The sequence below is a fragment of the Nocardia sp. NPDC041819 genome (assembly GCF_055590505.1).
Map to the genome: position 1 here is coordinate 1 of NZ_JBVJAP010000002.1, position 55,609 is coordinate 55,609.

A 55,609-nucleotide genomic window follows, 5' to 3' on the forward strand; every position below is an offset into this window, starting at 1 on the left:
TCTACATGATGTGGACCGACGGCCTGGCCCGGTTGATGCCGCCATGGGAGCTGTATCTGGGCCGCTACACCGTGCCCGCGGTGTTCTGGGTCGCGTTGCTCATGGGCTTGGTGTTCACCGTGCTGATCGCCTATCCCTGGATCGAGAAGCGGCTCACCGGCGATAGGAGCGCCCATCACAACCTGCTACAACGCCCCCGCGACGTGCCCGTTCGCACGGCGATCGGCGCGATGGCGATCGCGTTCTACGTGGTGCTGACGCTGTCGTGCGTCAACGACATCATCGCCTACAAGTTCCAGATCTCCTTGAACGCGACGACATGGGCGGGCCGCATCGGCATCCTGCTCCTGCCTCCGATCGCCTACCTGCTGGCCTACCGCATCTGCCTCGGCTTGCAGCGCAGCGACCGCGCGGTACTCGAGCACGGGGTGGAGACCGGAGTGGTCAAGCGCTTGCCGCACGGCGAATACATCGAGGTGCACCAGCCGCTCGGCCCGGTCGACGCGCACGGTCACCCGATTCCGCTGGAGTACCAGGGCGCACCGGTCCCGAAGAAGATGAGCAAGCTGGGCGCGGCGGGCAAGCCGGGCACCGGCAGCTTCCTGCGCGCGGATCCGCGCGCGGAGAGCGTGCGGCACTTCGAGGTCGAGCACGAAGAGGAACGCAGGCAGCTCGCCGTGCTGCGCAAGGTTCAGCAACGAGCGAACGGTGACGGAAACGGTTCCGCGCACTGAGGATTCGCGCCGCAGCCGACCCGCCCGTAAACCGCGAAGGCCCCGAGTCCACACGACCCGGGGCCCGCTTTGCCTTGTTCAGGCCATTCCGGAGCGGTTCAGCCGCGCCGGAACTCTCCCGTCGAGAACCCCATTAGGAATGCATCCCACTCGCCCGGCGCAAACGCCAAGACCGGGCCACGTCCACTGTCCTTGGTGTCACGAACCGCGACATTGCCGTCGACGAGAAAAGCGACTTCCACGCAGTTCCCATCCGGACCGCTGTATGTGCTCTTGCGCCACACAGCGCCCGTCCAATCAACCTCCACGGCACTAGCTCCTTTGCTGCGTCGAGAGCGAGATTTCTCCTGACATCGTTCCAGCAAGCATCGGTACCCGACTGGAAAGCCGAATCCCGTGGTGCACCCCGTGCCGGAGCGCACTTTCCCGGTGCGTAGATATCGCACATCGAGTTCCAGAGGAAATTAACCTCGCGCGGGGCCTGTCCCCGCGCGGTAACACTAGCAGGTCCTTCGAAAGTTTGCCCGGCTCTTGCCTATTCAATCATCGCAACCACACACGTTTGCGAAGAGAGGGAGTTGCGGAAGCATTGCCAGCCTCCCTCATCCATTCTGAACACTGGCGTACCACAATGTTTTTAACGGATGTGATTGCTCTGTTATCGGAGCACAATTCACGCTCGCCCACGGGGTGCGTCGACGCGGCCCCTGCGGCCGTGCATGATGGAACCTATGGTCGAACGCGCTCGTGACGACGCAGGTCGCGCCCGTAATGCCCGTCCGCGCGACCGTCTCGGGCGGCCGCTGCCTCCCGGGAGCACCGGAGTTGCCCGAATTCCGGACGATCTCGATCTTCCACCCCAGCAAACCTTGACCTTCGCCCAGCAACTGCTGGACGACGGACTTGCATTCAACGCACACGAGGTTTTAGAGGCCGCATGGAAGAACGGACCGTTCGCCGAGCGGATGCTGTGGCAAGCGCTCGCGCAGTTCGCTGTCGGACTGACCCACATACAGCGCGGTAATCCGAAGGGGGCGCGTACACTGCTCGCCCGCGCTGTGTCGCGGTTGACGGCATACCAGCCGGAGAGCGGGCGAGCGCCCTACGATATCGACCTCGCCGGATTGGTCGCCCACGCCGAGGCCCTGCTCGCCACGCTGGAGGCAGGCGACGAACCGGCGGACGCCGACCTGCGGCCGCGTCTGCGCGGTTGAGCGCGTCGCTCCTACCATGGCCGACGTGCGCACCCCATCGTCTACCGCCGGTCCCGTGACTGAGCCGGGCGCGGGCCGGTATGCGCCGAGCCCGTCCGGGGACCTGCATCTGGGCAATCTCCGCACCGCGCTGCTGGCCTGGGCATTCGCTCGGTCCACCGGCCGCCGCTTCCTGCTGCGGATCGACGATCTGGACCGGGTGCGTCCCGGTGCGGAGCAGCGGCAACTGGACGACCTCACGGCGATCGGCGTGGACTGGGACGGACCCGTGGTACGCCAGTCCGAGCAGTCGGCGCGGTACGAGGCGGCCATCGCTCACCTCGCCGCCGCCGGACTCACCTACGAATGCTTCTGTACCCGAAGGGAAATTCAGAAAGCCGCGACCGCGCCGCACGGCCCGATGGGCGCATACCCCGGCACCTGCCGCACGCTGAGCGCCTCGGAACGGGCCCGGCTGCGCACCGAGGGTCGTCCGGCCGCGCTGCGTCTGCGCGCCACGGTGACCGAGTTCGAAGTGCGGGACGAGCTGCACGGTCGCTACCGAGGCCCGGTGGACGACGTGGTCCTGCGGCGCGGCGACGGCGTCCCGGCCTACAACCTCGCCGTCGTGGTGGACGACGCGGCACAAGGCGTCGACCAGGTAGTACGCGGCGACGACCTGTTGCCGTCGACCCCGCGCCAGGCCTACCTCGCGACGCTGCTCGGCCTGCCGGTGCCGAGCTACGCCCACGTGCCGCTGGTGCTCAATACCGAGGGTCGGCGACTGGCGAAACGGGATGGGGCGGTGACACTCCGCGAACGATCGGCGCTCGGCAACACGCCGGAGGAAGTAGTCTCGGCACTGGCCGCTTCGCTCGGCTTCACCGCGACATCGTCGTCCGAGCTACTCGCGTGTTTCGACACCCGGCGGCTGCCCCGCGAACCGTGGATACTCGACGTTCATGGGTTGTTGCGAAGCAGCCCATGTCCGTAACGTACGCATCGTCCAACTACTGATCAATCGACGAGGACAAACAACTATGACAAGCGGTGGGTACGACCCCAACCAGTATCCTCAGGGCGGGCAGCCGTACGGGCAGCCGTACCCGCAGGGGGGCGACCAGTACGGGCAGCAGCCCCAGTACGGCCAGCAGCAGCAGCCCCAGTACGGGCAGCAGCCGCAGTACGGCCAGCAGCAGCCCCAGTACGGGCAGCAGCCGCAGTACGGGCAGCAGCAGCCGCAGTACGGCCAGGATCCCTACGGTCAGTACCCGCAACAGCCCGGGTTCAACGCCTACGGTGGTCAGCCGGGGGACCTCGGCACGCGCATCGGCGCCCGCGTCATCGACGCGATCATCCTGATGATCCCGTACTTCATCCTGTACATCCTGGTCAACAACTCGGTGGGCCTGACCATCGGGCTCGGCCTGGTGTGGACCCTGGTCCAGCTCGGCTACTTCGTCGGCATGGAGACCTCGCAGGGCACCACGCTCGGCAAGAAGATCCTCGGCCTGAAGGTGCTCGCCCCGGGCGGCGCCGCCAAGATCGACCCGGTCACCTCGCTGAAGCGCAACGCGTTCGTCGCCGCGAACATCATTCCGTGCGTCGGCGGCCTGGTCTCGCTGGGTCTGGCGATCTACATCATGGTCACCATCTCGCAGGACCCGAACAAGCAGGGCTGGCACGACAAGTTCGCCGGCGGCACCCAGGTCGTCAAGGCCTGATCCGCCACAGCGATATCCAAAGCAACAGGGGCGCGCCCGAATCGGGTGCGCCCCTGTTGCTTTCCCGGCCGTGCCGCTACGTGCTGGTCGCGCCCGCGATGATCACGACGACGAACCACAGGATGCCGAGCACGATCGCGCCGACACCGATCCAGATGCCCGCCAGCGCCATGCCGCGTCCTTCTTGACCGCTCTGCTTGACCTGATTCAGCGCGATCACCCCGAGGATGATGCCGACGATCGAGCCGAGCCCGCAGGTGACGAATCCGACCAGCGACGAGATCAGCGCGCCGATCGCCATGCCGTTGGTGCCCTGCGCCGGGACGCCGTAGGGCTGGTAGGGCGTCTGGTAGCCGTAGTTCGGCTGACCGTACGGCTGCACGGGCTGCTGGTAGGACGGATACTGCGGCTGCGGAGGCGGCGTCATCGGCTGCGAGGGCGGCTGTACCGGGTACTGCGGCGCCGACGGGTAACCCGACGGCTGCTGCTCAGGACTCGGGTACTGCGGGACCGAACTCTGCCCACCGGACTCCGGCGACACGCCTTGGCCGCCGTACTGCTTCCACCACTCGTCGGAATCGCCGGGATTCGTCATTGCTACAGCGTATTCCACAACCTGGTTGGATGATGCGGGTGAGTGAGTCGAAAACCACGCAAGAGCACGGCGGGCCTGGGCGCCCCGCGGACCATGCGGCATTTGCCCAGGTCGCGCGGGGGTACTACGCACCGATCGTGGCCCTGTTCACTGCCACCCTGATCATTTCCAACATCTGCGCCACCAAGGGGGTGGAGTTCCTCGGCGATCGATCGGTGTCGCTCGGGCCGCTACAAGTCCTGCCGATCGCCACCGATGGCGCCTTCTTCCTGTTCCCCCTGGCCTACATCCTCGGCGACGTACTGAGCGAGGTGTACGGCTTCCGCGCCACCCGCCGGGCCATCTACTACGGCTTCGCCGCCCTGCTGCTGACCGTCGTGTGCTTCGCCATCGCGATCCGGCTGCCCGCCGCGAGCTTCTACGACAACCAAGAAGCGTTCCGCACCGTCCTCGGGACGACGCCCCGGCTCGTCATCGCGGGCCTGGCCGGGTACTTCGTCGGCCAGCTGCTGAACTCCGCGACGCTGGTGCTGATCAAGGAGCGGACGAAGGAAAAGTACCTGTGGGCCAGGCTCATCGGATCGACCATCGTCGGCGAGTTCGCCGACACGCTGATCTTCTGCTCGATCGCCGCGGGCGCCATCGGCATCGATACCTGGCAGCAGTTCCTCAACTACGTGATCATCGGCTTCCTCTGGAAGACCCTCTGCGAGGTGATCGTGCTCCCGATCACCTACCGGGTGATCGCTCTGCTCAAGAAGCACGAACCCAGCTACGCGCCGACCGAAGTGGATCCACTGCGCACCTGACGAGTTCCCCGACCACCCTGCGGCGCGGGCGCCGCAAGAGACGATCGCGGCTCCGTGAAGCTCACGATCACCCTTGCGGACCCGCGCCGTCGTGTTCCCGGAAAGCCTTTCCCTTCCCCCAACGCCCTAATGTCTCGGCCTTGTGCTCATCGAAGTAGCCACCCTCGATGCTGTGCCGGATGCGGTCGACCAGGCGGATCGTGAACCGTTCGTTGTGAATGGTGCACAGCGTGGAGGCGAGCATCTCCTTGGCCTTGAACAGGTGATGGATGTAGGCGCGCGTGTAGTTGGCGCAGGTATAGCAGTCGCAGTTCTCGTCGATCGGAGTGAAGTCGCGTCGGAAGCGGCTGGTGTTGATGTTGAAACGGCCGGTGTCGACGTAGATCGCGGCGTTGCGGGCGACCCGGGACGGATTCACACAGTCGAAGGTGTCCGCGCCGTTCTCGATCGCGGTGAAGATGTCCTCCGGTTCGCTGATGCCGAGCATGTGACGCGGCTTGTCCTCGGGCAGCTCGTCGCAGCACCAACCGACGGTGGCGCCCAGGTTGTGCTTCTCCAGCGCGCCGCCGATGCCGTAGCCGTCGAATCCCGTTCCCGCGCTTCCGCGAATCGATTCCAGCCCTCGACATGCCTTCCGGCGCAGGTCCTCGTACTGCGCGCCCTGGATGACGGCGAACAGCGCCTGGTACGGACGGTGCGTGCGCGCGGTGGTCAGCCGCTCGTGCTCGTCGATGCAGCGCTGCGCCCACTCGTGCGTGCGCTGTACCGATCGCTCCTGGTAGGCACGGGTGTTGAGCAGCGTGGTGAGTTCGTCGAAAGCGAACATGATGTCGGCGCCGAGCTGGTGCTGAATGCCCATCGACACCTCGGGGGTGAACCGATGCGCGGAGCCGTCGAGGTGGGAGCGGAAGGTGACCCCGTCGTCGTCCACGGTGGCCAGCCGCTCTTTGCCGGGTGCGATCACGTCGTCGCTGCGCACGTCGACCGCCTCCATCGCCAGCACCTTCTTGAAGCCGACCCCCAGTGACATCACCTGGAACCCGCCGCTGTCGGTGAAGGTCGGTCCCGGCCAGTTCATGAACGCGCCGAGCCCGCCCGCCTCGTCCACGATGTCGGCGCCCGGTTGCAGGTAGAGGTGGTAGGCGTTGGCCAGGAGCGCCTGGGCGCCGAGTTCCCGCATGGTCTCCGGCAGCACCGCCTTGACCGTCGCCTTGGTGCCCACCGGGATGAACGCGGGCGTGGCGATCGACCCGTGCGGCGTGGCGATCACACCGGACCGGCCGTGCCGCCCGTCCAGGCGCGTACCGACGGTGAAGGAGAAGGATTCGGGACCGGACACCCCGCTATCCTCGCAGTTCGCCGCCCGCCGCCCGAACCAGCCCACCGCTCGCCCGCCTCACACCGCTCCCGCGAACTGGGCGTTGTACAGGCGGTAGTACGCCCCGCGCTCCTCGAGCAAACGCTCATGCGAGCCGTGTTCCACGATCCGGCCCGCCTCCATGACGACGATCAGGTCGGCGTCGCGGATGGTGGACAGGCGGTGGGCGATGACGAAGCTGGTCCGGTCGCGGCGCAGGGCGGCGGTGGCGTGCTGCACCAGCAGCTCGGTGCGGGTGTCCACCGAGCTGGTCGCCTCGTCCAGGATGAGGATGGACGGCTTGGCGAGGAACGCGCGCGCGATGGTGATGAGCTGTTTCTCGCCCGCGCTGACGCCGGAGCCCTCCTCATCGATGACCGTGTCGTAGCCGTCGGGCAGCGCGTGCACGAAACGGTCGACGTAGGCGGCGCGCGCCGCGGCGAGGATCTCTTCCTCACTTGCGTTCGGGTTGCCATAGGCGATGTTCTCCCGGATGGTGCCGCGGAACAGCCAGGTGTCCTGCAGCACCATGCCGATGCGCGAGCGCAGGTGGTCGCGGGTGATCTCGGTGATGTCGACGCCGTCGATGGTGATCGTGCCCGCGTCCAGTTCGTAGAACCGCATGAGCAGGTTCACCAGCGTGGTCTTGCCCGCGCCGGTGGGCCCGACGATGGCGACCACGTGCCCAGGGTCGGCCACCAGCGACAGTCGCTCGATCACCGGCTTGTCGGGTTCGTAGCGGAACGAGACGGCCTCGAACTCCACCCGGCCGCGGTCGACCGGACGCGCGTCGGCCATCACCGGGTCCGGGCTCTGCTCCTCGGCGTCGAGGATCTCGAAGATCCGCTCGGCGGAGGCGACGCCGGACTGCAACAGGTTGGCCATCGCGCCGAGCTGGGTCAGCGGCTGACTGAACTGACGGGAGTACTGGATGAACGCCTGCACCTCGCCGAGCGAGAGGCTGCCCGTGGCCACTTTCAGGCCGCCGACCAGCGCGACCAGCACGAAGTTCACGTTCCCGAGGAACATGATCGCGGGCATGATCATGCCCGAGATGAACTGCGCTTTGAAGCTGGCCTGGTAGAGCTGTTCGTTGCGCTGGTCGAACTCCTCGCCGACCTCGCGGTTACGGCCGAACGCGGTGACCACCTCGTGCCCCGAGTACGCCTCCTCGACCTGGGCGTTGACCAGGCCGGTGTACTTCCACTGGTCGACGAAGTGCGGCTTGGACCGTTTCGCGATCTGCGCGGTGACCACGATGGCGGCGGGCACGGTGAGCAAGGCGATCACCGCGAGCTGCCAGGAGATCCAGAACATCATGACCAGGATGCCGAGCACCGAGAACACCGAGATGAGCAGCTGGCTCATGGTCTGCTGCAGGCTCTGCGAGACGTTGTCGACGTCGTTGGTCACCCGGCTGAGCACGTCACCGCGCGGCGCGGAGTCGAAGTAGCGCAACGGAAGCCGATGGATCTTGTCCTCGACCTCGCCGCGCAGCCGCTTCACCGTTCGATTGATCACGACGTTGAGCAGGTAGCCCTGCAACCACCCGAACACGGCCGCGCCGATGTACAGCAGGAGCACCAGGGCGAGGACCCGGCCGACCGCGCCGAAGTCCACCCCGACGCCGGGCACCACGTCCATGGCGCCGAGCATGTCGGCGAAGGTGTTGTCGCCCTTGGCCCGCAGGCCTTCGATCGCCTGGTCCTTGGTCACCCCGGACGGCAGCTGTTTGCCGACCACACCGTCGAAGACGAGGTTGGTCGCCTTGCCGAGGATGTAGGGCCCGATGGTGTTCAGCACCACCGAGACGATGACGAGCGCGATGATCAGCCCGACCTGGAAACGCTCCGGCGCGAGCCTGCGCAGCAGCCGCTTCAGCGACGGTCCGAACGATTTCGCTTTGGCGTCCGGCGCACCGGGAGTGGGCATTCCGGGTCTCATCGCGCCTCCTCGGCACTCAGTTGCGACTCGACGATCTCCCGGTACTCCGAGCAATCCCGCAACAGTTGCTCGTGGGTGCCGATCCCGGCCATCGCGCCGTCCTCGAGCACCACGATCTGATCCGCGTCCCGGATGGTGGCGATGCGCTGCGCGACGATGAGAACCGACGCGTCCGAGGTCTCCGGCTTCAGCGCCTCGCGCAGCCTGGCGTCGGTCGCGACATCGAGCGCGGAGAACGAGTCGTCGAACAAATACACCCTCGGCTTCTTCACCAGCGCTCGCGCGATGGCCAACCGCTGGCGCTGGCCTCCGGAAACGGTGGTGCCGCCCTGAGCGACGGGGGTCTGCAACCCCTCCGGCATCTCCCGGACGAAATCGGCGGCCTGCGCGATCTCGAGCGCGCGCCAGAGTTCGTCGTCGGTGGCGTGCGGATTGCCGTAGCGCAGATTGCTCGCGATCGTGCCGGAGAAGAGGTACCCCTTCTGCGGGACGAGGCCGATCTGCGAACGCAGTACTTCCAGGTCGATGTGGCGAACGTCGGTGCCGCCGACGTAAACCGCGCCGTCGGTGACGTCCATCAGCCGGGGAATGAGGTTGATCAGCGTGGTTTTCCCGGCGCCGGTGGAGCCGACTATCGCGGTGGTGGTGCCGGGGCGCACCTGGAAACGGATGGCCTCGAGCACCGGCTTTTCCGCACCGGGGTAGGCGAATTCGGCGAACCGGAAGTCGACGACGGCCGGGTCGTCGGTGAACGGCTGCGGTAAGCGCGGCGGGTGCACCGAGGATTCGGTGTCGAGCACCTCGCCGATCCGGTCGGCGGAGACCGCGGCGCGCGGCGCCATCATGGCCAGGAACGAGGCCATCATCACGGCCATCAGGATCTGCATGATGTAGGACAGCATCGCGGTGAGCGAACCGATCTGCATGTGCCCGGCGTCGATCGCGTGCCCGCCGAACCAGATCACCGCGACCGCGGTGACATTGCTGATCAGCATGACCGTGGGGAACATCAGCGCCATCAACCGGCCGACCCGCAGCGCGGTGTCGGTGAGTTCGGTGTTGGCCAGCCCGAAGCGCCAGGTCTCCTGCCGTTCCCGTACGAACGCCCGCACCACGCGGATACCGGTGATCTGCTCGCGCAGTACCCGATTCACCTCATCGATCCTGGCCTGCATGTCGCGGAAGCCGGGCACCATCTTGGAGATGATCACGCCCATGGCCGCCGCCAGCGCGGGCACCGCGATCAGCAGCAGCCAGGACAGCCCGAGATCCTCGCGCAAGGCCATGATGATGCCGCCCACGCACATGATCGGTGCCATCACCAGGATGGTCGCCGACATCACGATGAGCAGCTGAACCTGCTGAATGTCGTTGGTATTGCGGGTGATCAGCGAGGGCGCGCCGAACATCCCCACTTCGCGCGCGGAGAACGTGCCGACGCGGTGCAGCAACGCGCCGCGCAGGTCGCGGCCCGCGCCCATGGCCGCTTGCGCGCCGAGATAGACCGAAGCGGCCGAGGCGACGATCTGCACGCCCGTGACCGCGAGCATCCACAAGCCGGTGGTCCAGATGTAGCCGAGATCACCTTTGGTGACGCCGTTGTCGATCAAGTCCGCGTTCAGGCTGGGCAGATACAGCATCGCGATCACGGAAACCAGCTGAAGCGCAACGACCCCCGCCAGCTGGGCGCGGTAAGGGTACAGATGCGAACGAAGGAGTCTGGTCAGCATGATGAATCGCAGGCTACCGGCTGTCGGCGCGAGACGTCGCGAAGATTTCTGACCTGCATGAATGCTCTCCCGTCGGGGGTATGCGGAGCTAGCGGCGCGCCCAGGCGCCCGGGTCTTCGGTGAGCGCCTCGACGAATCCGGGAAGCCGATCGTTCGCGATGTCGGCGATGGAGACGTTCTCCAGCACCGCCCGGATGTTGACCCGCAGCGCGATCCACACCCGCTGCAACGGTTCGGCGGCACCGGAATAGTGGACGTCCTCGGGCCGGGCGCCGCGCACCGACGCCAGCGGGCCCTCGATCGCGCGGATCACGTCGGCGATGGAGATGTCGGCCGCGGCCCTGGCCAGCCAGTAGCCGCCGTCCGGCCCGCGCCTGCTGATCACCAGTTCGGCTCGGCGCAGCTCGCCGAGCACGGACTCGAGCACTTTCGGCGGAATCCGCTGGGCGGTGGCGATCGCTTCGGCCTTGACCACGGGCGCGGCCTGCACGGGGGGTGCGCCGAGCCCGACGACCGACTGGTCCAGTCGCGGCGCACTGGCGATCTCGAGCAGCGTCCGCACCGCGTAATCGACCTTCGCGGTGATGTGCACAGCAGCGACTCCTGGCGTCGAGGGGATAGCTCGAATCTACGCGCCACCGCCTGCCAGCACGCAGGTCGCGGCATCCAGCAGTGAGGATTCCACCAGTGAATCGTCCGCACCAGGCACGAGTTCCTTGGACACCAGCGCGACACCGATCACCTCGAGCGCGGCGCAGGCGCGCAGCTGCGCCTCCTCGGTGGCGTCCGGGCCGGCCAGCCACTCGCGCAGCGCCTGACTGGCGTCCATGAGATCCGGATAGCGGTCGGCCATGGCGTTGATGATGGCGACGGTGTCGCGCACGACCAGCGCCCCGGCGTCACGGTGATGAATCAGGCCGCGCAGATAGGTGCGCAGCACCTGCCGGATGCTCTCGGCGTCGTGCGGTACCTGGTCCAGATCGTTCACCACCGAACGCATGTGATCGACGATCGGATCGATGATCGCCAATAGCAGATCGAGCTTCGACGCGTAGTGATAGTAGAGCGACGCCTTTGTGATTCCTACCGCATCCGCGACCTCACGCAAGCTGGTCTGCTCGAATCCTTTGGCCCCGAACAGCTTCACCGCGGCGTCTCGAATCGCGCTTTTAGTGCCTCCACCTGCGGCGACAGCGCCGGGTGTGTCACGCACAGACATTCGATGATCCTCTCATCACCTTCGCGTCGAGCGAATGTCGCCCGCAGAATAGAGGTTGTTCCTCCGCTTAGCTCCTGGGTAGTCTACCTACCGCACGGTAGGCAGAAAGCGTCAGTGGAGGCGGAGGCAGGCAGGGCACCCCCGCGAGTGCTGTCTACACGCAGACCCAGCACGATCCCAGTCATCGCTAGGAGAACCACTCGTGTCCGTTTATCTGTACAGATGGGGAAAGTTCGCTTTCCGCCGGAAATGGATAGTCCTTCCTGTCTGGCTCGTCTTGTTCGTGCTCCTAGGTGGTCTCGGGGCACAGCTCAGCAAGCCGATGAGCAACGACTTCAGCATGCCGAACCTGCCGTCCGAACGCGCCAACGAGATCCTCGACAAGCACTTCCCCGGCGCCTCCGCCGCGTTCAAGTTCGACGCGGTCACCGGCACCTATGTCGCCGCCGCTCCGGAGGGACAGAAGCTGACCGACCCGGCGAACCGTGCGGCGCTGGACGCGTTCATCGCCGATCTCGGCAGGCTCGACATCGTCGATCACAGCAAACCCATCGTCAATCCGGTCGAAGCGGCCGACAAGATGGGCTGCCTGGCCACCCCCGACCCCGCGCAGTGCAGTGGCGCCCCGCTGAACGTGCTCAGCCGGACCGCGCCCGCGACCGTGGCGGTGATCAACGTCCCGTTCACGATCGCGAAGTTCACCGACGTGACCGACGCGCACCGGGAAGAGGCGTACGCCGCCGCTGCCGGCGCGCGTAACGCCGGGCTCACAGTCGAGATGAGCGGCTCGATCGCGCAGAAGCAGGAAGCGCCCAGCGGCAAGTCCGAGATGATCGGCATGGCCGTCGCGCTGGTCGTGATGATCGTCGCGTTCGGCGCCATCGTCGCGGCGTTCGTGCCGATCGTCACCGCGATCGTCGGTCTCGGCGCGGCCACCTCGCTGATCATGCTCGGCACCTCGGTGATCGAGATCCCCAGCTTCACCACGTTCCTCGCCTCGATGATCGGCATCGCGCTGTCCATCGACTACGCGCTGTTCATCGTGTCCAGGTACAAGCACGAACTCGCGGTCCAGGACTCGCCGGAAGAGGCCGCGGGCACCGCGCTGGGCACGGCCGGTTCCGCCGTCGTGTTCGCCGGTCTGACCGTCATCATCGCGCTGGCCGGCCTGAGCATCGTCGGCGTCCAGTTCATGACCTTCATGGGCCTCGGTGGCGCGATCGCCGCCGGGTTCGCGGTGCTCACCGCGATCACGCTGATGCCCGCGCTGCTCGGCGCGTTCGGTCGCTTCCTGTTCAAGCCGAAGCTGCCGGTCGTCGCCCAGCACGATCCCGAGGACGAGACCTCGATCACCAACGGCATGCGCTTCGGCAGGCTGATCGGCCGGGTGCCGTGGGTCGCGCTGATCCTGAGCGTCGTGGTGCTCGGCGCGCTCGCCGCCCCCGCGGCCGGCCTGAACCTCGGCCTGCCCGGCGACGACAGCATGCCGAAGACCTCCACCATCCGGAAGGCCTATGAGCTGCGCACCGAGGGCTTCGGCGAGGGCAGCAACGGCATACTGAACGTGGCCGTCGACCTGAGCGCCGTGCCCGCCGAGAACCGGGACGCGGCGGTGCGGGCGCTGCGCGACAAGCTCGCGTCCTACCCCGGCATGGACTACGTCACCGAGCCGCAGTGGAGCCAGGACCAGCAGGGCGCGCTGCTGGACGGCGTCCCGAAGTCCGGGCCCAACAACCAGGCCACCAAGGACCTGGTGCAGGACGCCAGGGAGGCCGAAGGCCAGCTGAAGGCCGAGTACGGCATCGAATACGGCATTACCGGCACCACGGCGATCTACGCCGACGTCGACCACGTGCTGCTCAGCAAGATCGTGCCCTACCTGGCGATCGTGGCGGGCGCGGCGTTCGTCCTGCTGATCCTGGTGTTCCGGTCGATCCTGGTGCCGCTCACCGCGGCGCTCGGGTTCCTGCTGTCGATGGCGGCGACCTTCGGCGCGACCGTGCTGATCTTCCAGGAGGGCAAGCTCGGCCTGATCGAGGACCCGCATCCGCTGGTCAGCTTCATGCCGATCATGCTGATCGGCCTGGTGTTCGGCCTCGCGATGGACTACCAGGTCTTCCTGGTGACCCGGATGCGCGAGGAGTTCGTGCACGGCAGGTCGGCCAAGGACGCGGTGGTCGCCGGCTACCACCACGGGGCGCGCGTGGTGACCTCGGCGGCGATCATCATGATCTCGGTGTTCGGCTCCTTCCTGCTGGAGACCGACGTGACCGCGAAATCGTTCGGCTTCGCCTTGGCGGTGGGCGTGCTGCTGGACGCGTTCATCGTCCGGATGGTGCTGATTCCGTCGCTGCTGGTGATCATGGGCAAGTGGTCGTGGTGGATGCCGAAGTGGCTCGACCGCATCCTGCCCGACATCGACGTCGAGGGCTCGAAGCTGCGTGAGTTGCAGCGGCGTTCGGCCGAGACGGTGAAAGAACCGGTCGGCGTCAGCTGATCGACGCCCATGGCTCGGCCCCGCATCCGGACTCCGGATGCGGGGCCGAGTGCGTTTCACCCGGTCGGTTGCGGAAGTTCGCAGTCGCCCACTCGCGGATTCACCCCGACGTAGTTGAGTGGGCCCGCGAGGGCGGTGAGACCGATCGTGCCCCAACCGGCGCAGTTCAGCGGGGGGCCGCTGTCGAAATAATGCCGTTGACCGGCCGCGAGCAACCCGATCGCCAGCCAGGCCAGCAGCAGGAAGCCGAATACCCGGGAGCCGGCGCCCGGGCCGCGTCTGGCACGCGCACGGGATTCGTAGTCGCGCATCTCATCGGTTCCTTCCGTGCACCCCGTAAGAGGGAATACCCGGCCGCACCGACAGCTATCCAACAAAGACCAGCGAGATCCCAAGTAATTCATAAACAGCAAATGTTCAGTTCACATAAGGGACCGCTCGGCTCACAGCTCGTCCGAGCATACGAATAGGGACGGCCGGGTGGGCATGCCCACCCGGCCGTCCCTATTCACTCGATCGAACTACGGACTGGGTTGCGGGACATTGCAATCCGCAACCTTCGGATTCACGCCCATGTAGTTGAGCGGTCCCGCGATGACAGTGACGGCGATGGTGCCGAAACCGGCGCAATTGACCGGTCCACTGTCGAAGTAGTGGCGTTGTGCTGCGGCGATCACGCCGATCAGCAACCAGATCAAGACGATTACACTTCCGATTCTCATGTTTCTCTCGCGCATCGTTCCCGCGCGGACTGTCCGACGGCGCATCTGGCATCGCGTCCTTCCCGCACTTTCCGTATCGGGCGTATACCCGCGATCTCACCCGTTACCCTCCGTGAAACGAGCAATTTTCGAATCGGTTCGGCGCGGGCGGGTAGCTTCGGTAGCCATGGCGTCGGTGTTGCAGTGGTGGATCCCCGGATGGGTGATCCTCCTCGTGCTGGTGGCGGTCTACGAGCTGACCGTGAACAAACGTCGCAGGCGCCGCCGAACCCCCGTCTCCGGCACGTTCACCGACGAGTTCACCGCGCTGTTCTACGCGACCAAGCGCATGGAGCTGGACCATCGCGAATCCGTGTCGATGCTGCGGGACGAGCAGGACGAGGGCGCGCCGCCGCTGGTCGGGGTCGACCTGGAGCACCACCGGGTGGTGCTTCGCAAGCAAGCGGAGGGCGGTCGCGACTGACGCTGCGCGCCTGCGATTTCCAGCGAAGGCGGCGGTCGTCGGCCAGAATGGGCCCATGCGTGGCTCGATGAGTGAGAAATGGGAGCGGTTCGGTGCGCACCTCGAGACCGCACCGGGGCGGCTGTCGAGCGAGATCCGCCGCGTCTTGCGAGCCAGAGCCGCCGCGACAGCCGATCCGGGCCCGCACGACCCGACGGAACTCGCCACCTTCGCCGAGCTGGTGGCCGACCGGTCCTACCGGGTCACCGAGCAGCACATCGCGGCGTTGAAAGCCGCCGGGCACACCGACGATGAGATATTCGAGGCGACCGCGGTCGCCGCCTACGGCGCGGCCGACCGACGCCTGCGCGCCGCGCGGCTGGCGTGGGAGGGCAACTGAAATGTGGCTCGAAGCGGTGCGATCCGGCCACGACCGGCCCACAAGGTTGGTGTTGTGGACCATGCGGCGGTTCAGCGGCGTCGAGGTCCCCGCGGTGCTGAAGGTGCTGTTCTATCGGCATCGGTTCTTCGGATCGCCCCTGTCGGACCTGATCCAGGAGGCCATGCGCGGACCGTCGTACTGGACCGTCGCCGAACGCGAGATCTTCGCGACGCACACCTCCCAGGCCAACGAGTGCCCGTTCTGCGCGACTTCGCACGAGGCCATCGCCGGTGCGTACGTCGACGCCGACCTGGTGACTCGCGCCTTGGCCGACGGCGCGGATTCCCCGCTGCGCCCCGAGGCGCGCGCCATGCTCGGTTTCCTCGCGAAGATGGCTCGTGATCCCGAGGGGCTGACCGCGCAGGACGCCGCCGTGGTCCGGCTGGCGGGGGTTTCCCGGGACGCGTTCGACGAGGCCGTCTGGGTCGGCACCTGCTTCAACGTGATCAACCGGATGATGAACACCGTCGGGGCGGGCCCGCTGGAGGGCAGGCAGCCGAGCGTGAGCGCCCGATTCATCAAACTCGCCGGCTACCGTATGCCGCCGCCGGTGACATTGTTCTCGCGCGGCGTCTGACCGCTTTTCCTCCGATTCACTCGCGTCCCGGATCGATGTGTGTTCTCCTCGAATGGTGAGCCAAGTCCACTTGGGGCACATTTTTCACATCGCCGGTAGTCCTGCTGCCCGCGATGTGCCCGACGCGCTGGCCTACGTCCCGGACGGGGCTTTGATAATCGACGACCGTGGTCGGGTCGCATTCTGCGGAACGCGCTCGGATATCCCGGACGAGTACCGCGCCGAAAAAGTGTTCGACCATCGACCCGGATTCCTGCTTCCCGGGTTCGTCGATACCCATGTTCATTTCCCGCAGACCTTCGCAGGAGATGCCTACGGCGGCGGCCAACTGCTGGAATGGCTGGAATTGTGCATCTATCCGGCGGAATCCCGTTACGCCGAAGTGGAGTTCGCGCGATCGGCGGCAGCCGAATTCTGTACCCGGCGCATCGCCGCGGGCACCACGGCGGCGATGGTGTTCGGCTCGGCGTTCCCACACGCGCAAGACGCCCTGTTCGCCGAAACCCGCCGACGCGGTCTCCGGATGGTCGGCGGCCGTGGCATCCAAACGACCGGAGATCCGTCGGCAGCGCCCTTGATCACCACCGAAGACGACGCCATCCGCTTGACGAGCGAGGAGATCGACAATTGGCACGCCGCCGACACCGGTGACGTGGATACCGCCCTTTTGCACGTGGCGATCGTCCCCCGCTTTTCACTGGCGGTGACTCGCCGAACTCTGAACAACCTCGGCGAGCTGTACGACTCGGTGCGCGAACGCGGCGTCTATTTCCACACTCATCTCAACGAGAACAACCGTCCGGGAACCGGGGAAGTCGACACGACCAAGCACGCCTACGGCGTGACCACCTATCTGGACACCTATGACGGGAAGTTCCTGCCCGGATCGGCGGTGGGCGGCAAGAGCCTGCTCGGTAGGCGCAGCATCCTCGCCCACTGCGTGCACTGCCAGGACGTCGAGCTGGCGCGGATGGCCGAAACGGGCACGTCGGTGGCGCATTGTCCGGTGTCGCAGCAGTTCCTCGGCTCCGGCACGATGCCGTGGAAGCGGACGCTCGCCTCCGGCGTCACGGTGGCCGCGGGCACCGATTACGGCGGTGGCGACGAATGGCTGATCCCGCAGGTGCTGGCGGCCGCGTTCAAGGTGCACATCTCCGAGCCGGGCGAGCACGGGGTGTCGATGCATCCGGCGGAAATGTTGTTCACCGGCACGCTGGCCGGGGCGCGCGCCTTGGATATGGAAAATCGCTTCGGGAATTTCGACGTCGGTAAGGAAGCCGACTTCATCGTGGTGGAACCGGCGCGCGTTCCGGCTCTGGAACACACGCTGGCACAGGGTATTCGTTCCGAAGACCCCGCATTGGCCCGGGATCAGACGTTGTTCGCGCTGCTGATGGGTATCCGCGAACCCGCGATCACCGAGGTCTATGTGCAGGGTCGCCGCATCGACGTCGCATAGCGTCGATGGACGCCGCCGCTACCGCCGTAACGGTCTTTCACCGACCGGCGCACGACGGGGATTTTCGGGACTGGCTCCTGCGGATCACCGAAATCGCCCGTCGAATGGACGGATTCGTGAGTTCCTCCGTGGCGGTCACCGAAGGCGCGCTTCTCGAACCGGGTTTCAGCGTCACATTCCGATCCGAACCCGCACTGCACGCATTTCTGGACTCCGCCGAACGAGCGGCCGCACTGTCCGACGGCACAACGCTCGGTTTTCATCGCAAGAGCTCGGATCTGGTCATCGTCGAAGGCGGGTCGCCACCGCCGGGTATCGGCGTGTTCCGGCACAGCGTCGCGCGCGACAAGGAAGCCGAATTCGAGGCCACCGAGGCACGGCTCGTCGCGGTGAGTTCCACATTTCCGGGATTCGAAGGCGCCGCCCTTTTCCCGTCGGACGGAGGGCGCTGGTTTTCGGTGCTCCGATTCCGTACGGAACGGCAGTTGTCGGATTGGCTGGGCTCGGACGAACGCGCCGCCACCCTACCGGAATTGCGTGCGAAGCTGACCGAGGACTTCACCGTGCAGGCGCACACCACGCCGTTCGGCTCGACCGTGCGAACGGTCCACGGCGAGACCAGGATGACGCCGACGTGGAAGACCGCCATGCTGGTGTTGCTGGTGCTGTATCCGACGGTGATGGTGCTGTCGCGTTTCCTCGGCCCGGTGCTGGACCGGGCGGGAGCGTCACCGTGGCTGGCGTTGTGGCTCAGCCAGATCGTGAGCGTGGGCTTGATGAGCTACTACCTGTCGCCCGCGGTGGCGAGCCGGTTCCGCCGGTGGCTCGATCCGATCGACGGCGCGGGCCTGCGGATCAGCGTCGCGGGGGCGGCGGTGGTCGTCGCGCTCTACGCGCTGACGCTGTTGCTGTTCGCGTCGGTGCGCTGGTTGCAGTACTGGGACTACGACTGAGCGCGCTCAGGACAGGTCGAGATGCCGGTTCATCGACATCGCCGCCTCGGCCAGTTCGGGCAGTTCGAGCACCGTGACACCCGCCTGCCGCAGTTTCTCCACTCCGACGCAGTTCACCACGAACGTCGACGGCTCGCGCCACGCGATCACCACGACCGGGATACCGGCCCGCAGAATCCGGTCGGTGCACGGCAGCCGGTCCTTCGTCCCCCGTTCCGAACAGGGCTCCAGCGTGCTGTAGAGCGTGGCCCGCCCAAGCCGCGGATCCGCCGGATCGAGCTTGCCGAGCGCCGCCTCCTCGGCGTGCTCCTTGGGATCGGACTCGCGCGAGTAGCCGGTCGCGATCTCCGCACCGTCGGCGACGATCACCGCGCCCACCGAGAACGCCCCCTCGGCCACCGGGCACAGGCGCGCGAGCTCGATGGCCCGGTTCATCCAGTAGTGGTGGTCGGGCTCGGTCACCGGATCACCCTCCTTCGGCACTAGTCCTGCGAAAGATGAAAAGCCCCTCACCTGCGAACAGATGAGGGGCTGGAGCGGTGGCGGAGGGATTTGAACCCTCGGAGGGGGGTTACCCCTCACACGCTTTCGAGGCGTGCTCCTTAGGCCGCTCGGACACGCCACCGCCGACAACCATACCGGACCGTCGCCGGATCACTAAATCGTTTGCTGACCTGCGCTGCCCGGTGGGCTCAGCGCTGGGTGCGGAAGAACTCGTCGAGCAATGCCGCGCACTCGTCCTCGAGCACTCCACCGCGCACCTGGGGGCGGTGATTGAGACGACGGTCGCGCACCACGTCCCACAGCGACCCGACAGCGCCGGTCTTCGGCTCCCACGCCCCGAAGACCAGGCGGCCCACCCGCGCGAGCACCAGCGCCCCCGCGCACATCGTGCACGGCTCCAGGGTGACGGCGAGGGTGACGCCCTCCAGCCGCCATCCGTCACCGTGCACCGCGGCGGCACGGCGCAGCGCCAGGATCTCCGCGTGCGCGGTCGGATCGCCGAGCGCTTCCCGCGCATTCGCGGCCCGCGCCAGTTCCCTTCCGGCGGAGTCGAACACCACCGCGCCGACCGGCACGTCACGATCCCCGGCGGCCGCCGCCGCGCTGATGGCGGCACGCACCATGTCGGCGTCCGACGAAATCGGGTCGTTCGGGAGAACGCCCACGTCAGCGTGGCAGTTTGTCCAGTACCGCGGCGAGTTCGCCTGCGAAGCCGAGACGCTGGGCGATCATGCCGAGCTGCTCGTCCGGATACAGGTCGGTCTCGGCGAGGATGACGCTCAGCACCGGTTCGGGCAGGCCGAGATCGGCGAGCACCCCGAGGTCGCCCTCCTCCCACGGCTCGACATCGTCCAGTTCGTCCGGATCGATATCCGGAATCTCCACGTTCAGGGCCTCCAGGACGTCCGCGGCGATGTCGTAATCGATCGCGGCCGTGGCGTCCGAGACGAGCATGCGGGTCCCGCTCGGCGCCGGCCGGAGCACGATGAAGAACTCATCGTCGATGTCGAGCAAGCCGAACACCGCTCCGGAGCTGCGCAAAGCCTTCAGTTCGTTTTCCGCGGCGGACAAATCGGTGAGCGCGTCCCGGCTCAGCGGACTGCACCGCCATTTGCCTTCTTCGCGGACAACCGCCACTGCGAACCCTTCCACGTCGTCGTAATCGTCCGACGCCGCCCTGTTCGTGCCCGAGCGCTGTGCTGCCATGGCCGCAACGGTAGTCTGCTCGAGCGGAAATGTTGAAGTCGTATGCCAATCTGTTCGGGTGACTTCGGCGATGAAAGCACCCGTGTGCGTCCTGGGGACCGGTCTGATCGGTGGATCGCTATTACGCGCGGCCGTCGCCGCGGGCTATGACGGCTGGGGATACAACCGGTCGGCGGCGGGCGCGCAGGCCGCCCGCGCCGACGGATTCGACGTCACCGAAGATCTGCCCGCCGCGTTGCGCCGCGCCGCGGGAACCGACGCGCTGATCGTCGTCGCGGTGCCGATGCCCGCGGTGGACCACATGCTCTCCGCGATCGCCACCTACGCCCCCGAGTGCGCGCTCACCGATGTGGTGAGCGTGAAGGCGCCGGTCGCGGCGGTCGTGCGCGAACACGGGCTCGCCGACCGGTACGTCGGCGGTCATCCGATGGCGGGCACGTCCGAATCCGGCTGGGCCGCCACCGATCCGGAGTTGTTCCGTGACGCGGTGTGGGCGGTCGGCGTCGACGAGGGCACCCGGGCCGAGCCGTGGACCCGCGTGGCGCGGCTCGCCCTGGACTGCGGCTCGGTGGTGGTACCGGTGGTGGCCGCGGAGCACGATCGCGCCGTCGCGCGCATCTCCCATCTCCCGCATGTGCTGGCCGAGGCCTTGGCTCTGGCGGGCGCGACCGGGGGCGATCTCGCGCTGGGACTGGCGGCCGGATCGTTCCGCGACGGCACCCGGGTGGCGGGCACGGCGCCCGATCTGGTTCGCGCGATCTGCGAACCGAATTCGGCGGCGCTGCTGGAAGTTCTGGACGAAACGCTCACCGTGCTCGGCGCGGCCCGCGACAGCCTGCGTGACCAGACATCTCTCGCGGACCTGGTCGAGGCCGGGCACGACGCGCGGCGACGCTACGAATCCGCGCGACGCTGGGAGATCACGGATACCCGCCCGGGTGACCAAGATTGGCTGGAACACCTGCGAGCGGCGGGGCAGCGCGGCGGCGTCCTCACCCGGCTGAACTGACCTGGCCACGGCCGGAGAGTCCGATCGAGGTAAGTGCGGCACACGCTGAGAACCGCTGACCCGATGCCCAGCACACCGGAGTCGGTCCGGGCGCTGTCGATCGCACACGACGGTGGGGCCACCGAGCGCGATGCGCGTCAAGCGGCGTTGCCCGACTGTGCCGGGACGAGCCGGGCAACATCGACAACAGCGCGTGCCGTCGAGCCCGCGATGAAGGGGTCGGCGAGGGTGTGGGCGCTGCGCGGCCGCCGGACTGCAAGTGGGGCCCATGCACCGGCAGTCGTTATCGGCCGCCCGGGGACCGGATGATCCGGCTCTCGGCGCGAAAGCTTCGGCCTGCCCGCTTGCGCAGGTCGCGGCCCGTTCGGTGCGGCGTCAGATCCGTTCGGCCAGGCCCGGGTAGTCCAGCAGGAAGCCGTCGGCGTCCACCGTGACCGTGGCGCTGGAGACCGGCGACAGCACGCTGATGCCGTCGGCGGCGCTGCTGTAGATCAGCGTGGCCTCTTGGACGAGCAGGTCGGGCAGGCGGACATAGACCACCGGGACCTGGACGTCCTCGACCGCGTGTTGCAGGTCGTAGCGGCGGATCGGCAGCGTGTTGAAGAACGGGCTGAGCACCACGTCCACGTCGAGGGCGCCTGCGAAGGTGGAGCGCACATGGTTGCCGCCCGCGTCGACGAGCCAGTAGTTCTCCTCGTCACGGGCGATCGAGGCGTGCCGCTCACCGGCGGCCGTCGTGGTGCGCAGCGACAGCCGCTTCGTCGCGCCGTTCTCATCGGTGACCAGGTCGTACGACGCGCTGAAGGCAGGGTGGTCCGCGCTCGCGCCGCCGATCATGCGCCCGGCGGCGCGGATGCGGTTGCCATTGAGCTGCACCCGCACCGACTCCATCCGGGTCGCGTCGTGGGCGCGCCAGGTGAGGATCGCCGGCCACCGGGATTCCTGCGGACTCGCGGCGGGGCGCTCGGGGTCGGGGGCTGGGGTCGTCACGTATCTACCGTAAGCGACACCCGCCCCCGGCCCGCACAACCGCCGCTCATCACACCAGCGACTCCCGCCACGCCGCGTGCAGGCCCGCGAACCGACCGCTGCCCGCGATCAGGGCGTCCGGCGCGCCGTCCTCGACGATCCGGCCGGATTCCAGCACCAGCACCCGGTCCGCGATCGCCACCGTGGACAGCCGGTGGGCGATGATCACCGCCGTGCGCCCGCGCAGCACGGTCTCCAGCGCCCGCTGCACCAGCCGTTCGCTGGGGATGTCCAGGCTCGAGGTGGCCTCGTCCAGCACGATCACAGCCGGGTCGGCGAGGAACACCCGCGCGAACGCCACCAACTGCCGCTGCCCCGCCGAGAGCCTGCCGCCGCGCTTGCGCACGTCGGTGTCGAAGCCCTCGGGCAGCGCCTGCACGAAGTCGTACAGGCCGACGGCGCGCGCCGCCGCGAACACCTCCGCGTCGGTGGCCTCTGGCCTGCCCAACCGGATGTTGTCGGCCACCGAACCGGAGAACAGGTAGGACTCCTGGGTGACCATCACCACGTTGCGGCGCAGGTCGGCGTCGGACACCTCGCGCAGGTCGACGCCGTCCAGGGTGACCGTGCCGCCGGACGGGTCGTAGAACCGCGTCAGCAGCTTCGCCAGCGTCGACTTGCCCGCACCGGTCGCACCCACCAGCGCGATCACCTGCCCGGCCGGGATGTCCAGGGTGAACTCAGGCAGCACCGGTCGCGCCCGCCGATCGGGCTCACCCGGTTCGGTGGACGGCGCTGAGTGGGCATCCTTCCGCGCGGACGAGTAACCGAACCACACCTTCTCCATGCGCACCGCGCCCGACGCCTTCTCCAGTGTCACCGGCCGCGCGGGCTCTGGCACCGACGGCTCCTCCTCGAGCACGCCCGAGATCTTCTCGAGCGCGGCCGCCGCGGACTGGTAGGCGTTGAACACCTGCGCCAGTTCGTCCAGCGGCCCGTAGAACTCGTTGAGGTACAGCAGGTAGGCGGCGAGCACGCCGACCGCGAGGTCACCCTCGATCACCCGCCAGGCGCCGACCACGATGACGGTGACCGTGGTCAGGTTGCCGAGCAGCTTGGTCAGCCCGGCGTAGTCGCCCATGCCGCGCATCGCCGCGGTGGTCGCCTGGCGGTATTCGGAGTCCTCGATCGCGAGCACCGACTCGTTGCGCTGTTCCCGGCGGAACGCCTGCACCGCCCGCATGCCGCCCATCGACTCGACGAACTGCACGACCACCTTGGCGATCGCGGCGCGCGTGCGCCGGTAGCCCGCTCGCTGCCTGCGCTGCGCCCACCGGGTGACCATGACCAGCGGGACGAATCCGACCAGCACGATCGCCGCGAGAGCCTGATCCAGGTAGATCAACAGCGCCGCGATGGTGAGCACCGACAGGATCGCGCTCAGCGCCTGGTTGAGGGCGCTTTCCAGCAGATCCTGGAGCGTCTCGATGTCGCCGGTGAGCCGCGCCACCACCTTGCCGGAGGTGTACTTCTCGTGGAAGGCGACGCTGAGCCGCTGCACGTGCGTGAACGCGCGGACCCGCAGGTCGAACAGCACGCTCTGGCTGAGCCTGCCGGACACCCGCAGGAAGGAGTACGTGCAGACCACGCCGAGCAGGACCGAGCCGAGGTAACCGGCCACGCTCCCGGCCAGCGGCCCCCAGTTCCCCTCGACACCCCGCGCGATGCCGGTGTCCAGCGCGTGCGCGACGAACAGCGGCGCGGACACCTTCGCGACGTTGTCCAGCACGATGAGCACCAGCGCGAGCGCGGTGAGCTTGCGGTAGGGCTTGACCAGGTCGAGCAGCAGCCGCCGGGAGCGGCCGGCCAGCACCAGATTGCCGGTCTCGGTGACCGCTTTGTCCTCGCCCGCGATGCCACGCCAGTCGGCCGCGGCTTCCTCGCGTGGCGGAACGGGCTCCGGTGCCTCGTCTTTCGAGTCACTGATCGTCGTAGTCATCACCGCTCCCCTCCCATCAGTTCGCGGTAGCTCCTGCTGGTACGAAGCAGTTGATCGTGGGTGCCCTCCGCGACGATCCGGCCGTCGGCGAGCACCGCCACCCGGTCGGCCAGCGCCGCCGTGGACGGGCGATGCGCGACCAGCAGCGTCGTCGCGTCGGCCAGCACGGTGCGCAGGCGTGCCTGCACCCGCTCCTCGGTCTCCACGTCGAGCGCGGACAGCGGGTCGTCGAGCACCATGATCCGGCTGCGCTCGCCCCCGCCCGCACCGGTGAGCACCGCGCGGGCCAGCGCGAGCCGCTGCCGCTGGCCACCGGACAAGCTCAGGCCCTGTTCGCCGATCCTGGTGTCCAAGCCCCAAGGCAGGTCGTCCACGAACTCGGTGGCCTGCGCGACCTCCAGGGCGCGGTGAACGTCGGCGTCGGTGGCGGTCGGGTCGCCGAGCGCGACGTTCTCGCGCACGCTCGCGGAGAACAGCACCGGATCCTCGAAGGCGACCGACACCAGCGACCGCAGATCGGCGACTCGCATCGTCGCGATGTCGATGCCGTCGATGGTGATCGCACCGTCCGTCACGTCGTACAGGCGCGGGATCAAGTTGAGCAGCGCCGTCTTGCCGCTTCCCGTCGCGCCGACCAGCGCCACGGTCTCGCCGGGGCGCACCCGTAACGACACCTCTCGCAGCACATCGTCTTCGGCCTCGGGGAAGGCGAATCGCACGGCGTTCAAGCGCAATTCGCCGCGGATGCGCTCGGGCAGGTCCACCGGGTCGGCCGGATCGGTGATGTCGGCGGGGGTGTCGATGATCTCCCAGTACCGGTCGGCGGCGGTGCGCGCGTCGTTCAACTCGGCGAGCAGGAAGCCGGTCCAGATGATCGGCCACTGCAAGAAGGTCGCCAGCGTGATGCCCGCGATCAAGGTGCCGAGCGTCATCGTGCCGTGCGCCACCGCGTACCCGCCGTACCCCAGCGCGAACGCGATGGCCAGCTGCGGCAGGCTCACCATGAGCGACCACAACGTCGCGTCCAGGCGCGCTTTCATCAGCTCGGTCTGCCGTAGCTCCTGCGCCTGCGCGGTGAAGCGGTGGCCGAAGAACACGCCGCGCCCGAACGCCTTGAGCACCCGGATGCCCTGCGCGGATTCCTCTGCCGTCGTGGCCAAATCGCCGGACTGGTCCTGGGAACGCCTGGACGCCACCGCGTATCGGCGTTCGAAACGAATGCAGCCGATCACCAGCGGGATCGAGATCACCGCGAAGATCAAGCCGATCTGCGGGCTCAGCCCGATCAGCACGAGCAGGCCGACCGGGATGATCACGCAGTGGACCACCAGGAACGGCGCCGCGAAGGACACGAACCGGCGCATGGTGGCCAGATCATCGATCGCTCGCGAGAGCAGCTGACCCGACTCCCACGCGTCGTGCCTGCCGATCGACAGCGCTTGCAGCTTGCGGAAGATCTCGGCGCGCACCGTGATCTCGAACCGCGTCGCGGGCGCGGCGATCAGCCAGCGGCGCCCCCACACGCCTGCGGCCTCCACCAGGCCGAGCGCCGCGACCGCGGCCACCGGCCCGAGCGCGCCCGCGAGATCGCGGTGGGCGACGGGGCCGTCGATGATCCGGGCGATCATCAGCGGGATGACGACGGCCGTCAGGCCGGACAACACCGCGAGGCCGCTGGCGGCGAGCAGGATGCCGGCATGCGGACGCAGGTACGGCCCGAATCGGCGCAGGGAATGCAGGCGGCCCGTGGCGGCGGGCCGCCCCGTTCTATCGGCCTCCGGTTCGGCCGACGAAACGTCCAGTGCGACAGACAAGGCTCCCCCTCGAGGTATGTGACTGGCGGCGGAGAACGGGACCCACGGTGATGTTCGCAGCGGGGTCCGACATTCCAGGGTCGCACCGGAACGGGTATCGACCAACCGATTTTCCGGCTGCCGCCGGAGATCCGCGGCGACGGGTGCGACGTTCATTCGCCAAGCCAACAACCTCGAGTGAACTCGAGGTCAAACCGCACAGATCTAGACTTCCTCCCATGCTGATCGTCGCCGGATATCTGCGGGTCACCGATCGCGACCGTTACCTCGACAGCTGCCGGGAGGTCGTGGCCCTGGCCCGCGCCCGCGAAGGCTGCCTGGACTTCGGCCTCGGCGCGGACCTGCTCGAACCCGATCGGGTGAACGTCTACGAGCGCTGGACCACCCGTGCCGCGGTGGAACGCTTCCGCGGCACGGGTACCTCGGGCGACCTCGACGCTCTGATCGTGGGCGCCGACGTCCGGGAATTCGAGTACGAGACCGAGACCCGGCTCTAGCCGACGACCGCGGTCTCCGACTCCCAATCCTGCGGCGCGTCCGGGAACGCCTGCTGCTGGTGGCCGCCGCGCAGCGTGCCCTCCAGATAGGCCGCCCGGCAGGCGCGGCGGGCGATCTTGCCGCTGGAGGTGCGCGGAATCGAACCGGCGGGCACCAGCAGCACGTCCCGGACCATGACGCCGTGGCGATGCGCGATCGCCGCGCGCACGGTGTCGGCAACCGACTCCGACTCGAGCTTGCCCGCACCGGTATTGCGCTCGGCGACGATCACCAACTGCTCGGAGGTGTCCTCGGCGTCGAACGCCAGACCGGAGCGGCTGCCCTGCTCGAAGACCAGTGCGGGCAGTTCGTTGGCGGGCACCGAGAACGCCGCGACGAAGCCGGGGCGCAGCGCCGTGCTGGATTCCTGGGCCGAGAACTCCAGGTCCTGCGGATAGTGGTTGCGGCCGTCGACGATGACCAAGTCCTTGACCCGGCCGGTGATGTACAGCTCGCCGTCGAGGTAGGCGCCGAAATCGCCGGTGCGCATCCAGTTGGCGTCGGGCGGCGTGCCCTCCGCGTGACTGCCCTCGGGCAACCGGGCGGCCAGTTTCGCGCGGAAGGTGGCCTCGGTCTCCTCGGGGCGCCCCCAGTACCCGATGCCCATGTTCTCGCCGTGCAGCCAGATCTCACCGACCTCGCCGTCCCGTCGCTCGGCGCCGTGTTCGGGGTCGACGATCACCGCCCACTGCGACAGCGCGACGTACCCGCAGGACACCTGCGCGATGGCGTTGTCGGCGTCCGCGGCGACCTCGACCATCCGCCCGGCGTTCAACTCGGTCCGGTCGACATGGACGACCCTCGCCTTGTCCCGGGCCCGGGTGGCGGAGACGAACACCGTCGCCTCGGCCATGCCGTAGGAGGGCTTGATCGCCGTCTCCGGCAACCCGTACGGCGCGAACGCGTCGTTGAACTTCTTCATCGACGACACCGACACCGGTTCGCTGCCGTTGATCAGCCCGATCACATTGGAAAGATCCAATTTCTCGCCCGGCTTCGGCTTGCCGCGCGCCGCGGCGTGTTCGAACGCGAAATTGGGCGCGGCGGCGAATGTTCCGGCGCCGTCGGAGGCCGCGGCCAGCTCCTTGATCCAGCGGTAGGGGCGGCGCACGAACGCGCTCGGCGACATGATCGTGATGAATCCGCCGCCGACCGTCGGCAGGATCACGCAGAGCAGGCCCATGTCGTGGAACAGCGGCAACCAGGTGACCCCGCGCGAATTCTCGGTGACGCCGATGGCGTCGATCATCTGCAACAGATTCGTGCCCACCGCTCGATGGGTGATCGCTACGCCCGCGGGCGTCCGGGTCGACCCCGAGGTGTACTGCAGATAGGCGACGCTGTCGATGTTGATGTCCGGGCGCACCCACGAGGCGCCGACGCTATCGGGGATCGCCTCCACCGCGATGATGCGCGGACGCTGCGGCGGCGGCAGATGCCGGAAGAATTTCCGCACACCAGCCGCCGCGGAGCCCGAGGTGAGGATCGCCGCCGGAGTGCAGTCACCCAGCACCGCGTGCAAGCGGTCGGTGTGGCCCTGTTCCTCCGGATCGAACAGCGGGACCGCGATCGTGCCCGCGTACACCGCGGCGAACAGCGAGACGACGTAGTCGAGTCCTTGCGGAGCGAGAATCGCCACTCGGTCGCCCGGCTGGGTGACCTGTTGCAGCCGTGCCGCCACCGCGTGCAAACGCACACCGAACTGCCGCCAGGTGAGTTCGTGGTACTCGCCGTCCCTTTCCCGGGAGTAGTCGATGAAGCGGTAGGCGAGTTCGTCGCCGTTCTCCGCGCTGTGCTTGTCGACGAAGTCGATCAGGGTCCTGTCGCCGCGGATTCTGATATTGCCCTGATCGTCCAGATAGTCGTCGAAGGTTTCGTCGATCATCGCCTTATCCTTTTCCAGCGCACAGCCACTCAGGGCGTGCAATGACACCGAACACAGGTCGATAACGAAGCGCCGGGAAGGCTAGCAGGTGTCCCGGCCACCTGGCGGTCAGTACCGTCCGAAGGCGAGCGCGACATTGTGCCCGCCGAATCCGAACGAGTTGTTCAGGGCGTAATCGATGCGGCCGGGCCTGGCTAGGCCGTGCACCACGTCCAGATCGATGTCCGGATCCTGATTGTCCAGATTCAGCGTGGGCGGAATGATTTCGTCGCGCACGCTCAGCACCGTGAGCACCGATTCGAGCGCCCCCACCGCGCCGATGGAATGACCGAGGGCCGATTTGGGCGCGTAGACCGACGCGTGGTTGCCCACTGCCTGGCTGATCGCGCGCGCCTCCGCCGTGTCACCGATCGGAGTGGCAGTCGCGTGCGCGTTGACGTGCGTGACATCGGTCTTGGCCAGACCCGCCGTGCGCATCGCCCGGGTCATCGCACGCGCGGCCCCGGTGCCCTCCGGGTCCGGCGCCACCAGGTGGAAGCCGTCGGAGGTGATGCCTGCGCCCATCAGCCGGGCGTGAATGGTCGCGCCGCGCGCTCTGGCGTGCTCCTCGGTCTCCAGCACCATCAGCGCGCCCGCCTCGCCGAAGACGAAGCCGTCCCGCTCGGCGTCGAACGGACGTGAGGCGCTCTTCGGCGCGTCGTTGCGGGTGCTCATCGCGCGCATCATGCTGAACGCCGCGATGGCGAGGGCCTGGATGGAACCCTCCACGCCGCCGGTGACCACCATGTCGGCGTCGCCCATGACGATCGCCCGCCACGCGTTGGCGATCGCTTCCGCACCGGAGGAACAGGCCGACACCGGCGTCGTCACCCCGGCACGCGCCCCGAGTTCCAGCGCGACGCAGGCGGCGGCGCCGTTCGGCATCACGGCCTGGACGGTGTACGGCGACACCTTGCGGTAACCCCCGTTTCGCAGCTTGTCCCGAGCGTGGATCATCGCCTCCGCGCCGCCGAGCCCCGTGCCGATCGACACCGCCAGACGGTGCTTGTCCACCTCGGGACTGCCCGCGTTGCGCCAGACCTCACGCCCGAGCACGACGGCCAACTGTTCCACGTAGGCGAGCCTGCGGGCCTCCGCCACGTCCAGATACGTCGCGGGCGGGACCTCGAGATGGCCGCCGATGCGCACCGGCAGTTCGAATTCGTCGATGAAATCGTCTTCCAGGACGTCGATACCGCTGTCGCCGTTGAGCAAGCCCTTCCACGTGGAATCCACGTCACCCGCGAGGGAGGTGGTCGCCGCGAGGCTGGTGACCACGACGGGGGGAAACTGTCCGTTTCTGGTGGAAGGCATCTGCATGTTTCGCTCACTTTCCCTAGCGTCGCTCTGGAACGTCGTCGAGCAGAAGCAATGCGCGAGCGCGCCACCAGGATCGTGGGCGGCCCGCACGGATGGCACTGGAGCGCAGGCGGAACGGCCGGTCATCACGTCCCTGTGCGACCACCCTTGTGCATTATTGGAAATGCGCACGGATCGCACTGCGTGACACGCGGACCGTACCAGGTGCCGAGACCGATGGTCGCGTGTTCGGGTATCGCCTCGGACGACTCGAGTAACCTGCTCCCCGGGCACGGGACGCGCGGGCGGCGTCCGGTGTGGACGCGAGAAAGGGAAGGTCGTTGACGGGCGCGCGGATGGTCGGGCTGTTCGCCGGGATCGGCGGACTCGAGCTCGGCCTCGCCAGGCACGGCTGGCACACCGAGCTGCTGTGCGAGATCGAGCCCGGGGCCCAAGGGGTGCTCGCCGCCCGTTTCCCGGACGTGCCCCTGCATTCCGACATCACCCGGCTGCGGGCGATCCCGGCGGGAACGGAACTGGTCGCGGCGGGATTCCCGTGCCAGGACCTGTCCCAGGCGGGGCGCACCGCGGGCATCACCGGCACGCGCTCGGGTCTGGTCGACGAGGTGTTCCGGCTGGTGCGCCGCAAGCGCGGCCCACGCTGGCTCCTGATCGAGAACGTGCCTTTCATGCTTCAGCTGGGGCGCGGCGCGGCGATGCGGCACATCACCGGCGCGCTCGACGAACTCGGCTACACCTGGGCCTACCGCGTGGTGGACGCCCGCGCCTTCGGCCTGCCCCAGCGCCGACAGCGGGTGCTGATGCTGGCTTCCCGCACCGAGGACCCGCGCGGGGTGCTGTTCGGCGAGGACGCCGGTCCCCGCGTGATCGGCGATCCCGAGGTCGATCCGTGCGGCTTCTACTGGACCGAAGGGGTGCGCGGACTGGGCTGGGCGGTGAACGCGGTTCCGACGCTGAAGGGCGGCTCCGCGCTCGGCATCGCCAGCCCGCCCGCGGTACGGCTGCCGTCCGGGGAGATCGTCACGCCGGGGATCTCGGACGCCGAACGCCTCCAGGGCTTCGACCCTGGCTGGACGGCACCCGCCACCGAGATGCCGGGCATCCGGAAGGGTCACCGCTGGAAGCTGGTCGGCAACGCGGTGAGCGTGCGGATGGCGGCCTGGGTGGGATCGCGGCTGGCCGCTCCGCTCGACCCGATCTCCGGGGATCAGCCGCTGGCGCCGGGCGCGCCGTGGCCGGTCGCGGCGTGGGGGCGCTCCGGTATGGCCTACCGGGTGCCGGTCTCCACCTGGCCGGTGCACGAGCCGTACGAGGACCTGGCCCACTTCCTCACCGACGCGCGGTTGCTGTCCGCCCGCGCGACGGCCGGATTCCTGCGCCGCACCACCATGGGCAGTCTGCGTTTCCCGCCCGGCTTCCTCGCCGATGTGGAATGCCATCTGGATCGGATGGGCGGCTGGGCGGCATGAACCGGCCCCCTACCGACGCGGCCACCAGCGCGCGGATGGCGCGCCAGCGGCGCACCGGAACCGATCCCGAACTCGCGCTGCGCCGGGAACTGCATCGCCGCGGGCTGCGCTACTTCGTCGACCGCGCACCGATCCGGGGCCAGCGCAGGCGCGCGGATCTGGTCTTCCCACGCCGGCGAGTCGCGGTCTACGTGGACGGCTGTTTCTGGCACCGCTGCCCGCAGCACGCCACCGATCCGAAGAACAACGCCGAATGGTGGGCGGTCAAGCTGGCGGGCAACGTGGCCAGGGACCGGGCCACCGACGCGGCGCTCGTCGCGGCGGGTTGGCGCGTGGTCCGCGTCTGGGAGCACGAGGATCCCGTCAGCGCGGCCGATCGCGTCCAGGCCGAGTTGTCAGCGGTGGTGGCGCACCCGCACGAGTGAACGCGGAGCGTGTGCGGCCAGGTAGCCGGACATCACCATCACCGTGATGACCGCGATTCCGGCGGCGGCAGTCGCGAAACCGAGCATGGGGACCTCCTCGAGTTGCAGCTGTCGACCAGCGTGCCGGGCGAAGCTGACAAGACCCTGTGTCCCGGATGGTAATGATGTGTGCGGCCCGCCGCTGTCCGGCGCGCTCTGGAAACCAGCACAATGGGGACGTGACGGATGGCTCGGACATCGCCGTTCGGCGGCTGCGACCGGCAACTGTGCTGGTCGCCGCGGCGATCGCGATCGCGGGGCTCTGCTATTCGTCCTGGGTGCTCCAGTTCGCACTGAAGATCGATCTCGACCCGGTCGACACATTCCTCAGCGAACTGGACGCGGAGGGCAAGCCGTACCGGGAGGTGTTCGCGACCGCGGACCTGATCGTCGGGGTGTCGCTCATACCCGCCGCCGTCGCGGGACTGCTGTTGTTCCCGCGCCGCAGGATGACCACGGTCGGCTGGATCGCGCTGTTCTGCTTCGGCGCGGCGACCATCGCCGACGTCCTGCTGCCGCTGCGCGACTGCACGCCCGGCGAGAGCGGGTGCGGCGGCCCGAGCGAACTGTTCCCGCAACTGCATCAGCCGCACGCGCTGACGAGCACGCTGGCGGTCACCTCGATCGCGGTCGCCGCGTGCGCCTTCAGTCTCGCCGCGTTCCGCTACCGACGCTGGCGGGTGCTGCGCGAATTCGGCTTCGTCGTGTTGGTGATCGGCGCGCTGGCGACGACCTGGATGCTGGTGGCCGACAATCTGCCGGGCAACTACGCCCTCGGGATAGCGCAGCGGATTCAGGTGGGTGCGATGTCGCTGTGGTTGATCACCTTGGCGGCCGCCGTCATCGTGGAGAGCCGGGAGCGGACCGAGCCGAGCCGATTACCGAGTCGCCCGGACGGATCCTGACGACTGCACGCCCACCCTGTCACCGTTTCGGATGTCGACCGGCAGGTGCCTGCACTCGACTGTCCGGCACATTGCCGCGCTCGGCGCCGTGCGATGCTTTCGCCCATGAGTGATCGCGTGAACATCTCCTCGGGTTCGGAGTTCGAAGACCTCGTCGGCTACTCGCGGGCGGTCCGGCTCGGCAATGTCGTCGCGGTCAGCGGAACCACCGCTTCGGCCCCCGGCGGCACGGCCGTCGGCGGCGACGACATCGGCGAGCAGACCAGGGAAACCCTGCGGCGCATCGGCTCCGCGCTGGAGGAGGCGGGCGCGAGCCTGGCCGACGTGGTGCGCACCCGAATCTTCGTCACCGACATCGCCCGTTGGCCCGAGGTCGCCAAGGCGCACGCGGAGGTGTTCGGCGAGATCCGTCCGGCGACGGCCATGTACGAGATCAAGGGCTTGATCACCCCGGCCCTGCTGGTCGAGATCGAAGCCGACGCGATCCTCGCCGGATAGGGCGTCGAGCGGCGCACCCCCTTCGCGTGCCCGCCGTTCGCGAGCACGCTGGTCGACGAGCGTGCTCGACGGCGGTCCGCCGACCGGACCCGCGATCGCCGGTGACCGATGCAAGGGCGCACCCATCTCACGCGGGCCCTCTGATTCCGAGTGGCCTCGGCTCACGTTCCCAGAACGAACCCGGCCCGTCGTTCGCGACGAGCCGGGTTCTCTCTCGCTAGGGTCGAAACCGTGACCACCGCCTCGCAGACCCCCGTGCAACTCGACACCGTCGCCGAGGCGACCACCCGCCTGCTCGACACCATCCGTGGCCTCGATGAGCACGCCGTCACCCAGCCCTCCTTGCTGCCCGGCTGGACTCGCGGCCACGTCCTGGCCCACCTCGCCCGCAACGCGGACAGCCTGGTGAACCTGCTGCTGTGGGCCCACACCGGCATCGAAATCCCGCAATACGCCAGCGCTTTCCTGCGCGACAGCGACATCGAAGCAGGCGCGCCCCGCCCGCTCTCCGAGCAACTCGCCGACAACGAGGCCGCCGCCACCCGCTTCCTCGGCCTCGCCCGTTCACTCACCGACGACGCTTGGCAAGCCCAGGTCCGCACCCGCCAAGGCCGCCCCATCCCCGCGACCGAAGTCCTCTGGATGCGCCTGCAAGAGGTCGAAATCCACCACGTCGATCTGAACGCGGGCTACCACCCCTCCGACTGGCCCGCCCCCTTCGTCGCCCGAATCCTCCCCCAGGCCACCGCCGACCTCACCCGCCTCACCACCGACACCCCCCTCGCCCCCTTCACCCTCCACGCCACAGACTCCGACTTCACCGCCACCATCGGCCCCACCCCCGCCACCCACACCATCTCCGGCCCCGCCTCCTCCCTCGCCGCCTGGCTACTCGGCCGCAGCCCCGGCCCCGACCTCACCGGCGACCTCCCACCCCTCCCCGCCTGGAAGTGAGATGCCGTTGATCCCACTCCCGCTTGCAGCGGAACCCGACGAGTGGCACACCACTGCGGCATCGGCCCGAGACGGCCCACCGCCGTGTGCCACGGCGCCCCTATTCGGAGGGCGTCGCCTGAAAGTACGGGATGGAAGTCAGTTCATCGGCCGTCGTGGCGAAATGGTTGCCGGTTTGCTGCATCAGGGGGTGAGTTACGCCGTGCGGTATGCCGTCGACGGTAAGAAACTCGGGATTGAACCAGACATGGTCAATTTGAGCGATCGTGAGCCCATGGTCACCACCCAAATCGATCCGCGCGATGATTTTGCAGGCCATCCAACCAAGGCCAGCGGGCGTCACAGGGCCGTAGATCGATGACTCGAAATCTAGCTCGAGGCCGCTGGCTCGGAGCTTCTGATCTGGTTCTTTGATTGGGAACCCGGAGTATCGCGCACCCAACTTCCAGACGCTCTCCAATTGTTCGACCGTCGGCACACTGATGGTAAATCCAGAGGCAGACAGAAGATTCTTATAGGTAACCCACTCCTTGTACACGGCTACGGCCACTTGCTGCGGCTTGGTCGCTACCGATGTCAGGTTGGACACCGGAATCAGGTTGGCCGTACCGTCGGCGCTGCGTGTGCCGATCAGATACGCGATTCGCGGGGCGAGGAGCCGATGCGCAACGCTGAGGGAGTTGTCACTGGTCACGGTCCGCTCCCGATACGAATTCCTGGACAGCGTCAGCGAGTTCGCGTCCGCGAGCGGTCGCCGCCATCGGGTGTGCCTCGAGGTCGGCGCTCAGGGCGTGCAGCGCCGTCACGACTTGAGGGATGCGCTGACCCATCGGCACACCGAAAACCGGATGAAGCGTCTCCATGGTCGCCGAAGGGCCGTCGGAGTGCATTCGAGCATGCGCCAGGTTGATTTGCGCCAGTGTCAAAGTGGTTGGCCATGCTCGCGACTGCTCTGGCGCGTAGATGTTGATCACCACCTGCGCTTCGGCCTGCGCCTGCGTCCACTCACCCAGACGGGCATAAGTGGTGGCGTCGTAGTAGTGCTGGCGAGCCAGCGAGAAATCAAAGACCGGGCCTAGCTCGGTCAGGCAATCAGTACCGTGCTGGCGATCACGCTCACGTCCGGCGGAACGCATGGCAGCGATGGCCGCGGGCCGGTTTCCGAGCTGGGCATGGGCGCGGGCGGCCAGGCCTGCCAGTCGGATGCCAGAAATTCCCTTGGCAACGCCAGCCTTGTCTACCTCTGCCAGAACTTGCTCCGGTCGGCTCCACCACGACGCGATCATGGCGCGGGTGCAGTACACCCAGGCTTCGAGTGACCGATGTCCCGCCAGCTCGGCAAACCGTGCGGCGGTGCGGGTCTGGATCATCGCCGCCTGTGGTTCCGCCAAATCGTGCGATACCGACGCCAGCAGCGTGCAGGTCGCGGCGAACAAGACATACAGCTCCTTGAGATCGGTCAATCGTCCGGCACGGTGGATGATCGACCCGAGCTGGTCGCGCAGCACGGTCAGGTGAACGAAGATGCGCTGGAGATCGGGGGCGAGGGCGTAATCCCTGGCCAGCTGATAAAGATCCTCTGCGGCATCGGACAACGTCGATGAGTCGACCGACGAGCAGTCCAAGACGTTGGTGAGCTGAGCCGATTCACGGGCAGCACCGAGTATGAGGTTCTGAAGCGCGCCACCGGCAGCAATTCCACTTCCGCTGAGCACCCGCAAGGCGTCTCGCCGATTCGTAAGATCACCTCCCGGTTCAGACAGGCCATGATTCCGGCCGGCGCGCCGCAGGCCCATCGACAACAACCCTGCCTCGGGATCGGCGGCGGTAGCTGCCCACTGCTCAGTTCTTGCCGTCTCTCGCAACCTGATCGGATCAGTATGCGCCCGCGCCGGTGACCGTGCTTCAACGCTTGTAGACGTACGTTCTTTTGGCAACTTGAACCACAACAGTTCACCAGGGATACCTAGCACTTCCGCCCACCGCGCCAGCTTCGAGATATGTTCTGGCGCTGCGCCTTTCTCGATTCGACTCAGTTGAGCTTGCGTCAACCCCAGCCACCCGGCCACGAGTTCCTGCGGTAGCGGTCGTCCGTGATGCGGATGGGTGCGGTAGGCATGGATCACCAACCCCATGTGCCAGGTGGCCAGCGCATCGCGCATCTGGTCGGTCCGCCAGAAGCCCGATGACACCTCAGGTGGCGTCCGCACATCACTCCGAAGATTGGCTTCGCAGGGAGCGCAGAAGGCCTGCGCGTTGTAGCGGCTGAGTCGGCTGCCACAACGTGCGCAGTAACGCACTGGTCGTACCTGGGGCATGCTGCTCCCCCGTCCCCTCGGTTGTCGCTTGCCCTGGTCAGCCGGACCGTATCAGCGCTTGGCGATCGCCGCTATACGTTCCGTGCATATCCCCGAAAGCCGCTTCGGACCTGCGTATTCGACACTTTCAACGCCTTCGGGCTCCCGTCCACACGAGCGCTACGCGGCACGCGCATGACGTACCGGCGTCGAGAGACATAGCCCGCTATCGCGATTCCGACGACCGTTGGCTTCGGTACCCGGCACCGGGCCGACGTCGTCATTTCACGCGGCGCATCGGCACACCAGAGTGGCGAGCCGGTGGCGAGAGCCCCCGTGGCCGGGTGCCACTCAACCGTTCCGGACCGAGAGAAGCGACGCGCGATGCCGACCAACTCCCTTGCCATCTACCAACTCATCGCCATGTGTGACGAAGCCGCCCACCAGGCACCTACTGTGCCGTTCACGATCTCGCAGGCTCACACCGTCATGCGATATCACGTTCAGTGCCGCGCGAACCGGTGCCCACGCAAAGCCGCCGCTCTGAAGACTCTGGTCGAAGCGGGCCGGGTAGTGCCATCCACGACGAAGCCATGGTGACAGCTTCGTCCAGTGGCGCACGCAAAGACGATCGCCACGGCGGCGCTGAGGGCAGCAATCCACCCGTTGCGAACCTGGAATGCGCGCCAACCGAGCCGGCCCCACGGATACGACACATTCACATCGAATCCGGCGCGTTGACGCTGGACTATCAGGCAGGTGCAGAGCAAGCCCAGCATGTCGCCGACGCCTTGGCCACGCTTTCCGACTTGGAGCTCGTCGTGACCATCGATGACGACGTGCGAGCCGACTTACCACCGCTGCCCTGCGCTGAGCTTTGGGCTAGAACGCCCTTCTCGACAAGCCCGGCGTCAAACGATCGAAAGGAGCATCGTGACGTCGTCCGACCGCCCGGAGCACTCAGCAGACGCACCCCGGCCCTTTCCATCTGCCGAGGACCACAAGACCTTCGTCCAGGCCGACGGAAAGCTGGCGGAACACATGTGCAAGGTCCACCTGTTGGATCTGACGCCTGAGCGCGCCGAGCAGTTGCGGAATATCCACGCCCGACATCGCCCGGACGACTGCCTGGTCCACCTGGCTGCGGCATATCTGCTGCTCGGTGAGGACCGCGTCTGACCAGCACGTCAGATAGGACCCCACAAGTGCCGCGGCGCGGGCAGGGGCCCCTCCGGTCATGACAGGAGGGGCTTCCAGTGCGCTTGGAGAGAATCGAACTCCCGATCCTGTAGGTACAGGCGGCGCAATGGGTCTGGGACGCATCACCGCGCACCACCGTATTCGGTGGCGACATCGACGTAGGAGTCGTCATCGTTGTCGTCAGAAATGTCGTCCACACAGCCCCAACGCGCCGTAGTCATGGCTATTGTTAAACACACCGACGCTGTCATGTTCGGGTTCTACTCCGCCACGGTCCTCCAGCTGAGATATTGATCGGGTGACGGTAGCTGTGGTCGTTCGGGTCAACGATGGATTCGTGCTCGCATCGGACAGTGCGGCATCCATCGGAGCGTCAGTCGAGGGTGGAGCCGTACTCGCACGAAACGTGTACAACAACGGCAATAAGATCTTCAATCTACGCAAGGGCAAGCCACTCGCTGCGATGACCTGGGGGCTAGGAAACATCGGCCAGGCATCGATCTCGACCCTCGCTAAGGACCTCCGAGTGAGGTTCACAGACGAGGATGACGAGTGGTACCTGGATGACAACTACACCATGGAGGACGTGGCGAGCCGATTCAAGGAGTTCTTCTGGGAGTCGAAGTATCAGCCGATGACCGCTACTCTGCCCAATTTAGAGGATCCGCAACTGGCAGACAAAATGTCACTCGGCCTGTTGGTCGCTGGGTACTCCGCGAAAGCTGAACTCCCCGAAATCTACCAACTACACATGAGCCCTGATGGCTGCGGGGAGCTCGTTCCAGTCCTCGACGACGACGTCGGAGTCACGGCCTGGGGGCAGCCAGAAGCTGTCTCGCGGATTCTCAACGGGCTAAGCGGAGCGACGCCCCGGGCGTTGATGAACCTTGGAGTACCGGAAGAGGATGCGATTCCGTATACGTTGGCTCTCCAACAGCAGCTTCAGGCTCAACTCGTTGTTCCGCCGATGCCGATCCAGGACGCAATCGACCTGGCTGAGTTCCTGGTACAGGTCACCATCGGATTCGTGCGGTTCTCGCCGGGTAGCCCCACAGTGGGTGGCCCCATCGAGATAGCGGCGATCACCCGTCATGAGGGGTTCGTGTGGGTGAAGCGGAAGCACTTCTTCGATCGTGCCCTGAACCCGGGTTTGGACTGAAGTCGCCGAGTGACGACAGAGCGAGGGCATGTCACACTAGCGGGGACGGCCCGTAGCTCAAGGACCGGAAGTGAGGCCAAATGAGCGCTAGCAATACCAACCGCAACGCCACAAGCCGCCAAGCCACCTACCATGGCGCGCCGGAGGGCGCTGCGACCCGTGCAACGCGCATTTCGGGCACTCTGTCGGCGACGACCACGACTCGCAAGAAGGTCCAGTCGCTGCCGCCCCTGCGCCTCAAAGTCAACAAGAAGAAGTGAGGGTTGCGGCCTGGCATAGCTGCAGGCCAAACACAGACTGAAAAGCGGAAGGTCGCCGGTTCGATCCCGGCCCTGGCCACCAAATCCCTCCGACATATCACCTGGTCGGGGGGATTTTCCGTGTCTATACCCGTACGGCGTGCCTGGTCTGCGTTGACCGTCGTTGACCGCCGACATCCGGGCCGTGATGCACGCAGAGTGCACGGCGCTGGCCTTGTTGTGTGGTGGGTTGCACAACAAGGCGGGCTGGCTGCGCCTGCCCCTTATCGGCCTGCCTTCGCGCGTAGAGGCTCCGGGGTCAAGGGTGGGCGGACTCCATCACGGAGTGACGCGAAGCGCCCTTGAGGCTGGAGGGGCGCGGGAACACAATGCAGGCCACCACACAGCAGGGCCACGCGGCCGAAGGTCGCGGACTTCGACCACTACCTGAAGTTCTTATCGCCGGACCTTCTCGTCATGCATGTCGATGTATCCGGGGAAGAAGGTCCGCAGGGAGGTCGCTGACCAGTCAGTCCGCCGCGGTCGGGCTGCACTGGGACAACGACCTGCACGAGAACAGCAACGCGAAGGTCAGTTCGCCATATCGGTGTGGTTCAAGACCACGAATGGTGTGCCTGGGGATAGTTCACTCGACACGCCCGCATGTTCAACTTCGTCACTGCTGCGCTCGGGAGTGTCGTCGTGCGTTCTCGCAGCTCGTTGCAGTCTATCCACTGCTTATCCACAGGTTGCCCACAATCCTGTGCACAGCACGGTTTGGTGCACACCCAACGGGTCTGATGGGGTACGGCTCGGTTGGACAGAGGCGCAAGAGCTTTCGGCAACAGAAGAACGGTCGGCCCGGTCAACGGGTTTTCACGAGGCGTCGGAGCTTGTGCCTAAGCTTCCACCTACCGATGGGACCAGCGACGGTGAGCTTTCTCCCCGCCGTCGGGTCCGGTTCGGTACAAGAAACGGCCCCCGCCTGTTCGCACCAGGCAGGGGCCGCGAGTACACCTACACAACCGCTCGGCCAAGAGAGGACGTACAGGCACCGATGAGCTTAACTTTGAGGCCAGACACTCCACATCCGCATCCGACCGAACCCAAGGGACCGCACATCCATCCTCTGGTGGTGCTGTCCCTTGCTGTGAGCTTGGCGGTCGCCACGGGACTGCTGGCGGGCTGGCCTGCCTCAGTCACCGTGCTCGTAGCAGTGCTGGGATTGTTCGCACGGTCGCGTACCGGGTCGGCCGAGTAGATAACTAATACCTGACGCCTGGTGCGGAGAATTCGCCGTGCCAGGCGCCAGCTCGAAGAGAAGGGGGCCAAGCCCCCTCCGGGTCAATACGGGTAGCGGTCGGGCATCTCGGCGTTGCGAGGTGCTGGATGTTGCCCGGGGTGCAGTGCCAGATGACCTGTTCCTGTGGTCCGTACATGGAGGTGAACGGGACGGCGGCGGGGTTGTCGCATCCGTGGAGCTGGCAGGTGGTGGGCGTGGTGGTCATCTCGCAAGTTCCTCTCCGGTTGGCGTGGTCTGGGTGAGGGCGTCTCGATCACGGCTCCGGTGGGTGTCAAGAGCGCCAGCCATCACGTAGTGACGCTGTAGACGCTCTTGATGCCCGCTGGGGACGTGATAGCCCTCGAAGTAGTCAGACCGCCACGGCCGGTGAGGAACTGGTGACCGGCGAGCCCTGTCGGCTGGATGCGGTGACCTCATTCGTGGATCCGGGGACCTCGGAGGGACCAGAGTCGGTGGACCGGGCAGAGTGCCGGCCGATTCGTGCTCGACTGCGGGAAGTAAGTCGGGTACGGCTCCCGGCGTGCCCAGCACTGCTTCGGTTTGATGCAGAAAGTGACCAGACAGGAACTCTGTCCGCCCCGGCGGCCGAGTGGCGCCGACGCGCTCGACGCGCCGCGAGCGACGCCCCATCAGCCGCGCTGCGTCTCGCAGCGCGGCGGCGCGAAGCGCCGCCGGGGCGCTCTTGATCCTGTATGGCGAAATTCGGCACGACTCGCCCTCCGCGACGTTGTTGTTCACGATGGGTGTGGAGGCGGCGACGGTGCAGCGGATCCTGCGCCACGATCACCGCGATGACCGACACCTACATGGACGTGATCGACGCCGTGCAGCGCGAGGCGGTGACGCGCATGGACGCGCTGTCGAGTGAGACTGTCGTCAAATGGCGTCGGCCGAGATGCGAGAAGGCCCCTCCGTTGGTACCGGAGGGGCCTTCTACCTGGGTGCGCCCGAAGGGATTCGAACCCCTAACCTTCTGATCCGTAGTCAGATGCTCTATCCGTTGAGCTACGGGCGCAGGTGTTATTCAGTTGTACCCGGTTTCCCGGGCTTGGCGGAGGCGAGAGGATTTGAACCTCCGGTCCCCGTGAAGGGACAACTCATTAGCAGTGAGTCCCATTCGGCCGCTCTGGCACGCCTCCTGGAGCCTTCTCTTCGAGGGCACCGGTCCTTTCGAACCGCCGAGCCAAAAGGTTACAGTAGCTACCGTCCAGATCACAAAACGGCTGGTCAGCGTAGGTTACTGTCGAACCAATCGAAGATTCTGGTCTGGGAATCGACCGCATCATCCCCGTCGTCCGCGTCGGAGGTGTCGGCGCGGTGGTGCGAGCCGGGATAGGTGACGACCAGGCTGGCGACCGCGGCGCGAGCGGTGGCGTCCCGCAGCTGGTCGACCTGGGCGGGCGGGGTGGCCGGGTCGTCCACGCCGAACAGGCCGAGCCATGGCGCCTGGAGGTTCGGAGCGGCGCGCACCAAGGCGTCGGCCTGGTCGGTGAGCGGCTCGATGATGCCGGGTGACGCGACGCTCACCGCGGCGCCGATCGGACGATTGGTCGCGACCAGGAACGCCGCGGTGCCCGCGGAATCGAAGCCGAGCACGCCGATGGTGTCGGGGAACACCCCACGCCGGGTGAGCCAGTCGAAGCAGGCGTCGAAGTCGTCGAACAGCTCGTCGCCGAAGACTCCGCCGCCCGGTTGGCCGCCTCCCCGATGGAAGAGTTTGGGTGCGACAACCGTCCAGCCCTCGCCTGCCAGCGCGTCCATCAGGTCGCGTAATGGGCCGGTGAACTCGCTGGACTCGTGCAGCAGCACGATCCCGCCGCGTGCGTTTCCTTCCGGCTCCACCACCGTGATGGGCACCTGCCCACCGCTGGCCGGCCGCTCGTCTTCCTGGTCGCTCGCCCGCAGCGGGGCCGAATCGTCGTAGGTGCCCGACATGAAACCAGCGTAGGGCGCGTTGCCGATCTTCGGTAGAAATTGCACGTGAGGGCGTATAGACCAGAGATTTTCCGGTACGCCGATCGGGCTTTCCACGGCGCCGATTAGGGTTGGAGTGTGACAGCGCAGATCCGGCCGGACCTCGAATCGATCCCGGCGTACACCCCCGGCCGCAGCAATCCCGGCGCGGTCAAGCTGGCCAGCAACGAGACGACCGTCGGTCCGCTGCCCGCGGCCGCCAAAGCCATCGCGGAGGCGGCCGAGCTGGCCAACCGGTATCCGGACAATCAGGTCACCGAGCTGCGCACGGCGCTGGCCGAGTTCCTCGGGGTCGGTTTCGAGAACGTCGCGGTCGGCTGCGGCAGTGTGGCGCTCTGCCAGGAGCTGGTGCAGATCACCTGCTCGTCCGCGTCCGACGAGGTGTTGTTCGCGTGGCGCTCCTTCGAGGCGTATCCGATCGTCACCAAGGTGGGCAACGCCACCGCCGTGCAGGTGCCGCTCACGCCGGGGCAGGTGCACGATCTGGACGCGCTGGCCGCCGCGGTCACCGAGCGGACCAAGCTGGTCTTCGTCTGCAACCCGAACAACCCGACCGGCACCGCCGTCGGCAAGGCCGAGCTGGTCCGGTTCCTGGACGCGGTGCCGTCGCACGTGCTGGTGGTGCTGGACGAGGCGTACTACGAGTACGTGCGGCTGGCCGACCACCCAGACGGCGTCGAGATCGGCCGGAGCAGGCCTAATGTGGTTGTGCTGCGGACCTTCTCCAAGGCGTACGGCCTGGCCGGGCTGCGGGTGGGCTACGCGGTGGGCGACCCGGCCGTGATCACGGCTCTGCTGAAGGTGCATATCCCGTTCAGCGTGAACCGCCTCGCGCAGGCGGCGGCGATCGCGTCGCTGGAGGCGCGCCACGAATTGCTGGATCGCACCGACCTCCTGGTCATCGAACGCGCACGGGTGCGCGACGCCTTGGTGGCGGCGGGCTACCCGGTGCCGCCGAGCGAGGCGAACTTCGTCTGGCTGCCGCTGGGCGCGCGCAGCGCCGAGTTCGGCGAGGCGAGCGCGGCGGCGGGGGTGCTGGTGCGGCCGTACGGGACGGACGGAGTGCGCGTCACGATCGGCGACCCGCACGAGAACGATCTGTTCCTGAGCTTCGCCCGTGAGCCGGAGGTGCTCGCGCGGTTCCTGGGTTAGCGCACGCCGATCGCGGGCGCGATCGTCGGCCAGGAGAGGGCGAGTTCGTCCTCCCAGTACGGCCAGGAGTGCGTGCCGGTGGCGCGGAAGTGCGCGGTGATCGGGATGCCGAGCGACCGAAGCCGCTCGGTGAGCCGCCGGGTGCACGCGTTGGTCGCGGCCTCCAGCGGGCCGCCGAACGTAATGGCGCTGGGCAGGTCGACGTTCGGTGTGCCGGGCACGTCGTGCACGCCGGGCAGGCCGCTGCCGACCGACAGATAGATCGTCTTGCCGCGCAACGCGTCCGCGTGCAGGGTGACGTCGTGCGCCAGCCAGGCCGGGTCGTCCTGCTTGCCGAACATGTTGTCCGGCTCGCCCATGTAGGTGGCCACCACGGCGCGCGCCTGCGCCTGGCCGATGTCGGTGCCCATCGAGAAGCAGCCGCTGTGCGCCGCGATCGCCTTGTAGAGCGTCGGCTGGCGGAACGCGAGCATCATCGCGGCCTCCGCGCCCATCGAGACGCCCATGACCGCGTTGGTGCCGTTGCCGTCGAACTTCGCGTCGATCAGCGGGGGCAACTCCTTGGCGAGGAACGTCTCCCACTTGTTGGTGCCGAGCACCGGGTCGGCCTGCTGCCAGTCGGTGTAGAAGCTGGCCGGACCGCCGACGGTGAGCACGACGTTGACGTCCTTGTCCGCGTAGAAGCGGTCGGCGTGGCCCAGCTCGGTCCAGTTGTTGCTGTCGGGGCTCGCGCTGCGGCCGTCGAGCATGTACACGGTGGGACGCGGGTGCGACTGGTCGCGCGGGAGGAGGACCTGCACCTCGACCTCTCGACTCATCGCGGGCGACGCGACGAAGACCCGCAGCCAGCGATCGTTGATCGGTTCGACGCGCTCGATCCGCGGCGTCGAGGGCTGTTTACTGGTCGGTTCGGCCGGACCCGGCCCGTCCGCGGACCCGGTGTTGACCGGCGGCGTATTACCGGGCGCCGCCGTGACCTGGGGAGCACCGAACGACACCGCACCGGAGACGAGTGCGGCACTGATCAGGGCGCTGGAAAGCCAACGCCGCACCCGGCGGCGACAGAGCATGCGAACCATCCTGCCAGAGACGTCGAGGGAGGGCCGAGGGCCCATCACCATGTCGAGGAACACCCACCGCACTCAGCATGCGGCAGTGGCCCTTGGTGACCCCCGACAGCAGAAGCCAGACCGTCGACATCGGGGAAGCGAACCGCCCAGCCCTCGAAAGGCAGACCCGTTCAACGGTACTCGGCACGCCGGATCCGGTTCCCCGTCCGGACAATCCAGCAAATCCAGCAAATCACGGCACACCATCAGCACACCCGCCGTACGCTGAGCGCCGAGCCTTTTCGGAATTCGAACCAGGACGGGCATGATCGCGTATCAACACCGCTGGCGACGAGGTCATCGCCCTGCGTTTCGGCGAGGTATGCGGACCGGCCGCCCGGTTCTCATTGTCGAAAGCCCTTCCGGAATCGAAATGATGTTCGGACGGGAGCTATTTCACGGCATCTGCTCTGCGCGCCTTCGCGGGCCGCCACGCGACTCCAGCGGCACCGGCTGCGCTCACGCGCGAATTCTCCTGCTCGACTCGCCTGTTTCATCGCAGCACCTATGCCCGACCGGAGAAAACCGTGAATCCAATGTCACCCGTCTCCTCGATCGAGAACGAATCGGACACAGCGACTTTCCGCGCCGATCTGGCACGCCGGATGCGGGAGTGTGACGAGTTCTTCCGGCTGCCCGAATTGGCGCACCTGAGCGCCCAGCGCCGGCGCAGCGCGCTGGAGCAGCTCGAACAGACCGGCTCCTACCTCCAGACCGCCGAGGAGATCCTGATCGGAGCCAAGCTCGCCTGGCGTAATCACGCCCGCTGCGTGGGCCGGAAACACTGGCGCTCGCTGAAATTGCTCGACGCCCGGCGGGTGCGCTCGGCGCGCGATCTGGCCGAGATCTGCTGGCAGCATCTGCACATGGCCACCAACAACGGCGCCATCCAGTCGATGATCACCGTCGGGCCGCCACGGCAAGCGGACGGGCGCGAGTTCCGCATCGTCAGCCCGCAGATCATCCGGTACGCGGGCTATCGCAACGGGGACGGCACGGTCACCGGCGACGCCGCCAACGTCGAGCTCACCGAATTCGCGATGAAGCTCGGGTGGCGCGGCGCGGGAACGCCTTTCGACATCCTTCCGCTGCTGATCAGCACGCCGGACGAGCCGATCCGCTGGTTCGACATCCCGCCGGAGCTCGCGCGCGAGGTGGAACTCGAGCACCCCGAGTTCGAGTGGTTCGCCGGCCTGGGCCTGCGCTGGCACGCGCTGCCCGCCGTGTCGAACATGAATCTGGAGATCGGCGGCATGACGTATCCGTTCGCGCCGTTCAACGGCTGGTACCTGGGCGCGGAGATCGGCGCGCGCAATCTCAGCGACGCCAACCGCTACAACATGCTCCCGCTGATCGCGGAGATGATGTGCCTGGACACCAGGGCCGAGCGCAACCTCTGGCGCGATCAGGCCCTGGTCGAGCTCAATCGCGCGGTGCTGCACAGCTTCCGCAAGGCGGGCGTGTACATCGTCGACCACCACACCGTCGCCAAGCAGTTCTGCGATCACGTCCAACGCGAGGAAGCCGCTGGCCGCGCCTGCCCCACCGACTGGTCCTGGATCAACCCGCCGATCTCGTCCGGGTTGACGCCGACCTTCCACCGCTACTACGACCCACCCGATCTCGACATCCGGCCGAACTTCGTCCGCCGGGATTTCAGCGCGGACACCGTGGGATAACCGACGCGCGAGTTGAAGCAGGCCTGACGGAACGGCGTTGCGCACTATGCCCAACCAAACTCTCGGCGGGCTCGAATCGGCGGGACGCAGCCATTGGAGCCCGACCTCAGGCGGGGGTCCGGGGGCGAAGCCCGCCGGGCGGGGCGTGGGGGTTGCACCCCCACAAGACATTGCGAAACGAGCCCAGCTCATGCACTCCATGAGCACGGGTCGGCGACGAGTGGAGCGGAGACGGAGGGATTTGAACCCCCGGTCGCTCTCGCGACGCTCGCTTTCAAGGCGAGTGCATTCGGCCGCTCTGCCACGTCTCCAGGGAACCGATCGTAGCCGACGGCTCAGCCGGAGTGCTTACCGATTTCCTCGTCCACGCGTTCGAAGACGTCGCCGATCACCTCGAGCTGGGCCGGGGCGAGCAGGTCGATGAAGTGGCGCCGGACGGCTTCGACGTGGCCGGGCGCGGCGGCTTGCAGGCGGCGCAGGCCCTCGTCGGTGAGTTCGGCGAGCACGCCGCGGCCGTCCTCCAGGCAGGTGTTGCGGCGGACCATCTGCTGCGCCTCCAGCCGCCGGATCTGATGGGTGAGCTTGCTGCGCGAGGACAGCACGCCGTCGGCCAGCTCGCTCATCCGCAGCGAGCGGTCGGGGGCCTCCGAGAGCAGAACCAGAATTCGGTATTCGGCGACGGACAGGTCGCTGTCCCGCTGCAACTGACGATTCAACGCCGTCATCAGGCGCTGGTGGCCGTCCATGTAGGCGCGCCAGGCGCGCTGCTGCGCCGGGGTGAGCCAGCGTGGCTCGGCCAGGACGCGACCGCTCGGTTCGGGATGCACGGTGGCCATTCTATGCGCGGCTAACTGCGGAAATGGGCAACTATCGCAGGTCAGCGCACCGTGGACAGCAGGGCGCGGTTCACCGCGGCCGGGCTCGTGCACCCGGAGAGACCGAGCGCGGAGTCGAAATCGGCGAGCAGCGCCCGCAACGCGTGCCGGGCCCCCGCCGCGCCCGCGAGACCGAGTCCGTAGGCCCACGGCCGCCCGTACAGCACCGCCTTCGCGCCCAGGGCCAGTGCGATGAGCACGTCGGAACCGGTGCGCGGACCGGAGTCGAACAGCACGTCGGCGCGGTCGCCGATGGTGGCCACTACCGCGGGCAATGCGTCCAGCGCCGCGATCGAGCCGTCCACCTGGCGGCCGCCGTGATTGCTCACCACCACCGCGTCGGCACCCGCGTCCACCACCTGGCGCGCGTCGTCGGGATGCAGGATGCCCTTCACCGCGATCGGGAGGTCGGTCCACTCGCGCAGACGTGCGAGGTCGGCGGGCCGCAGCGTGTGGTTGCCGAAGAGTCCGACCCAGGTGAGGATGGCCGTTCGCATCGCATCCTCGCTCTCCTCCGGCGCGGCGGGCAGCTTGGCCCGGAACACGGGGTCGGACAGGTAGTTGGCGATGCCCTTGCCGTGCAGGAACGGCAGGTGCGCCTGCTCCAGGTCGCGCGGTCGCCAGCCCAGCGTCGGGGTGTCCACGGTGACCACGATCGCCGAGGCCCCGGCCCGCTCGGCGCGCCGGACGAACGAGCAGGCCAGTTCGTCGTCGGCAGGCCAGTACAGCTGGTACCACCAGGCTCCGGCCGCGGCGCCGACGTCCTCGATGGTCGAGGAGGCGGCGGTGGACAGCACCGTGCCGATGCCGAGTTCCTTGGTGACCTCGGCGACGATCACCTCGCCGCCCTCGTGCAGCAGTTCGAGGACGCCGATCGGCGCCGTGAGCACGGGCGCGGCCAGCTTCGTGCCGAGCACCTCGACGGACAGATCGCGGACGCCGGGCCCGGTGGAGCCGCGCAGCATTCGCGGCAGGATGCGATAGCGGTCGAAGGCCGACCGGTTGGCCGCGGCGGTGCGCTCCGCGGACGCGCTGCCCGCGACGTAGGCGAAGGCGGCCGGATCGAGCCGCTCCCGGGCGAGCGTCTCCAGACCCGCGGCGGTCATGGGCAATTCGGGTGTCGAGCCACCCAGACCGCCCAGGTAGATCTCGTTCTGGAAATCGATGAAACCGCCACTCACCACCGGAACGGTAGTCCGTGACGCCGGTCATCGCAGGCCGCTTGCCGGATTGCGTTTCCCCAGCACGTTTCCCTCCCGGCTCCCCTGCGCAGGGGGCAGCGCGCAACCGCCGCTGCGGGCGGAGCACTATGGCACGGTGCGCGCGATAGTTCTGAAAGGTTCCGGCGGTCCCGAGGTCATGTCCTTGTCGGAGGTGCCGGATCCGGAGCCCGGACACGGCGAAGTGCTGATCGAGGTAGACGCGGCGGGCGTCAATCGGGCCGATCTGTTGCAGCGTCAGGGCTACTACCCGCCCCCACCGGGAGCCAGCCCGCTCCTCGGCCTCGAATGCTCCGGTGTGATCGCCGAACTCGGCGACGGAGTGCGGGAGTGGGCGGTCGGCGATCGAGTCTGCGCGCTGCTGTCCGGCGGCGGTTACGCCGAGCGGGTCGTGGTGCCCGCGACCCAGGTGCTTCCGGTTCCCGACGCCCTGGACCTGGGCGCGGCGGCCGGTCTGCCCGAAGTGGCGGCGACCGTGTGGTCGAATCTGGTGATGACCGCGCGGCTGCGGGCCGATCAGCTGGTGTTGGTGCACGGTGGCGGCAGCGGGATCGGCACGCATGCCATTCAGGTCGCCAAAGCTCTCGGCGCGCGCGTGGCGGTGACGGCGGGCTCGGCGGACAAGCTGGCGCGCTGCGCGGAGCTGGGGGCGGACGTACTGATCAATTACAAGGAGGACGATTTCGTCGCCGTCGTGCGCGCCCAGCGATCCAGCGCCGGCGGCGTCGGCGCGGACGTCATCCTGGACAACATGGGCGCGGCCTACCTGGGACGGAACGTCGACGCGCTGGCCGAGCACGGCCGTCTCGTGGTGATCGGCATGCAGGGTGGCGTGTCCGCCGAGCTGAACCTGGGTGTCCTGTTGCGCAAGTGGGGCACCGTGCACGCCACCAACGTGCGCGCGCGGCCCGCGACCGGCGTCGGCAGCAAAGCCGAGATCGTGGGCGAGGTGCGCAGGCAGCTGTGGCCGTTGGTCGCCGACGGCACGGTGGCGCCGGTCATCGCCGCCGAACTGCCGATCGAGGAGGCCGCCGAAGCGCACCGGCTGCTGGACTCCGGCGAGGTGTTCGGCAAGGTGGTGCTGCGGGTACGGGAGTTGTGAGCGCCGCTCACTCCAGCGCGAGCAGGGCCCTGCCGAGCTGGTCGATCTCGAACTTGGTGGTGTAGGGCGCGAGGCCGATGGTCACCGCGCCGCCTTCGTCGTTGACGCCGAGCGCGTCCAGCAGCCTGCTGCCGCCGTGCACGCCGCTCACCGTGCCGATCCGGTTGTCGGCGAGCTTCGCCGCGACCTTCTCCGCCTGCATGCCGCCGAGCGTGAAGCTGACCGTGGGGATGCGGGTGGACGCGCGGCCGATCACGGTGAGACCGGGGATCGAGTCGAGCACGCTCATCAAGTGCTCGAACAGCTGGTCGTGGTAGTCCTGCAACGAGGTGATCGACATCTCCAGGCGCTCGCGCCGGGTGCCGCGCGCCCGCTCGTCCAGCCCGGCCAGGAAGTCGATGGAGGTGGTCAGGCCCGCCAGCAGCGCGTACTGGTGCCCACCGACCTCGAGCCGCTCGGCGCCCTTGGCGTAGGGGTTCAAGGACATGGACGGAATCCGGTCCAGGAAGGCCGGGTCACGGAAGACCAGCGCGCCGATCTGCGGACCGCCCCATGCCGGTGCGCTCAGCGCGACGACGTCGGCGTTCAGTTCATCGATGTCGATCAGCGCGTAGGGCGCGGCGCCGAACGCGTCGGCCACCAGCAGCCCGCCCACTTCGTGCACCCGGTCCGCGGCCACCCGCACGGCGGGGGCGGAGCCGACGATCGGCGAGGCGGCGGTGAGCGCGACCAGCCGCGCTGTGGGCCCGATCAGTTCCTCGAACTGCCAGGACGGCATCTCGCAGGTCTCGATCTCCACCTCGGCCCAGCGCACGTGCGCGCCGTAGCGGTTGGCGATGCGCAGCCATGGCGCGACGTTGGCCTCGTCGTCCAGCCGCGAGAGCACGATGCCGGTGCCGAGGCCCAGGCGAGAACTCAGCGATTCGGCGAGCCAGGCCAGCAGGACCGCGCGGTCGGGGCCGAGTACGACACCCGCCGGGTCGCCGCCGACGAGGTCCGCCACAGCCTCGCGAGCCGCGTCCAGAATCGCCGCGCTGCGCACCGCAGCGCCGTTGCGGCCGATATGTGAGAAGGAAGAGGTTCGGAAACCCGTTGACACGGCGCGGGATACCGCGTCCGGAACCAGCATGCCCGCTTGCGGGTCGAGGTGGATCCAGCCGTCGCCCAGGGACGGTATCAGGCCCCGAACCCTCGCGACGTCGTAAGTCATGCTGGCCACTCTAAGGGCAGCGGACGAGCCTGTGTAACCGCGTTCCCCTCCACATCGTGGCGGGAGCACAGCAACCTGGGACTCAGCATGGCGACCGACTTTCGACAAATCCGAACCACACGACCCGAACAGAATAGAACGCCGACCTCCCGCGGCGGCGTGGACCGGCGGCGCGCGCCGAACCATGCCGCGAGCGCGGCCCGGGAGCACCGGCTTAGCGCGTTCGGACCGAACACGACATGATAGGGACCATGACGCACTCGGACGAGGCACCGGACCACATCGTCGTTGTCGGACCCGACGGCAGGCCCCTGGCCATTCCGGCGGTAGCCGGACCGGAAACGCCCTTCACCGCTCAGGTCGTGACCGACGACGATAATAAGGACAACTCGGACGACCGGGACGACTCCGGCGAATCGCTCGCCGACATGGTCGAGCAGCCCGCGAAGGTCATGCGGATCGGCACCATGATCAAGCAACTGCTCGAGGAGGTGCGGGCCGCTCCCCTCGACGAGGCCAGCCGCAATCGCCTCAAGGAGATCCACAAGTCCTCGGTGCGCGAGCTCGAGCAGGGACTCGCCCCCGAACTGCGGGAGGAACTCGAGCGCCTCACCCTGCCGTTCACCGACGACACCGCTCCGACCGACGCCGAGCTGCGGATCGCGCAGGCCCAGCTGGTCGGCTGGCTGGAGGGCCTGTTCCACGGCATCCAGACCGCGCTGTTCGCCCAGCAGATGGCCGCGCGCGCCCAGCTCGAACAGATGCGTCAGGGCGCGTTGCCGCCCGGCATCCAGGCCGTCGACCCGCGCGGCGGACAGACCAGTCACGTCACCGGCGGTTCCGGCCAGTACCTGTGAGACCGGCGACGCGCGTGTGCCACGCGGGGGTAGGAACCCGCAAGGGTAGTCTCGTGCACCGTGCCCGCCGCTGCCGCTCGCTCCGACTCGGTCTCCGACCCGAGTGCGGTGCGTCCTGAAGAGAGCTCAGTTGGTTCCGATGACCAAGCGCGTTCAGATGACAGCTCACCGACCTCCTCGCCCGAGCACACGGCGCCGTCCGGCGACGACTCGCAGGAGCGTCCGGTGAGCGCGGCCACCCCGGAGACGGAGACGTTGCACTCGGGAGCCACCGAGGCGAAGATCGTGCCGGACTCCCAGACGTTCCGGCGCGCGTTCCAGGATTTCGCGGGCGGGTTCGCGCAGCGCGAGCTGTGGCTGTCGCTGGGCTGGCAGGACATCAAGCAGCGCTACCGCCGCTCGGTGCTCGGCCCGTTCTGGATCACCATCGCCACCGGCTTGCAGGCCGTGGCGATGGGTTTGCTGTACGCGGCGCTGCTCGGCCAGCCGCTGCGCGAGTACCTGCCGTACGTGACGGTCGGGCTGATCATCTGGAACGTGATCAGCGCGAGCATCCTGGAGGGCTCGGAGGTCTTCATCGCCAACGAGGGCCTGATCAAGCAGCTTCCTTCCGCGCTGAGCGTGCACGTCTACCGGATGGTGTGGCGGCAGCTGCTGTTCTTCGCCCACAACATGGTCATCTACCTGGTGATGCTCGCCGCGTTCGGCGTCTGGCGGCACCTCGGGGTGGCCAGCCTGATGGCGATCCCGGCGATCGCGCTGATCTTCCTGAATTCCATGTGGGTGTCGATCGTCTTCGGCATCTTCAGCACCCGCTACCGCGACATCGCGCCGATTCTCGGCAGCACCACGCTGATGCTGTTCGTGCTGACGCCGGTCATGTGGACAACCAAGACTCTGCAATCGCAGGTCGGCACCGGCGACCGCGCGAAACTGGCCGAACTCGTGCCGACGTTCCACTATCTCGAAATCGTCCGGGCGCCGTTGCTCGGCGAGCCGCAGGAGCTGCGGCACTGGGTGATCGTCGGCACGATCACCCTGGTCGGCTGGATCGTGGCGATCTTCGCCATGAAGCAGTACCGTTCGCGCGTACCGTACTGGGTATAGGAGCGCCCCCGATGAGTCGTGTGAGTATCGAGACCCAGGAGGCGTGGGTCGAATTCCCGATCTTCGACGCCAAATCGCGGTCGTTGAAGAAAGCGTTCCTCGGTAAAGCGGGCGGCGCGATCGGGCGCAATCAGTCCGATGTCGTCGTGGTCGAGGCCCTCCGGGAGATCAATCTCTCGTTGAAGGAAGGCGACCGGGTCGGCTTGGTCGGGCACAACGGCGCCGGTAAGTCGACGCTGCTGCGCTTGCTTTCCGGAATCTACGAGCCGTCGCGCGGCAGTGCGCGCATCCGCGGGCGGGTGGCGCCGGTGTTCGACCTCGGCGTCGGCATGGATCCGGAGATCTCCGGCTACGAGAACATCATCATCCGCGGCCTGTTCCTCGGGCAGACACGTAAGCAGATGCTGGCGAAGATCGACGAGATCGCGGATTTCACCGAGCTCGGCGAATACCTGTCCATGCCGCTGCGCACCTATTCCACCGGTATGCGGGTGCGCCTGGCCATGGGCGTGGTCACCTCGATCGATCCGGAGATCCTGTTGCTGGACGAGGGTATCGGCGCCGTCGACGCGGAATTCATGAAGAAGGCCCGGCTGCGGTTGCAGTCCTTGGTAGCGCGTTCCGGCATCCTGGTTTTCGCCAGCCATTCCAACGAATTCCTCGCGCAGCTGTGCGATACGGCGCTGTGGATCGACCACGGCCAGATCCGCTTGCGCGGCGGCATCGAAGAAGTGGTGCGAGCCTATGAGGGGCCGGACGCCGGGAATCACGTCGCGACCGTGCTGCGCGAAATGGAAGCCGAACGGGCCGGCGAAACAGAACGAGAACTGGAGCGGAACAAGGCATGAGCGGTCAGGCCCGGAGGCGGCAGCGAAGCGTAACCACGCAGGGCCCCGCACATGCCGAAAGGCAACACCGCATGAGCGGTCAGGCCCGGAGGCGGCAGCGAAGCGTAACCACGCAGGGCCCCGCTCCTGCCGGAAAGGCCGCAGCATGAGTGAGCCGACCGGGCAGGACACCCCGATCGACGAAGGGGCGCAGGCCCGGATCGGCTCCGCGCCGGAGGAGCCCGTCGAGATCGACGCCCCCGCCGCCCCGCTCCCGGCGAAATCCGCTGCGACGGCCTCGGATTCGCCGCAGCGCATCGTGGCGGTCGTGGTCACGCACAAGCGCCGTGAACTGCTCGCCGAGTCGCTGAAAGTCGTTGCCTCCCAGTCTCGGCCGGTGGATCACCTGATCGTGATCGACAACGGCAACGAGGCGGAGGTCGCCGATCTGGTGCGCGACCAGCCGGTGGAATCCACCTACCTGGGCTCGGCGCACAACCTCGGCGGCGCGGGCGGGTTCGCGCTCGGCATGCTGCACGCGCTGAGCATCGGCGCGGACTGGGTGTGGCTCGCCGACGACGACGGCAGACCCGAAGGCCCCGATGTGCTGTCCACCCTGCTGGACTGCGCGAAGCGGCACGGCCTGGTCGAGGTCTCGCCCGTGGTCTGCGACATCGATGAGCCCGACCGTCTCGCCTTCCCGCTGCGCCGCGGCGTGGTCTGGCGCAGGCTGCGCTCGGAACTCGGCGACGAGGACTTCCTGCCCGGCATCGCCTCGCTGTTCAACGGCGCGCTGATCTCCGCGCAGGCGGTCGACGTGATCGGCGTGCCGGACCTGCGCCTGTTCGTGCGCGGTGACGAGGTCGAGGTGCATCGCAGGCTGGTGCGCTCCGGACTGCCGTTCGGCACCTGCCTGCAGACGGCGTATCTGCATCCCAACGGCGCGGCCGAGTTCAAGCCGATCCTCGGCGGCCGGATGCACACGCAGTACCCGGACGATCCGGTGAAGCGCTACTTCACCTACCGCAACCGCGGCTATCTGATGTCCCAGCCGGGTATGCGGAAACTGCTTCCCCAGGAATGGGTTCGCTTCTCCTGGTTCTTCCTGGTCACCCGCCGTGACCCCGCAGGCCTGCGCGAATGGTTCCACCTTCGCTCCCTCGGCCGCCACGAGCAGTTCGGCAAACCCGACTGATCCGCCGCGGGTCGCGCCGTCGGCGGTGCGCGGCCCGCGGAAGGCGGAAATTCGGTTGTGCCGGGCGGGGGCCGGGTGCGAGAGTGGGTCGACTGCGAGAGCGGAAGGAGGTGTGGACCGTGACGAGGAACGTGCGGATTGTCGTGTCCGGGCGAGCTGATCTCAGTCGCGCCGCCACACGAGACTCCACCTCATTCTCCGCTCGCTGAACCCTGGTCGGGTTCGGCGCCCGACGAAGGATTCCTTTCCATCATGGTCGACCACGACCTTCTCGTCCCTTACGGCTGGACCGAAGCCGTCTCCGCCCGATACTCCTCGATGATCGAGGACGGTTGTGTGCCCGCGCGAGTGATCCGCATGGATCGCAGTGAATGCGATGTGGCCACACCGAACGGGCTCGCACGTGCTCGCTGCCCGCGCTCGGATTCCGAGGTCAGCGGGCTGTGCACCGGTGATTGGGTGACCGTCGACGCCACGTCGGCGGTGCGGCGATTGCTGCCGCGCCGATCGGCGATCGTGCGGTCGTCGGTTTCCGGCCGGTCGCAGGGCCAGGTGCTCGCCGCCAATGTCGACACCGTCCTGATCTGCACGGCCGCCGACGGCGATGTGGACCTCGGACGCATCGAACGCATGCTCGCGCTGGCCTGGGAGAGCAATGCCCAGCCCATCGTGCTGCTCACCAAGGCAGACGCGGCCGGCGACCTCCCGCTCGACGCGGTGCGCGCCGTCGCGCCGGGCGCCGCGGTGCTCGAGGTGAGCGCGAACACGGGCTCGGGGCTCGATGTGCTCACCGCGATGCTCGACGGCACCGTCGCGCTGCTCGGACCCTCCGGTGCTGGGAAGTCGACCCTCGCCAACGCGCTGCTCGGCGCGGAGATCTTCGCCACCAACGCGGTCCGCGACGCGGACAAGAAAGGCAGGCACACCACGGTGCACCGGGAACTGCGCCCGCTGCCCGGCGGCGGCACCCTGATCGATACGCCGGGGCTGCGCGGCATCGGGCTGTGGGACGCCACCGAAGGCATCGAGAAGACCTTCAGTGACATCGAATCCTTCGCCGCCCGCTGCCGTTTCGGCGATTGCGCGCACCGTGGCGAACCGGGGTGCGCGGTGCGGGAGGCGATCGACAGCGGCG

The 55,609-nt window shown here is 67.5% G+C and carries 53 protein-coding genes, 4 tRNA genes and 1 pseudogene (1 of these 58 cut by a window edge); 30 read left to right on the plus strand and 28 right to left on the minus strand.

Features of this window, described 5'->3' with window-relative positions; translation table 11 throughout:
- Positions 1-734 (plus strand): annotated as a pseudogene (locus ACZ6DL_RS06890) (cytochrome bc1 complex cytochrome b subunit); the annotation flags it as partial.
- A gap of 98 nt (positions 735-832) precedes the next feature.
- On the opposite strand, the gene ACZ6DL_RS06895 reads toward ACZ6DL_RS06890, so the two are convergent.
- On the minus strand, positions 833-1,180 hold the full coding sequence (locus ACZ6DL_RS06895; RefSeq protein ID WP_466049602.1) for a DUF397 domain-containing protein: 348 nt from the start codon (positions 1,178-1,180) through the stop codon (positions 833-835).
- Positions 1,181-1,465: 285 nt separating this feature from the next.
- On the opposite strand from ACZ6DL_RS06895, the gene ACZ6DL_RS06900 reads away from it, so the two are divergent.
- The 3 genes from ACZ6DL_RS06900 to ACZ6DL_RS06910 are packed head-to-tail and all read left to right on the plus strand — an operon-like array spanning position 1,466 to position 3,651.
- Positions 1,466-1,948, plus strand: coding sequence for a DUF309 domain-containing protein (locus ACZ6DL_RS06900; RefSeq protein WP_391460739.1), 483 nt, complete (start codon positions 1,466-1,468; stop codon positions 1,946-1,948).
- 16 nt (positions 1,949-1,964) lie between these two features.
- Positions 1,965-2,921, plus strand: coding sequence for a tRNA glutamyl-Q(34) synthetase GluQRS (gene gluQRS, locus ACZ6DL_RS06905; protein WP_466049604.1), 957 nt, complete (start codon positions 1,965-1,967; stop codon positions 2,919-2,921).
- Between the two features lie 46 nt (positions 2,922-2,967).
- Positions 2,968-3,651, plus strand: a complete 684-nt coding sequence (locus ACZ6DL_RS06910) for an RDD family protein (RefSeq protein ID WP_357043440.1) — start codon at positions 2,968-2,970, stop codon at positions 3,649-3,651.
- Between the two features lie 76 nt (positions 3,652-3,727).
- Here ACZ6DL_RS06910 and ACZ6DL_RS06915 read toward each other — a convergent pair whose 3' ends face one another.
- Complete coding sequence (locus tag ACZ6DL_RS06915; protein ID WP_040864386.1) at positions 3,728-4,246, minus strand: DUF4190 domain-containing protein; 519 nt, start codon at positions 4,244-4,246, stop codon at positions 3,728-3,730.
- A 29-nt stretch (positions 4,247-4,275) separates the two neighbouring features.
- Here ACZ6DL_RS06915 and ACZ6DL_RS06920 point away from each other — a divergent pair, with 29 nt between their 5' ends.
- Positions 4,276-5,055, plus strand: a complete 780-nt coding sequence (locus ACZ6DL_RS06920) for a queuosine precursor transporter (protein WP_157114106.1) — start codon at positions 4,276-4,278, stop codon at positions 5,053-5,055.
- A gap of 67 nt (positions 5,056-5,122) precedes the next feature.
- Here ACZ6DL_RS06920 and tgt read toward each other — a convergent pair whose 3' ends face one another.
- From tgt to ACZ6DL_RS06945, 5 genes are all read right to left on the minus strand, one after another.
- Positions 5,123-6,394, minus strand: coding sequence for a tRNA guanosine(34) transglycosylase Tgt (gene tgt / locus ACZ6DL_RS06925; protein WP_466049606.1), 1,272 nt, complete (start codon positions 6,392-6,394; stop codon positions 5,123-5,125).
- 57 nt (positions 6,395-6,451) lie between these two features.
- Positions 6,452-8,356: an ABC transporter ATP-binding protein gene (locus tag ACZ6DL_RS06930; protein WP_466049608.1), complete on the minus strand. Its 1,905-nt coding sequence runs from the start codon at positions 8,354-8,356 to the stop codon at positions 6,452-6,454.
- A complete protein-coding gene (locus tag ACZ6DL_RS06935) occupies positions 8,353-10,086 on the minus strand; it encodes an ABC transporter ATP-binding protein (RefSeq protein WP_466049609.1) in 1,734 nt (577 codons plus the stop codon). Before ACZ6DL_RS06935 ends, ACZ6DL_RS06930 begins: the two co-directional genes overlap by 4 nt.
- An 88-nt stretch (positions 10,087-10,174) precedes the next feature.
- Positions 10,175-10,678, minus strand: coding sequence for an RrF2 family transcriptional regulator (locus ACZ6DL_RS06940; RefSeq protein WP_466049611.1), 504 nt, complete (start codon positions 10,676-10,678; stop codon positions 10,175-10,177).
- A 36-nt stretch (positions 10,679-10,714) separates the two neighbouring features.
- A complete protein-coding gene (locus ACZ6DL_RS06945) occupies positions 10,715-11,305 on the minus strand; it encodes a TetR/AcrR family transcriptional regulator (protein ID WP_466049613.1) in 591 nt (196 codons plus the stop codon).
- Between the two features lie 202 nt (positions 11,306-11,507).
- Between ACZ6DL_RS06945 and ACZ6DL_RS06950 the strand changes: the two genes are divergently transcribed.
- Positions 11,508-13,802 (plus strand): MMPL family transporter, encoded by a 2,295-nt coding sequence (locus ACZ6DL_RS06950; protein WP_466049615.1) that lies wholly within the window; start codon positions 11,508-11,510, stop codon positions 13,800-13,802.
- A 56-nt stretch (positions 13,803-13,858) separates the two neighbouring features.
- Here the strand turns inward: ACZ6DL_RS06950 and ACZ6DL_RS06955 are convergent, their stop codons facing one another.
- Together ACZ6DL_RS06955 and ACZ6DL_RS06960 are read right to left on the minus strand one after the other, a co-directional pair.
- The gene (locus tag ACZ6DL_RS06955) at positions 13,859-14,113 is read right to left on the minus strand and encodes a hypothetical protein (protein ID WP_466049616.1); all 255 of its coding nucleotides are present in this window, start codon (positions 14,111-14,113) and stop codon (positions 13,859-13,861) included.
- A gap of 210 nt (positions 14,114-14,323) precedes the next feature.
- Positions 14,324-14,524 carry a hypothetical protein gene (locus tag ACZ6DL_RS06960; protein ID WP_040864380.1) on the minus strand — a complete coding sequence of 67 codons (201 nt, stop codon included), beginning with the start codon at positions 14,522-14,524 and terminating at the stop codon, positions 14,324-14,326.
- Positions 14,525-14,690: 166 nt separating this feature from the next.
- On the opposite strand from ACZ6DL_RS06960, the gene ACZ6DL_RS06965 reads away from it, so the two are divergent.
- The 5 genes from ACZ6DL_RS06965 (at position 14,691) to ACZ6DL_RS06985 (ending at position 18,397) form a co-directional block, all read left to right on the plus strand.
- Positions 14,691-14,987, plus strand: a complete 297-nt coding sequence (locus ACZ6DL_RS06965; RefSeq protein ID WP_466049618.1) for a DUF6191 domain-containing protein — start codon at positions 14,691-14,693, stop codon at positions 14,985-14,987.
- A 55-nt stretch (positions 14,988-15,042) separates the two neighbouring features.
- Positions 15,043-15,366 (plus strand): carboxymuconolactone decarboxylase family protein, encoded by a 324-nt coding sequence (locus ACZ6DL_RS06970; protein ID WP_396985993.1) that lies wholly within the window; start codon positions 15,043-15,045, stop codon positions 15,364-15,366.
- A 61-nt stretch (positions 15,367-15,427) separates the two neighbouring features.
- Positions 15,428-15,985 (plus strand): carboxymuconolactone decarboxylase family protein, encoded by a 558-nt coding sequence (locus tag ACZ6DL_RS06975; protein ID WP_466049619.1) that lies wholly within the window; start codon positions 15,428-15,430, stop codon positions 15,983-15,985.
- A 52-nt stretch (positions 15,986-16,037) separates the two neighbouring features.
- Entirely contained in the window at positions 16,038-17,444 is a 1,407-nt protein-coding gene (locus ACZ6DL_RS06980; protein WP_466049621.1) for an amidohydrolase family protein, read from the plus strand.
- Positions 17,445-17,560: 116 nt separating this feature from the next.
- The gene (locus tag ACZ6DL_RS06985) at positions 17,561-18,397 is read left to right on the plus strand and encodes an antibiotic biosynthesis monooxygenase (protein ID WP_466049623.1); all 837 of its coding nucleotides are present in this window, start codon (positions 17,561-17,563) and stop codon (positions 18,395-18,397) included.
- A gap of 6 nt (positions 18,398-18,403) precedes the next feature.
- Here ACZ6DL_RS06985 and ACZ6DL_RS06990 read toward each other — a convergent pair whose 3' ends face one another.
- The 4 genes from ACZ6DL_RS06990 to ACZ6DL_RS07005 all read right to left on the minus strand — a co-directional run bounded on the left by ACZ6DL_RS06990 (position 18,404) and on the right by ACZ6DL_RS07005 (position 20,107).
- Positions 18,404-18,859 carry a dCMP deaminase gene (locus ACZ6DL_RS06990; RefSeq protein WP_466049625.1) on the minus strand — a complete coding sequence of 152 codons (456 nt, stop codon included), beginning with the start codon at positions 18,857-18,859 and terminating at the stop codon, positions 18,404-18,406.
- Positions 18,860-18,934: 75 nt separating this feature from the next.
- Positions 18,935-19,022 (minus strand) — tRNA-Ser (locus tag ACZ6DL_RS06995).
- A gap of 67 nt (positions 19,023-19,089) precedes the next feature.
- Positions 19,090-19,524, minus strand: coding sequence for a nucleoside deaminase (locus tag ACZ6DL_RS07000; protein WP_466050456.1), 435 nt, complete (start codon positions 19,522-19,524; stop codon positions 19,090-19,092).
- Between the two features lie 43 nt (positions 19,525-19,567).
- Positions 19,568-20,107, minus strand: coding sequence for a tRNA adenosine deaminase-associated protein (locus ACZ6DL_RS07005; RefSeq protein ID WP_040864375.1), 540 nt, complete (start codon positions 20,105-20,107; stop codon positions 19,568-19,570).
- Between the two features lie 70 nt (positions 20,108-20,177).
- On the opposite strand from ACZ6DL_RS07005, the gene ACZ6DL_RS07010 reads away from it, so the two are divergent.
- On the plus strand, positions 20,178-21,116 hold the full coding sequence (locus tag ACZ6DL_RS07010) for a prephenate dehydrogenase (RefSeq protein WP_466049627.1): 939 nt from the start codon (positions 20,178-20,180) through the stop codon (positions 21,114-21,116).
- A gap of 375 nt (positions 21,117-21,491) precedes the next feature.
- Here ACZ6DL_RS07010 and ACZ6DL_RS07015 read toward each other — a convergent pair whose 3' ends face one another.
- From ACZ6DL_RS07015 to ACZ6DL_RS07025, 3 genes are read right to left on the minus strand one after another with little or no spacing between them, the layout of a single operon-like run.
- Positions 21,492-22,106 (minus strand): putative glycolipid-binding domain-containing protein, encoded by a 615-nt coding sequence (locus tag ACZ6DL_RS07015; RefSeq protein ID WP_084499007.1) that lies wholly within the window; start codon positions 22,104-22,106, stop codon positions 21,492-21,494.
- A gap of 49 nt (positions 22,107-22,155) precedes the next feature.
- Positions 22,156-24,084 carry an ABC transporter ATP-binding protein gene (locus ACZ6DL_RS07020; RefSeq protein WP_466049630.1) on the minus strand — a complete coding sequence of 643 codons (1,929 nt, stop codon included), beginning with the start codon at positions 24,082-24,084 and terminating at the stop codon, positions 22,156-22,158.
- Entirely contained in the window at positions 24,084-25,898 is a 1,815-nt protein-coding gene (locus ACZ6DL_RS07025) for an ABC transporter ATP-binding protein (RefSeq protein WP_466049631.1), read from the minus strand. The genes ACZ6DL_RS07020 and ACZ6DL_RS07025 overlap by 1 nt, the downstream gene beginning before the upstream one ends.
- A gap of 218 nt (positions 25,899-26,116) precedes the next feature.
- Here ACZ6DL_RS07025 and ACZ6DL_RS07030 point away from each other — a divergent pair, with 218 nt between their 5' ends.
- Positions 26,117-26,395, plus strand: coding sequence for a putative quinol monooxygenase (locus tag ACZ6DL_RS07030; RefSeq protein WP_466049633.1), 279 nt, complete (start codon positions 26,117-26,119; stop codon positions 26,393-26,395).
- On the opposite strand, the gene fadD32 is transcribed toward ACZ6DL_RS07030, so the two are convergent.
- Complete coding sequence (fadD32, locus tag ACZ6DL_RS07035) at positions 26,392-28,320, minus strand: long-chain-fatty-acid--AMP ligase FadD32 (protein ID WP_466049635.1); 1,929 nt, start codon at positions 28,318-28,320, stop codon at positions 26,392-26,394. The two genes, ACZ6DL_RS07030 and fadD32, sit on opposite strands and share 4 nt — an antisense overlap.
- A 108-nt stretch (positions 28,321-28,428) precedes the next feature.
- On the minus strand, positions 28,429-29,679 hold the full coding sequence (locus tag ACZ6DL_RS07040) for a KasA/KasB family beta-ketoacyl-ACP synthase (protein WP_466049637.1): 1,251 nt from the start codon (positions 29,677-29,679) through the stop codon (positions 28,429-28,431).
- Positions 29,680-30,014: 335 nt separating this feature from the next.
- Between ACZ6DL_RS07040 and ACZ6DL_RS07045 the strand changes: the two genes are divergently transcribed.
- The 5 genes from ACZ6DL_RS07045 (at position 30,015) to ACZ6DL_RS07065 (ending at position 33,969) form a co-directional block, all read left to right on the plus strand.
- Positions 30,015-31,148, plus strand: coding sequence for a DNA cytosine methyltransferase (locus tag ACZ6DL_RS07045; protein WP_466050457.1), 1,134 nt, complete (start codon positions 30,015-30,017; stop codon positions 31,146-31,148).
- On the plus strand, positions 31,145-31,573 hold the full coding sequence (locus tag ACZ6DL_RS07050) for a very short patch repair endonuclease (RefSeq protein WP_040864358.1): 429 nt from the start codon (positions 31,145-31,147) through the stop codon (positions 31,571-31,573). The genes ACZ6DL_RS07045 and ACZ6DL_RS07050 overlap by 4 nt, the downstream gene beginning before the upstream one ends.
- A 218-nt stretch (positions 31,574-31,791) precedes the next feature.
- Positions 31,792-32,517, plus strand: a complete 726-nt coding sequence (locus tag ACZ6DL_RS07055) for a DUF998 domain-containing protein (RefSeq protein ID WP_466049640.1) — start codon at positions 31,792-31,794, stop codon at positions 32,515-32,517.
- Positions 32,518-32,622: 105 nt separating this feature from the next.
- The gene (locus tag ACZ6DL_RS07060; protein WP_466049641.1) at positions 32,623-33,015 is read left to right on the plus strand and encodes a RidA family protein; all 393 of its coding nucleotides are present in this window, start codon (positions 32,623-32,625) and stop codon (positions 33,013-33,015) included.
- 231 nt (positions 33,016-33,246) lie between these two features.
- Positions 33,247-33,969, plus strand: coding sequence for a maleylpyruvate isomerase family mycothiol-dependent enzyme (locus ACZ6DL_RS07065; RefSeq protein ID WP_466049643.1), 723 nt, complete (start codon positions 33,247-33,249; stop codon positions 33,967-33,969).
- Positions 33,970-34,069: 100 nt separating this feature from the next.
- Here ACZ6DL_RS07065 and ACZ6DL_RS07070 read toward each other — a convergent pair whose 3' ends face one another.
- Together ACZ6DL_RS07070 and ACZ6DL_RS07075 are read right to left on the minus strand one after the other, a co-directional pair.
- Positions 34,070-34,663: a flavin reductase family protein gene (locus ACZ6DL_RS07070; RefSeq protein WP_466049645.1), complete on the minus strand. Its 594-nt coding sequence runs from the start codon at positions 34,661-34,663 to the stop codon at positions 34,070-34,072.
- Positions 34,653-36,131, minus strand: coding sequence for a helix-turn-helix domain-containing protein (locus tag ACZ6DL_RS07075; protein ID WP_466049647.1), 1,479 nt, complete (start codon positions 36,129-36,131; stop codon positions 34,653-34,655). Before ACZ6DL_RS07075 ends, ACZ6DL_RS07070 begins: the two co-directional genes overlap by 11 nt.
- Positions 36,132-37,199: 1,068 nt before the next feature.
- On the opposite strand from ACZ6DL_RS07075, the gene ACZ6DL_RS07080 reads away from it, so the two are divergent.
- The 4 genes from ACZ6DL_RS07080 to ACZ6DL_RS07095 all read left to right on the plus strand — a co-directional run bounded on the left by ACZ6DL_RS07080 (position 37,200) and on the right by ACZ6DL_RS07095 (position 41,144).
- A complete protein-coding gene (locus tag ACZ6DL_RS07080) occupies positions 37,200-37,445 on the plus strand; it encodes a hypothetical protein (RefSeq protein ID WP_466049649.1) in 246 nt (81 codons plus the stop codon).
- Positions 37,446-37,764: 319 nt separating this feature from the next.
- Positions 37,765-38,625 carry a hypothetical protein gene (locus ACZ6DL_RS07085; protein ID WP_466049651.1) on the plus strand — a complete coding sequence of 287 codons (861 nt, stop codon included), beginning with the start codon at positions 37,765-37,767 and terminating at the stop codon, positions 38,623-38,625.
- Positions 38,626-38,705: 80 nt separating this feature from the next.
- Positions 38,706-38,885: a hypothetical protein gene (locus tag ACZ6DL_RS07090; protein ID WP_466049653.1), complete on the plus strand. Its 180-nt coding sequence runs from the start codon at positions 38,706-38,708 to the stop codon at positions 38,883-38,885.
- A gap of 2,073 nt (positions 38,886-40,958) precedes the next feature.
- Positions 40,959-41,144, plus strand: a complete 186-nt coding sequence (locus tag ACZ6DL_RS07095; protein ID WP_466049655.1) for a hypothetical protein — start codon at positions 40,959-40,961, stop codon at positions 41,142-41,144.
- Here ACZ6DL_RS07095 and ACZ6DL_RS07100 read toward each other — a convergent pair.
- From ACZ6DL_RS07100 to ACZ6DL_RS07110, 3 genes are all read right to left on the minus strand, one after another.
- Positions 41,110-41,182 (minus strand) — tRNA-Arg (locus ACZ6DL_RS07100). The two genes, ACZ6DL_RS07095 and ACZ6DL_RS07100, sit on opposite strands and share 35 nt — an antisense overlap.
- A gap of 34 nt (positions 41,183-41,216) precedes the next feature.
- Positions 41,217-41,306: transfer RNA gene (locus ACZ6DL_RS07105), tRNA-Ser, on the minus strand.
- 88 nt (positions 41,307-41,394) lie between these two features.
- Positions 41,395-42,102 carry a dienelactone hydrolase family protein gene (locus tag ACZ6DL_RS07110; protein WP_466050458.1) on the minus strand — a complete coding sequence of 236 codons (708 nt, stop codon included), beginning with the start codon at positions 42,100-42,102 and terminating at the stop codon, positions 41,395-41,397.
- Positions 42,103-42,219: 117 nt separating this feature from the next.
- Between ACZ6DL_RS07110 and hisC the strand changes: the two genes are divergently transcribed.
- Complete coding sequence (hisC, locus tag ACZ6DL_RS07115) at positions 42,220-43,293, plus strand: histidinol-phosphate transaminase (protein ID WP_466049657.1); 1,074 nt, start codon at positions 42,220-42,222, stop codon at positions 43,291-43,293.
- On the opposite strand, the gene ACZ6DL_RS07120 is transcribed toward hisC, so the two are convergent.
- Positions 43,290-44,363: an alpha/beta hydrolase gene (locus ACZ6DL_RS07120; RefSeq protein WP_466049659.1), complete on the minus strand. Its 1,074-nt coding sequence runs from the start codon at positions 44,361-44,363 to the stop codon at positions 43,290-43,292. The genes hisC and ACZ6DL_RS07120 overlap by 4 nt on opposite strands.
- Before the next feature lie 575 nt (positions 44,364-44,938).
- On the opposite strand from ACZ6DL_RS07120, the gene ACZ6DL_RS07125 reads away from it, so the two are divergent.
- Positions 44,939-46,081, plus strand: coding sequence for a nitric oxide synthase oxygenase (locus ACZ6DL_RS07125; RefSeq protein WP_466049661.1), 1,143 nt, complete (start codon positions 44,939-44,941; stop codon positions 46,079-46,081).
- Between the two features lie 226 nt (positions 46,082-46,307).
- Here ACZ6DL_RS07125 and ACZ6DL_RS07130 read toward each other — a convergent pair.
- The 3 genes from ACZ6DL_RS07130 to ACZ6DL_RS07140 form a co-directional block, all read right to left on the minus strand.
- Positions 46,308-46,392 (minus strand) — tRNA-Ser (locus ACZ6DL_RS07130).
- 24 nt (positions 46,393-46,416) lie between these two features.
- Positions 46,417-46,827, minus strand: a complete 411-nt coding sequence (locus ACZ6DL_RS07135; RefSeq protein ID WP_174371775.1) for a MarR family winged helix-turn-helix transcriptional regulator — start codon at positions 46,825-46,827, stop codon at positions 46,417-46,419.
- 131 nt (positions 46,828-46,958) lie between these two features.
- Positions 46,959-48,137 (minus strand): alpha-hydroxy-acid oxidizing protein, encoded by a 1,179-nt coding sequence (locus ACZ6DL_RS07140; RefSeq protein WP_357043376.1) that lies wholly within the window; start codon positions 48,135-48,137, stop codon positions 46,959-46,961.
- Between the two features lie 136 nt (positions 48,138-48,273).
- Between ACZ6DL_RS07140 and ACZ6DL_RS07145 the strand changes: the two genes are divergently transcribed.
- On the plus strand, positions 48,274-49,278 hold the full coding sequence (locus ACZ6DL_RS07145) for an NAD(P)H-quinone oxidoreductase (protein WP_393231144.1): 1,005 nt from the start codon (positions 48,274-48,276) through the stop codon (positions 49,276-49,278).
- 7 nt (positions 49,279-49,285) lie between these two features.
- Here the strand turns inward: ACZ6DL_RS07145 and ACZ6DL_RS07150 are convergent, their stop codons facing one another.
- Positions 49,286-50,488: a cysteine desulfurase-like protein gene (locus ACZ6DL_RS07150; RefSeq protein ID WP_040864285.1), complete on the minus strand. Its 1,203-nt coding sequence runs from the start codon at positions 50,486-50,488 to the stop codon at positions 49,286-49,288.
- Between the two features lie 251 nt (positions 50,489-50,739).
- On the opposite strand from ACZ6DL_RS07150, the gene ACZ6DL_RS07155 reads away from it, so the two are divergent.
- The 5 genes from ACZ6DL_RS07155 to rsgA all read left to right on the plus strand — a co-directional run.
- Positions 50,740-51,345: a bacterial proteasome activator family protein gene (locus ACZ6DL_RS07155; protein ID WP_466049664.1), complete on the plus strand. Its 606-nt coding sequence runs from the start codon at positions 50,740-50,742 to the stop codon at positions 51,343-51,345.
- A 225-nt stretch (positions 51,346-51,570) separates the two neighbouring features.
- On the plus strand, positions 51,571-52,452 hold the full coding sequence (gene wzm / locus ACZ6DL_RS07160; protein WP_466049666.1) for a galactan export ABC transporter permease subunit Wzm/RfbD: 882 nt from the start codon (positions 51,571-51,573) through the stop codon (positions 52,450-52,452).
- An 11-nt stretch (positions 52,453-52,463) separates the two neighbouring features.
- On the plus strand, positions 52,464-53,300 hold the full coding sequence (gene wzt, locus ACZ6DL_RS07165; protein ID WP_357043370.1) for a galactan export ABC transporter ATP-binding subunit Wzt/RfbE: 837 nt from the start codon (positions 52,464-52,466) through the stop codon (positions 53,298-53,300).
- A 145-nt stretch (positions 53,301-53,445) separates the two neighbouring features.
- The gene (glfT1, locus tag ACZ6DL_RS07170) at positions 53,446-54,474 is read left to right on the plus strand and encodes a galactofuranosyltransferase GlfT1 (RefSeq protein ID WP_466049668.1); all 1,029 of its coding nucleotides are present in this window, start codon (positions 53,446-53,448) and stop codon (positions 54,472-54,474) included.
- Between the two features lie 252 nt (positions 54,475-54,726).
- Positions 54,727-55,609 carry the 5' portion of a ribosome small subunit-dependent GTPase A gene (gene rsgA / locus ACZ6DL_RS07175; protein ID WP_466049670.1) on the plus strand. Its footprint extends 164 nt past the window's final position, so only the first 883 of its 1,047 coding nucleotides appear in the window; it begins with the start codon at positions 54,727-54,729; the stop codon falls past the right edge of the window.

Excerpts from the sequence above, each read along its gene's own strand:
- ACZ6DL_RS07135 (WP_174371775.1), bottom strand. The coding sequence starts at position 46,827 with ATGGACGGCCACCAGCGCCTGATGACGGCGTTGAATCGTCAGTTGCAG.
- ACZ6DL_RS06915 (WP_040864386.1), bottom strand. The coding sequence starts at position 4,246 with ATGACGAATCCCGGCGATTCCGACGAGTGGTGGAAGCAGTACGGCGGC.
- ACZ6DL_RS07020 (WP_466049630.1), bottom strand. The coding sequence starts at position 24,084 with ATGACTACGACGATCAGTGACTCGAAAGACGAGGCACCGGAGCCCGTT.
- ACZ6DL_RS07095 (WP_466049655.1), top strand. The coding sequence starts at position 40,959 with ATGACCGACACCTACATGGACGTGATCGACGCCGTGCAGCGCGAGGCG.
- ACZ6DL_RS07125 (WP_466049661.1), top strand. The coding sequence starts at position 44,939 with ATGTCACCCGTCTCCTCGATCGAGAACGAATCGGACACAGCGACTTTC.
- ACZ6DL_RS07090 (WP_466049653.1), top strand. The coding sequence starts at position 38,706 with ATGAGCGCTAGCAATACCAACCGCAACGCCACAAGCCGCCAAGCCACC.
- ACZ6DL_RS07110 (WP_466050458.1), bottom strand. The coding sequence starts at position 42,102 with ATGTCGGGCACCTACGACGATTCGGCCCCGCTGCGGGCGAGCGACCAG.
- ACZ6DL_RS06945 (WP_466049613.1), bottom strand. The coding sequence starts at position 11,305 with ATGTCTGTGCGTGACACACCCGGCGCTGTCGCCGCAGGTGGAGGCACT.
- ACZ6DL_RS06930 (WP_466049608.1), bottom strand. The coding sequence starts at position 8,356 with ATGAGACCCGGAATGCCCACTCCCGGTGCGCCGGACGCCAAAGCGAAA.
- ACZ6DL_RS07120 (WP_466049659.1), bottom strand. The coding sequence starts at position 44,363 with ATGCTCTGTCGCCGCCGGGTGCGGCGTTGGCTTTCCAGCGCCCTGATC.
- ACZ6DL_RS07040 (WP_466049637.1), bottom strand. The coding sequence starts at position 29,679 with ATGCAGATGCCTTCCACCAGAAACGGACAGTTTCCCCCCGTCGTGGTC.
- ACZ6DL_RS06975 (WP_466049619.1), top strand. The coding sequence starts at position 15,428 with ATGCGGCGGTTCAGCGGCGTCGAGGTCCCCGCGGTGCTGAAGGTGCTG.
- ACZ6DL_RS06935 (WP_466049609.1), bottom strand. The coding sequence starts at position 10,086 with ATGCTGACCAGACTCCTTCGTTCGCATCTGTACCCTTACCGCGCCCAG.
- ACZ6DL_RS07000 (WP_466050456.1), bottom strand. The coding sequence starts at position 19,524 with ATGGTGCGTGCCGCCATCAGCGCGGCGGCGGCCGCCGGGGATCGTGAC.
- ACZ6DL_RS07060 (WP_466049641.1), top strand. The coding sequence starts at position 32,623 with ATGAGTGATCGCGTGAACATCTCCTCGGGTTCGGAGTTCGAAGACCTC.
- ACZ6DL_RS07150 (WP_040864285.1), bottom strand. The coding sequence starts at position 50,488 with ATGACTTACGACGTCGCGAGGGTTCGGGGCCTGATACCGTCCCTGGGC.
- ACZ6DL_RS07045 (WP_466050457.1), top strand. The coding sequence starts at position 30,015 with ATGGTCGGGCTGTTCGCCGGGATCGGCGGACTCGAGCTCGGCCTCGCC.
- ACZ6DL_RS06980 (WP_466049621.1), top strand. The coding sequence starts at position 16,038 with ATGGTGAGCCAAGTCCACTTGGGGCACATTTTTCACATCGCCGGTAGT.
- ACZ6DL_RS06960 (WP_040864380.1), bottom strand. The coding sequence starts at position 14,524 with ATGAGAATCGGAAGTGTAATCGTCTTGATCTGGTTGCTGATCGGCGTG.
- gluQRS (WP_466049604.1), top strand. The coding sequence starts at position 1,965 with ATGGCCGACGTGCGCACCCCATCGTCTACCGCCGGTCCCGTGACTGAG.
- ACZ6DL_RS07075 (WP_466049647.1), bottom strand. The coding sequence starts at position 36,131 with ATGCGCGATGCGCTGGCCACCTGGCACATGGGGTTGGTGATCCATGCC.
- ACZ6DL_RS07030 (WP_466049633.1), top strand. The coding sequence starts at position 26,117 with ATGCTGATCGTCGCCGGATATCTGCGGGTCACCGATCGCGACCGTTAC.
- fadD32 (WP_466049635.1), bottom strand. The coding sequence starts at position 28,320 with ATGATCGACGAAACCTTCGACGACTATCTGGACGATCAGGGCAATATC.
- glfT1 (WP_466049668.1), top strand. The coding sequence starts at position 53,446 with ATGAGTGAGCCGACCGGGCAGGACACCCCGATCGACGAAGGGGCGCAG.
- ACZ6DL_RS07050 (WP_040864358.1), top strand. The coding sequence starts at position 31,145 with ATGAACCGGCCCCCTACCGACGCGGCCACCAGCGCGCGGATGGCGCGC.
- ACZ6DL_RS06900 (WP_391460739.1), top strand. The coding sequence starts at position 1,466 with ATGGTCGAACGCGCTCGTGACGACGCAGGTCGCGCCCGTAATGCCCGT.
- ACZ6DL_RS07010 (WP_466049627.1), top strand. The coding sequence starts at position 20,178 with ATGAAAGCACCCGTGTGCGTCCTGGGGACCGGTCTGATCGGTGGATCG.
- ACZ6DL_RS07155 (WP_466049664.1), top strand. The coding sequence starts at position 50,740 with ATGACGCACTCGGACGAGGCACCGGACCACATCGTCGTTGTCGGACCC.
- ACZ6DL_RS07005 (WP_040864375.1), bottom strand. The coding sequence starts at position 20,107 with ATGGCAGCACAGCGCTCGGGCACGAACAGGGCGGCGTCGGACGATTAC.
- ACZ6DL_RS06955 (WP_466049616.1), bottom strand. The coding sequence starts at position 14,113 with ATGCGCGACTACGAATCCCGTGCGCGTGCCAGACGCGGCCCGGGCGCC.
- ACZ6DL_RS06920 (WP_157114106.1), top strand. The coding sequence starts at position 4,276 with ATGATGCGGGTGAGTGAGTCGAAAACCACGCAAGAGCACGGCGGGCCT.
- wzt (WP_357043370.1), top strand. The coding sequence starts at position 52,464 with ATGAGTCGTGTGAGTATCGAGACCCAGGAGGCGTGGGTCGAATTCCCG.
- ACZ6DL_RS06965 (WP_466049618.1), top strand. The coding sequence starts at position 14,691 with ATGGCGTCGGTGTTGCAGTGGTGGATCCCCGGATGGGTGATCCTCCTC.
- ACZ6DL_RS06910 (WP_357043440.1), top strand. The coding sequence starts at position 2,968 with ATGACAAGCGGTGGGTACGACCCCAACCAGTATCCTCAGGGCGGGCAG.
- ACZ6DL_RS06970 (WP_396985993.1), top strand. The coding sequence starts at position 15,043 with ATGCGTGGCTCGATGAGTGAGAAATGGGAGCGGTTCGGTGCGCACCTC.